This window comes from Brasilonema angustatum, from assembly GCF_059505445.1.
Genome location: NZ_JCACKO010000148.1, coordinates 57,672 through 115,342, shown reverse-complemented (window position 1 = coordinate 115,342; position 57,671 = coordinate 57,672). Strand labels below are relative to the sequence as shown.

Genomic DNA, 57,671 nt, shown 5'->3' with positions numbered 1-57,671 from the left:
TCCACGACAGTTACCACTCCTGATGGCAAAAATTTCAACATCAATGATGGAACTAGAAGGGGAGGAAATCTTTTTCACAGTTTCAAAGAGTTTTCTGTCCCTACAGGTGGTTCGGCTGTGTTTCAGAATCCAACTGATGTGCAAAACATTATCGGTCGAGTGACAGGTGGTTCTGTTTCCAATATTGATGGTGTGATTAGAGCACTAGGCAAAGCGAACTTATTTTTACTTAATCCAGCAGGGATCATTTTTGGACCAAATGCCAGCTTGAATATTGGTGGTTCATTTTTGGGTAGTACGGCGCACAGTTTCCTATTTGACAATGGGTTTGAGTTTAGTGCAACAGATCCACAAGCACCGCCATTGTTAACTATTAATGTTCCAATTGGATTGAGGTATCGCGATAATCCCCAAAATATCACTAGTCAATCTGCTGTTCTTAATGTTCCTCAAGGAAACTCCTTCGCACTCGTAGGTGGTAACGTCAGTTTAAATGGTGGTGCAATCACAGCAGCAGGAGCAAGAGTTGAGATCGCAGGATTATCTGCTCCTGGAATAGTTGGGTTGAGTAGTAATGGAAGCTTGAGTTTTCCTGTGGGAGTGCAATTCGGTGATATATCGCTCATAAATGGTGCAACTGTTGATGTACGTGCAAGAGGAGCAGGCAGTGTCGTCCTGAATGCGCGAAATATAGACCTTTTGGGAGGAAATATTTCTGCTGGCGTTGGCAAAGGATTAACAGCAGATAACTCACCACGAGGAGACATTACACTCAATGCGATTGGGAAAGTGACTATTAACTATCCCAGCCGAGTGACTAATATTGTAGATGAAGGTGCTACTGGCAATGCAGGTAACATCAATATTAAAGCTGGTGATATTTCCATCACGAATAAGGCTAGTACTCCAACAACTTCTGCTCTTCCTGCTGCATTAGATACTGGTCCAGGCGGACAAGGACAGAAACAAGGACAGGGACGTTCCGGAAACATTTCACTAGAAGCCACAGGTTCGATTTCTTTAACTGGGCAGGATCAAAAGGGCGATGATAGAGTTATCTCCACCTACAATGGTGTGGGACAAAGCGGTGATATATCACTCAAAGCAGATAATTCTATCTCTTTGGATAATGCTTTTTTGATTGCCAGCAGCTTTAGAGGAAATGGCGGAAGTATATCATTGCAAGGCAATGAGTCTGTGTCTACAAAAAACAATAGCTCTTTGGTTAGCCAAGCCTTTGGTCAAGGAAATTCCGGCAGCATCGTAATAGAATCCTCCTTAGGTTCTGTCTCTTTACAAGATACTTTGGTCAATACAGCTGTTGGGAGTGCAGGTGGAAGGACGACCAACCCAGCGCTAGGTGATGCAGGAGACATAAAAATTCGCGGGCAATCTGTTTTCATAACTGCTGGGACAGAAGTTTCATCTAGATCCTTCAACGGCGGTAAATCTGGTAGGATTCTGGTTAATGGTACTAATCAAGTAGAAATTTCAGGGAGTGATCCACAGATATCGAAGAGCGATCGCTCTGGCGACTTTAAAAATAGTATCGTGACGACGACTAGTAAGCGACTAGCTGGAGGTAATGCTGGTGATATCACTATCAATAGTCGTAACTTACGTATATCAGATAAGGGTGCTGTCACAGCAACAACAGAAGGCAAGTTTAGAGGCGGCAATATAAATATTAATGCTAGTACTGTTGACTTGACTAACGACGGACAAGTTAGTGTTAGCAGTTTAGGAACAGGAGGTGCAGGCTTGCTAACAGTTACGGCTAACTCTATCAAACTTGACAACCGAGCATCTATTAACGCCAACACCACAGCAGGACAGGGCAACATTATCCTGAATTCTGACGACGTAATCTTGCGCCGCAACAGCAATATCACGACAAATGCCACAGCCACAGCTGATGGAGGTAATATTACCATCAATACTGATAACTTAGTTGCCCTGGAAAATAGCAAAATCACAGCCAATGCCCAACAAGGTTATGGAGGGAAGGTAAACATTACAACTAAAGGTAATAGATTTCTTTCTCCAGATAGCGTGATTAGTGCTACTTCCGAACGCGGTCCACAGTTTAGTGGTACTGTGCAATTTAACACACCCGAGATTGATCCCAGTCAAGGATTATTTGAATTGACAGAAACTGTGATCGACCCCGCACAGCAGATTGCCCAAAATCCCTGTACCAAAGGTTTTGGTAGCAGCTTTACCATCACCGGACGTGGCGGACTTCCAACTGACCCCAATAAAATCCTCAGTAGTGACAATGTGCACGTTGATTTAATTCAGCCTATTGCCAGTACAGTAGGTTCAACAACTGCAACTTACACGCAACCATCTACCAGTCCACCTGTCAAACGCATAATACCTGCTCAAGGTTGGATATATAACGAAAAAGGTCAGGTGGTGCTGGTAGCATATGATCCCACCAAAACTGGCCCACAGCGTCAACCGCAAACACCTGCGAATAGTTGCGCTGCAGACAGATAAAATTCTTCACAAGTAAAACAACCAAATTAAACGTACAATACTCATACCATTCTTGCAGCATAATTCTTGTCCACCAAGAAATAAATTTCTTGGCTCAAAGTTCAAGTCCGTTTTAACCGACTTGGTCAATCTTTGGATCCGTTTTAACGGACTTTGGCTATGAGCCCTGAACGTTAAGTTCAAGAGGTACTAAAGTCAAGATGCAAGATCTAAATAGGGGGGTTTAAGTCCCTCACTAAATCTTTGCTGACTCCTGTAGAGTGCAAAAGGGCAGCCCATTCTGACTTGGTAAATTCTTCAAGATTTTCTAAAACTGCTTACAACTGAGCAACTAATACTTGCTAGTCGTTGTGCTGTACGTTGAGGCATGTGTCTGTTGACGGAACCTAGGAATTAGTAATCATTATATATTCTTGACAGAAGGAGCGAAATATGATTTTTAAAAAATATCTACTCAGAAAGATACGAAATTTATCCAAAAGAATATATAAAAAGCGATCGCTTGTTCTGGCAGCCTTATTATTTATCCTCTCAGGAATCTCGCCTGTTGTTGCGGCTAAAGTTTCTTCCCCAACTTCACCAACCTCAATTGTCCAATCTCCATATGATGCACAACAACTAGCGAACAAAGCAACTAAATTCTATCAGAGTGGAAGATTTGCGGAAGCAGCATCGGCTTGGAAACAAACAGCGAGTGTTTTTGCTGCTAAAAAAGATAGATTAAATCAAGCAATGGCGTTGAGCAATCTCTCATTAAGCTATCAACAACTGGGACAGTGGGAACAAGCTAAAAAGGCAATTGAAGACAGTTTGGCACTTTTGAAAACACCATTACAAGGGAAACAAGAATTAAAAGTCTTGGCTCAAAGCTTGGAGATTCAGGGATCTTTGCAAAGAGAATTCGGTCAAACAGGAGATGCTCTCAACTCTTGGCAAGAAGCAACTAAGATTTATGCAAGAGCGAATGAACCAGAAAAATTAGCACAGAGCAAGATAAATCAAGCTCAAGCGATGCAAGATTTGGGTCTTTATCCTCGTGCTTGTAGTACTTTATTAGAAGTTTTAAATCAAGAACTCAGGGTTAAAAGCTGTGACCAGTTAGGTCAATTGACTCCAGAAGAACTCACGAAAAAACTTCAAGTCATTGAACTCCAACGTCCTTCTCTATACAAAGTTGTGGGATTGCGAAGTCTCGGGGAACTGCTGCGATTCGTAGGTCAATTAGAGCAGTCTAAAATAATTTTGGACGCAAGTTTGAAGCAAGCTCAAAAATTAAATGATTCCCAAGAGGAAGCTGCTGTTCATCTGAGTTTAGGCAATACAGCAGGTAGGTTAGCTGAACGCGAAATAGTTCGCAGCACACGAGAGGAATATCGACGAGAAGCACTTTCTTCTTACACCAAAGTCGTCAAACTGTCTTCATCGCCAACTGCGCAACAACAAGCACAACTGAATCAACTGAGCCTGTTGTTGAGCCAGTTGAAACCAAAAAAATCGTCAGAATCACAAGAGTTGGATAACTTTTCGCAAGCAGAGAATCAGGAAATAATATCACAAGCAGAACAATTATGGAACAAGCTCAATCCTGAACTGAACAACTTGTCTGCTAGCCGCACAGGAGTGTACCTCCAAATCAACTTTGCTCAGAATTTACTCAAATTAGCTCAACAAGAACAATTCCCACTTCATCCAGATTCCAAACTCCCAACTTTTAACGACATTGATAGGATATTGGTGAAAGCTGCAGAACAAGCCAGAAGTTTGGCAGACAAAAGAGCCGAGGCTTATGCTTTGGGAAATCGTGGCAAACTCTATCAACTGAAGCAAAATTTACCCAAAGCAGAAGAATTGACACAAAAGGCTCTGAGTTTAGATTCCAGTTTTTCAACACCAGACATAGCTTACCAGTATTTCTGGCAGTTAGGGCGGATACGTAGAGATCAAGGAAATACTTCAGATGCGATCGCCGCTTACACCAAAGCATATAATGCCCTTCAGTCGTTACGCAATGAATTAGTAGCAATCAACCCAGAAGTACAGTTTTCTTTTCGGGATGATGTCGAACCAGTTTATCGAGAGTTGGTTGAGTTAGATTTAAAACAAGCAGATTCCTTAAAACAAGCTGGAAAAGATTCCTTAAAACAAACAACAAAAAATGACGAAATCAAAGAACGCCTAGTTCAAGCTCGTACGGTGATAGAATCTCTGCAACTGGCTGAACTAAACAACTTTTTCCGAGAAGCCTGTGTTGAGGCAAATCCTAAACAGATTGATCAAATAGATAAAACAACAGCAGTTATCTATACAATTGCTTCAGCAGATCGGTTACAGGTTATTCTTAGCCTACCAGGTCGAGATCCAATCCTTCATACAGCTCCTCTAGGTTCAGGAGAACTTCAGCAAACTGTAAATAATGTGCGGGATTCTCTCATAGCTCCTGTCAGTGAAGTCCAGAGCTTTCAGTCCACATACAAACAATTGTATGACTGGATGGTTAAACCACTGGAAACGGAGTTGGCAAATAGTAAAGTCAAGACTTTGGTTTTTGTACTGGATGGAGACTTGCGGAATATCCCTATGGGTATCCTTTACGATGGCAAGCAGTATCTACTAGAAAAGTATGCCATTGCTGTAACACCTAGTTTGCAGCTAGTGAATCCAAAACCAATTTCAAAGGTTGGTTTAACAGCCTTAACAGCCGGACTCAGCAAAATCCGTCCGAACTTTCCTGCACATGAGGGTTTCAAAGAATTAAAGAACGTAAAAGTCGAACTGGATAATATCGAAAAACTTGGAGTTTCATCTCGGGAACTCCTCAACGAAAAATTTACTAGCGCCGAGATTAAAAAACAGATTGCTGCATCTCGTGTTCCTCCCATAGTCCATCTAGCAACTCATGGTCGGTTTAGCTCCAAGCTTGAGGATACCTTTATCCTTGCTTGGGATAGCCGCATCACTGTTAAACAGTTGGGTGACTTACTGCGAGGGAACAGCCAGTACCAGAGGACACCAATCGAATTATTGGTTCTCAGTGCTTGCGAGACAGCGAGTGGAGATGATCGAGCTGCTTTAGGATTGGCTGGAGTTGCGGTGCGTTCTGGGGCGCGCAGTACACTGGGAACACTGTGGGCTGTAGAGGATAAAAGTACTGCTGAAGTCATGGGTGAATTTTATCGTCAGTTAGAGCTAGCCAAAAAGGCAAATATAAATAAAGCACAAGCCTTGCAGAAAGCACAATTAGCTCTGAAGAAAAATCCAGAATACACTCACCCACATTACTGGGCACCGTTTGTACTTGTAGGGAATTGGCAATAAGCCACACACACCAATGGGCACAGCATGCTGTGCCCATTGGTGTCAATTTTGCTGTGATAAAGGGAGGCTGCAACCCTTCGGGCATATACGGAGGATGCAGAAGCCGCCACCTTGAAGGCGTTAAGCGTAGCTGCGCCTCCGGCGATCATCGCTCACCCGTAGAAGTAGAGTTCTACAACCCAGGGGGCAGAAGTACCTTGTCAATTTCAATAATCACACCATTGCTCGCTTGGATAGAAGGATGCTTACCAATCGCATTATTCAGCTTGACTGTCTCGTCTTGTGGGTCAACAGTTATTTTGATTTGGCCACCTTCAACAGTTGTGACTAATTTACCATTTAGGTCTTTGTCTTCACCAGTAATTTTACTAGCAACAAGATGATACTTCAGCACTCTGGCTCGATTTTGTGGCTGGTTATATCGATTAAAGTCGTTTTTAGGTAAAGTATTGAAGGCTTGATTGGTTGGAGCAAAGATTGTGTAATTACCTTTCTTCAATTCATCCACAAGACCTGCTTGTTTCAACTCATGATAAAGATTAGCAAATTTCTTATTTTCAGCAAGTGTATCAGCAATGCTTTTCTCAGAGTTGCGGTAGGGATAGCTGCGATGAGCTGAAGGCTGAAAAAGAGCCATAGGAGGATAAAATTTGGCTAACACAGGAAAACTGATCAGCGTAGTGACACCAGCAATTCCTACAGCGCAAGCTAATTTCTTGAACTGGCTCTTGGTGATTGGGGCTTTTTGACGATTTTGATTAAGCATAAGTAGATGAGTTTTAACTAAACACTTGAAAACTTTCCCAACTTCTAGTCGCAGACTCTTAGCCGGAAACCACCCTTTAAGATTGTACGGATAGGAGCCTATAGGAGAAAAGCTCGACGTCAGTCGGTACAACAGATGTAACCTCAACGCCAGTCACCTGTAGAATAGCCAGTGCTATAACGCCCTGTCTACCCACGGTTCTATCTTCTCCTACTCATGGTTTTAGAGTTTATGCTCAGCCAAGTCTTAGTCTCAATGCTAACTACAACCCAATCAAGGGTGATTCCCGAAATATTTTCTGAAAATAGCAGCTATTTTTGCATTCTGTGATTCTGAGTCAAGAAAAAGCTGCTTGTTTGCTGCAAAACTTTTTAATAGTTCCAACGATTCGTGAAATCCTACTTCTTTTTATATTTCGCTGTTTCTAGATTTGTTGTTTGTTTCCCTTAATTTTTGTTTTTCTATATAATTATACCTTTAGATTGTTGCTTATAATCTTCAAACTCATAAAAATTTACACATTATTTGCGACAAATCGGTGAAAACACCTCAGATTGCAAGTTTTTTCTTGAGGTACTCAAGAGCCAAGAGTTTTCCGGTTAAGAATAACTCTTGACTCTTGACAAATTTTACGGGTTAATATCTAACGCCGCAGAGATTATCGTCCGTCTTGATAGCAAACAATTAGTTAATTTCTTCCTTTGAAGGAGTCAAGCCATTCTTGGACTTGTCCTCTGGCAATATCGCGAGCACCTAAACCAAACGACAATGCAATAGCAACGGCGATCGCTCCGAGTAAAAGTCCAAAAGCTAAATTCACAATATCACTAGCAACACCAATCTGTTGCAGTGCCATTGCAGATACAAAGGCAATAATCGCAATCCGGGTGATCTGTCCCAAAACCCGTGCTTGGCGATTCCCAGAACTGGTGATAATGCTGAAAGCAAGATTTGCCAGAAACAAACCGATGGCGAATACAACCAATCCAGCCAAAATGCGCCCCAACACTATCACAATACCACTCACCAATACTGTGAGCGCTGGAATGTTCAGGATATTAACTGCTGCCAAAGTTGCAAACAGCATAATACCAACAAGGACGATAATGCCGGCAATTTCCGACGGTGTGCGGTTTGATATCGCAGGTGCTGTTGGTTCTTGTGGAATGACGACTCGTCTGCTGGGTGATGGCAGACCTAGAGCAGAAAAAATGTTGTTAAATCCTATACTTGTAAGGATATTAGTTACCAATTCTGCTACAAACCGTCCAACAAAATAAGCAACAATCAAAATAGCTATTGCTGTAAAGATAGCCGGCAGTGCATTGAGAATCTGTTGCAGCATTGAGACTGCTGGTATGGAAATCGCTTGAATTTGCAGTTGATTGAGTGCTGCAATTGCGACAGGAATCAAAATCAAGACATAAACAATTGTACCGATAATCATCGATAAGGATTGTGTTCCTGAAGTTGCACTCAATCCAAACCGATTTCCCAAATTGTCAATTCCTGTTGTTGCCAGTAAGTTTGTGATAATCCGACGCACTATGTTAGCCACAAACCAGCCAATCGCTGCAATTAATGTTGCACCCAAAATATTGGGCACAATTGAGATAATCTGTGTGACAAGAACTTTTACTGGTTCTAATGCCTGAGTTAAGCCTAGGCTCTCAAGCAATGGCATGAGAAAGACTAAAAAGATAAACCAATACAGAGCATTGCCTATCGTCTCACTCAAAGACAACTCATTGAGACTTGGTACATCATCTCGTGGTGGATTTAATCGTTCATCTACTCGCAACGCTTGCAGACCACGTACTGTTATTAGCTTGACTAAGGTTGCCACTAACCAGGCGACTCCTAAGATAACCGCAGCCACGGCCAATCTGGGTAAGTAGTCACCAATTTGATTGAGAAAACTGTTCAGCGGCTGAGAAGCAACCCTAAGTTGCAGTGTATCTAAAACGGCAACTATTGTTATAAGCAGGATGCCCCAAAAAACTAAGCTGGAGAGAAATGTCTCTATTTGGGGAACATCCCGACCACCCGCTACCCCTGCAGCAATCCGGTTGTCTATATTGGTGCGTTTGAGGACGGAGCGTACTACAGCAGATACAACAGCAGCAATCAGCCAGCCAATTAACAAAATGAGCACTGCTCCCAGCAATTGGGGCAGAAAATTAAGCACCTGTTGTAGACTCGTTTGCAGGTAACTTTTCGCATCGGGTTGTTCCGACGGTAATGTTGGCGATTGTGCTAAAAAACTTTGCACCCTCATTGATAAACCAACTTCCATCACCTGGGTTATGTCTTGCCAAGTTGTGTTCATGGTTGTTCAGAATTAAAGTTGAGTGTTATTACAGAAAACACCTTAGATGCTTCTGATGTGAATTGTCCTGATAATCCTACGATTCCGTAAATTAGCAGTGTTTTGTCTATAAATTTACCAGCAAAGTTCTACAGAAAAATGAATATCAAGAGTAATTTTTTGACTTTGATACTTTTTTTTTCGTTTTCTCAAACAATAGAGTATTTATACCATATATAGGAATCCGGTTTGATTTATGAACTTAACTAAGTTGAGTTAGAGAACGCTTAACCCTTAACGCTTAACAAAAACTGTACTCGTTTCTTTCAATACTATCAACTCAGTATACGCAATACACCAAGGGCACGAAAGCGCAGCGTCTGGGCAGAAGATATTCCAAATTCCGAGTTGTTATAGCAGTTGCCAGGTAGATTCGGACATGAACTAATTAAGAGTTAAGCCTTAAGAGTTAAGCGTTAAGCGTTCCCTGCTATATGTCCTAACGTATATGGCTATTGCTATAATTTACAAATCCGTTGGCAGTGCGGAGTTTCGCGTTACTCTAAATGCAGCCATACCAAAAAAGATGTGGAATGTCTCAAGTCTTTGAACAATCAATTCAAATTAACGCCACAGCCACAACTGTGGAACGCTGCATTACCGAAAATACTCTTATGCATCGCTGGCTGAATCCCGTCTTGCGTTGCGAACCTATTGGTGTGTGGAGTACCAATGTTGGTAGCAGAAGTCGGTTTGTAATTCAAATACCACTCATAAAACCGACATTGGATAGCACAGTCGTGGAAAGACAGCCAGGTTTAGTTGTGTGGGAGTTCCAGGGTTTTTTTAAAGGGCGCGACACTTGGGAATGTCAACCTCTAGACAAAGGGACATGTCTGGTTAACCGTTTTGAATTCCAAATTCCCAATCCTCTTATCAGTTGGGGTTTCAAAACCTTTGCCCAAAATTGGACAAAAGAAGATATGCAATCTCAACTGCGTCGGCTTAAACAGGTTGCAGAGGAAATACAACAAGGGTTTTACTAAGCTTGTCGTATATTAAAGTCAGATCTATTTGGTTAAGATTTGGTTATGTGATGCATCGAATTTCACGTCACATCTGGTGATTCTGGTTCACTTGGTGCTTCGTTGCCAATACCAAGCTCTTTTTTGCTGTGTTTTAACTGTTTCCAGAGCACTTTAATCTGCTTGTAAGCATCTAAGGGAGAGATTTTCCCAGACGTTTCTAAGGACGTGATATAGCCGATTTTTTGAGCGAATTGTTGGAGATTGGCATTAAATACTAAGTTTTGGGGCTTAAATTGACCATAGTAACGACCACGAGGATAAAGAAAGTTGTCTTTGTCTTTTTGATTTTGATCTTCCATCAGTTTACCTATATTTATTTCATGCCAGTTAACCTTATCTTAAAGAAAGTATTGTTTTTAACAAAGCACTCTTTGGAATTATGTATAATCCTTCTAAAGACATAGTTTGATCAAGAGCAAAAAGGGCGCATTGCACCAAATGCAATGCACCCAAGCCATCTCACCAGTAAAGAAACTCATTTAGTGCTTGCACGAACCTGGCTGATGTTTTTGTTGAGGCTTGTGAGAACAAGTTTGCAAATCTTGATCCATCAGTTTTTCAGTAATGTCTTTAAGAGTTGCATCCTTGGGCATTAAGCCAATCCAAGCATCTATTTTTTCTACCTCAAAGCCAACTTCACGGCGATCGCCGACTTCCATCAAAGGACGGCGAATTAATAGTGGCTCTTTTAACATCAGCATTAAGGCTGTTTGAGCATCCAAATTTTCCGGAACTATCTCACCAGATTTTACCCGTGTTGCGGCACGATTAAACCATTCAGATACAGGGCGATCGCCAAAAAATGAGCGTAAACGTTCAGCAGTCCAAGGTTCAGTGAGCATGTTGTATGCTATGACTTGATGACCTGCCGCTGTGAGCAAAGTTTTTTGCTTAATACCACCTTGACAGCCTGGTTTTTCATAAAAAATTACTGTAGCCATAGTATCCTCCTAATTAGTTAATTTCTTGCAAACATCCGGTATGGAACTATTTTGAACCGCAAAGAAACGCAGAGAAATTCAAAGATTAAAAATTCTTAGCAGTATGGCTCACTGTATCAAATTCAAAACGATCTTGCATACGAGTTTCACCATAAATATTGAAGGTCACAGTTGGTTGAGAACCCACTGCTTCCACGCTGTGAATTGCATCAGGAGTCAAGCTAATAATATCCCCTGGAAATAAAGTTAATTCTCCTGTTCGTTCAATTTTATCCTGAAATTCTGAATTAGGGGTTCGCTGCCAAAATGTATTTTTTTCTTCTCCTTTTAACACAGCGACAACACCCCAAGTTCCATGATTGTGAATGGTTGATAACGTTCCTGGTGCAAATGTTACCGTTTGCACAGTAAATGGAAAACCTAACTCATCATAAAGAAGAACAACAGAGACTCCTGTTTTAGAAGAAGGCTCTAAATATCGACTTTGTACCCAGTACGAGTTAACAATTAACCGCCTGACTAGCATCCGAATTTCTGGAAGATGGCTGGTTTGGTCTTCAGTATCACTGAGGACATCTTCTACTTCAGTCAGGAATCGATAAAAGCGATAATTATCTCTGAGTAAGTCCCATGCCCTGACAGATTGACAGGTTTGATACTGCCCGTCTTCAGTGACAAGCCAATCCCTTCCTTTCATATGTTTTCTACCGTATAATAAATGATATCTTGGTCATCAACTTAAGACTTTATCACTTATAATTTATTCATCTTCTTCGACTGGGCGTGTCAAAATATTGTATATAATGCTTGCTCCAAACTCATTTTTTCTATCTACTTCCTTGACTCTCGCGCTGATTTCTTTAGCTTTTTCTATATCTCCTAGCTTTGCCAAGACCAGTCCAGAAGCTGCATAAGCATTTAGATATAATCTAATGTTTGGTTCTTCTTGACGAGTAATTAATATTTGCTTAAGTTGCTGCCAATTATCGGGTAATTGCTCTGAATTTTTAACTTTTTCTACAACTTTAACTGCTGTTAGCCACGCCATGTGATAGTTATTTTTATAGAAAAAGTATCTATATGCTGCCACTAAGACATCAGTGCTGTCTTGCATTTTTACTAAAGCTTGGTTAATATAATTTTCTGATTCTGAGGTATTTTCCCAATGTTCTGCAGCCAACATCAATAACTGTTTGATGTCCTCTGGAACCTCAAACCATGAAAATTGTTCGGTATCAACTTGCATAAGACTTCTCCTTTAGGAATGGGGAATAGGTATTACCAATTTCCTATTCCCGATTCTGAATTTAAAACCTGGTGAGAATATACAGTAGGGTGAAGAGAATAATCCAAATGATGTCTACGAAGTGCCAGTAAATTTCTGCCATTTCAATACCAGTGTGTTTGCTGGCAGAATAGTGACCGGAACGACGGGAACGCCATACTACACCCAAAATTAACAACACTCCGATAAGAACGTGCAAACCGTGGAATCCAGTCATTAAGTAAAAACAGTTGGCAAAGACATTAGTCGTCATGCCGTATCCTAAACTTACATACTCAAAAACTTGACCCAGCAAGAAAATTGCGCCCATGATAGCGGTGATTTTGTACCACTTCCGCATACCTTGGACATCATTCTTTTTAATTGCTGTATCACCCAAGTGAATCACAAAACTACTAGAAACCAGAATGATAGTGTTAATTGCAGGCAACAATAACTCTACTTCGGTTCCTTCTGGAGGCCAAACTTCGGTACTGCCTCGAAAGAATAAATAAGTGGCAAAAAATCCACCAAACATCAGAGATTCAGAGATGAGAAACACTAACAGCCCCAATACTCGTAAATCTGGATGTTCTTCGTGATGATGTTCTGCACTCGTCGATGTTGCTATAGCCATATCGTCTGCGCTGTGAATAAGTGTTCAACAATCAGTTACCAGTTACCAGTTATCAGTTAACGGACTCCTCCACCCCTTGTTGACTGTTCACTGTTCACTGATTTAACAAGAGCTGATCTGCCAGGAAATAAATTTCCTGGCGGTTAGGAGCGGGAATGAAATGACTAACTAAGCACCGACTTCAGTCGCAGCAGATGGCTGTACTTGAGCACTGTGAGTGTTCAAGCCGTAGTCGTAGGGACCGTGAGTAACGACGGGCAATTCTTCCCAGTTTTCAATCAGTGGTGGTGAGCTGGTTGTCCATTCTAAAGTCAGAGCATTCCAAGGATTATCACCTGCTTTTGCTCCAGCAATCCAACTCCAGAGAATGTTGATCGTGAAGGGAATCACCGATGCTGCCAAAATATAAGCACCAATGGTACAAAGCTCATTGATGGAAGTAAATTGCGGATCATACATGGCAACTCGTCGCGGCATTCCTTGCAAACCCAACTCGTGCATGGGTAGGAAGGTGAGATTTGTGCCAATGAAGGTGAGGATAAAGTGAATACGACCTAAGGATTCATTCACCATTCGTCCGGTCATTTTGGGGAACCAGTGATAGATTCCGGAGTAGATACCAAACACGGAACCACCAAACAAGACGTAGTGGAAATGCGCCACCACATAGTAGGTGTCGTGGACGTGCATATCAAAGGGGGCTGTTCCCATTGTCACGCCGCTTAAGCCACCCATGACAAACATGGACAATAAGCCGAGGGCGAAAAGCATGGCTGATGTGAAGCGAATTTTACCGCCCCAAAGGGTAGCAACCCAGCCGAAAATCTTGACGCCAGTGGGAACTGCAACAATCAGGGTGGAGATTGTGAAGAACATCCGCATCCAACCGGGTGTACCGCTGGTAAACATGTGGTGTACCCAGACGAATAAACCCACGACACAGATTGCCAAACTGGAATAGGCGATCGCCTTATACCCAAAGATTGACTTACGGGCGTGAACTGGAATCACTTCGGACATGATGCCGAAGATAGGCAGAATCATCAGATAAACTGCCGGATGGGAATAGAACCAGAACAAGTGTTGGTAAATAACAACGTTACCGCCTGCATCTGGTTTAAAGAACGATGTCCCAAAATTGATGTCAAACAACAGCAACACTAACCCCGCTGCTAACACAGGTGTGGAGAGAAGTGCTAGCACGGAAGTTGCCATAATTGCCCAGCAGAACAAGGGTAATTGGTCCCATTTCATACTGGGAACTTTCATCTTCCAGATGGTGATGACAAAGTTCAGCGAACCCAAAATTGAGGATGTTCCCACCAAGACAATGGCAAGTATCCACAGGCTTTGAGCGGTGTTAGCTGTGACTAAGCTTAGGGGTGGGTAGGCTGTCCAACCAGATTGCGAGCCACCGAAGATGAAGCTAGCTGCTAGTAGTAAGCCAGCGGGTGGGTTTAACCAAAAGGCGATCGCATTCAGCTTGGGAAAAGCCATATCCCTAGCACCAATCATTAATGGCACTAGATAGTTACCAAATCCACCAATTGCACTGGGTACGATCCATAAGAAAATCATGATCGTCCCGTGATTGGTCATGAAGGCGTTATACAGGTTAGGGTCGATTAAATCTGCATCTGGTGTTGCCAGTTCGGCACGCATGACAACAGCCATGAGTCCACCAATCAGATAAAATATGAACGCCGTAACCAGGTATTGGATACCAATAACCTTGTGGTCAGTATTAAACGTAAAATAGTCGTACCATTTCCACGCCTTGGGATGTTTTTGGACAACCGTCTGATTAGCAGATCGATTGTCTTCGGGTGGAGTGTTACGTGGAAGTTCTACTTGGGTCATAAGCTGCTAAACATTTAGTTTGCTCGTTTAAGCTGATGGGGCGATGAGGAGGTGGGCAGAATAATAATTCTTGACTCCTGAGTCCTGACTCCTGAGTCCTGACTCCTGAATTCTGAACGCCAGAGCCCTAGATCGGGAGACCCTCCTCCTGCAATGCTGGCTCCTCCTGACTCCTTACAGCTATTTTTGAATTTGAGCCAGAGTTGCAGATGTGACTCCCATTTCTTGCGCGTGGGGAGCAAGGAACTCTGATGTGGATAAGTCTGCTGGATTGATTGCAACCGCTTTTTGCATATCTTGCTTTTGGGCAATGCGGTTTTCAGAGAGCCAGCTTTCAAACTCTTCAGGCGTGTCAACAACAACTTGTGCTCTCATTGAGCCGTGGTAGCCGCCGCAAAGTTCAGTACAAACTACTGGATATGTACCTGGTTTGGTGGCGACAAAACGCAGTTGTGTTGGAATACCAGGAATGGCATCTTGCTTCAGCCGGAATTGTGGCACCCAAAACGAGTGAATCACATCCGTTGCAGAAATGTTGAGTAGCACGTCAGCACCAACTGGAACGTGTAATTCTCCAGTATTCACTCCACTTTCGGGGTAGTCGAACAGCCAAGCAAACTGCATTCCGGTGACGTTGACAACCAAATCAGCTGGTTTACCTAGCTCTGCGGGAGTTGCGCCAATACCAATTTTAGGAATTGGTGCTGGGGAAGGGATTTCTGACTCATCAAGTGAGGCATCACTTAGAGTAGCAGCAATGGCACTTCCTGGCATTTGGGCAACATGAGCTGGGGAATGGGGCATATGAGGATGACTCCCCACTTCAAACCCTCCCATTCGGTTAAAAACATCAACGCTGTAGATTCCTAAGCAGAGGACGATAATAGATGGGACAGCCGTCCAAAAAACTTCTAAGGGTAAGTTGCCTTCAACATGCACGCCATCTGTATCATCTCCCGGACGGTGACGATACTTAACCAAAAAAATCACAATAGTTCCTTCTACCACCAAAAACAGAGCGGTGGCAATAGAAACCATGATGCCAAAAAACCCGTCTACCAAAGGCGCTTGTTGCGATGCTTGTATAGGTAGTAGACTGTGGTTTTGTCCAACCCAAATGCTGAAAATTGTAATTACTATCCCAGCAACTAGGGTCCATAGTGAAACAGGAATTTGTTCCATAAATACCTGGTCGGTAAAACGTCGTTGAAGGTGTAATTTTCTGGGTTTTACCTCAGTACACCGCATCCTGTGCTTTTGATGTATGCTCTCGTGCGAGTAAACTCAATAGTTGTGTCTTTTGCTTACATGGCTAATAGCTAGTAGCATCCTTAGTCATTTTTTTTATGACTAATGACGCAATTAGCGATTGTTTTAACCAAGTTTATTTTCCACTTTTTTTTAGAAAAGGTGGGGGAATTTTAAAATGTTTTAATTCTTGTTTCCCCCCAAAAAACGGAAAACTATCTCTCAACTCTTCATACAGAAGCTTTGCACTTCAAGACAATTGAGTTGTAGAGGAGGTTGCTGTTAGTCTTGGTAATTCTTTAGGCTATCTGGACAGCAAGTTTTTGTTTGTTAATAGCTTACACTTTAAGATTTACGGATTTGTTTGCTGTGAACTTTTTGCTTTTACGTTCCTGTAACTTTAAATATTCCCCTCTCGTTACCTTGCTATTAAAGTGAGAAGTTGTTCTCTAGATACCTAAATTTAAAACTTTTGTGAGCCACTTGCCGTCTTGGCGCTTTGTGTTGTATGCCCAATGTCTGTGTTCAGGAGTTTGGCAAAATGGCGTTCAAAGGCGCGTCTTGTGGAGGAGATACCCGGAGGGTTAAACAGCAACTTTTGAACCTACCTCTGAACAACCCAAAAACTCTAGTTATTTAATGCGGAGTGAGTATAGCAGTTCTTGGAACAAATTCTGGCACAAGCTTCACAACCCACGCAGTTATCTGGATTAGCAACTGTCATGACTTTCTTTTCAATTTCATCATCATCCTCATCCTCGACAAATTCTCCTTCTTCGTTCATTGCCTTCAACAACAGTACATTGTGACCGCAGATTTTAAAACATCTACCACAGCCGATACATTTTTCTTGGTCAATTTCCTGAACGAATTTGGGTGTCCAAGTTTTACCACCAAATGTTAATCCTGTTAGCGTTGCCATGAAGTTACCTTCTGCTCTCGTTACACATCTGTTTGACTGTTACGCTCATCCTAACATAATCTCTTTTTTTTATCTTATGAATTATTTACTATATTTTTATTTTGATTAAAGTCCCCTGACTTAGCGAAAAGAAGCAAATATTTAATATTTTTCTGCAAATGCAATTATTTACTAATATAGGAATCCGGTTTGATTTTTGAACAACTCGTCAGGGCAGGGAATAGGAAACAGGAAAAAAGCAATAAAGGTATACTGAGTTTTTTTCAAAAATCAAATAGGAGTCCTATATTGTCGCTTTTAACTATAAAAAAAGGCTTTTATATAAAACAGGATCATCCGAAGAAGTCCAAAAATAAAGCCAATGGGAGAATCTTTGTTTTTTCCGCGCTACAAATTTACAAAAATGGGATGCTCTCTCTAAAACCAGATTTACCTGTAGCATCTAGAAAAAATGAGTCTTCTTAAGAAATAGGTTTTTTCATATTGCATCTATTGAGTACTATGACCTAATGAGCAAGCTCAAACTATTGTTGTTTATTTTCAACAGACACAGATAAATGAGTCTTCTATTTGCAACAAGCAGTTTTTTTAAAACTAATGACATTTAATTTCAAAAAAATATTGATTTTGATTTCAAAATTTGTAAAAATACATAATGAATGACATCATTTTGAAGAATCGTCCATTCTTCTTAACGCTTTATATTTTCTGAATACAAGTAGATGAGAAATGAAGTGTTGAAGGGTAGTTATGCTTAGTTTGATATTGGTTTTTAAAATTTATTTTTAAGGGTTTTAACATAAAAATTTGAGATATTCTATTAAATAGTAACAATAATTACATATGAAAAGTTTTGATAAGTTATTAAAAATTTAAAGGCGGTTTTAAATAAACAAAAAATGAAGACTTGTTATTCAATAACAAGTTTTCATTTTTGTCATTACCAAAAAAGTTATTGAATGACTTCTGATATATAAGATCCACAAGCTCATGTTTCGCTCATTAGTAACAAACTGAAATAAATATTCATGAAATATTAGAGAGTAAGAAATATTAAAAATTAGGCTCTGGTTACAAGCCTTAAATAGCTTCCAATGGAATACGCGAACCAAATAAGGATGTGGTTAAGTAGTACGGCAAGTAAAATTTCTTATTGTCGGAAAAACAATGTGGTAGTGAGTCAGTAGTGAGTAGTCAATTAAGAGGACACATCCAGGGGAGACTTGAGCCAGACATCTCAACGATTAAAGTAGGAAAAAGTTTTATGTCTTATACAATTCCTAACAACAGTTGCGTTGGATGTGACAACTGCCGTCCCCAATGTCCTACTGGTGCAATAAAATTAGAGAACAATGAATACTGGATCGACCCAAGTCTATGTAACAACTGCGAAGGCTATTATTCCAAACCTCAATGTGTAGCTAGTTGTCCCATTAACTTGCCCATTCCCATGCAAGCCAAAAGAGGTAGATGTAAAGTTGATATCAGAGATGCTACTAGCCCAGATTTATTTGCCAACGGTAAGAGCAACCCATTTGCATCGGCAATTGCTATCTGGGAGGCTTGCAATGTACTCGCACAGCGATCTTCACTACCTTGGCAAATTGATGAATACGGAAAGGCGTGTTATGGCCGACAAGTGAACCAAGGACGAGGGGCGATCGCATTTCACATCAGCGAACCAAGCAATGCAAGCGAACTCGCAACAGAATTAGGAGTTGTTGAGACGCTGGATATCAGAGCAACTTGTATGCATTTGATTTTTGCAGCTCATGCAACAGCTTTAGATCAGCCTTGGGAGCAAGTCTTCACCATCGACGATCGCCAAATTGAGAAATATTTAGGGCTAGAGAAACGCAAAGACTTGAGCAAAGCTACTAAATTGAGTTTAATGAAAAACTTGGTGCAGCAAACTTGCTCGCTGATCACCTCGCTTAATTGGCCCCAACAAGGTCGAATTAGGGGATTTTCAGTGGAAGGAAGCCGTTTGTGGCACTTAGTAGAAACTCACCATCATTTTCAAGAAGATGACTTGGGGTGCAAATATTTGGTTGGACTCACTTTTAAAGTCAAAGCAGGTATATGGGCGCAGTATTTCCTAAACAAACAAGGATGCAAAGAACAAACCAAATTTTATCAATATGGTAGTTTGCCCAAATCCCTGTTAACGACTGTCATGAGTATTTGGCAGCAACACGAAGGAGCAGCGCGACTGATGCTGTGGTTGTTGTTTAAGACTAAAATGGGAAAAGAACAGCGGATTACAGTTCCCACCTTGCTGCGTGTTGCTTACGGTGAAGAGAAAGTCACCCTTGCTTGCAGAAAACGAGAAGAACGCAAGCGACTGCTACGAACTTTTGAAAACGATTTGGAAGTCCTCAATCACTATGGTATGAAACCAGCTTTCGACCCGGTGACATACCCAGCAGCGATTCAACCGTTATGGGCGAAATTGGTCGATATTCCTGAAGATCCTGATGATGCCTTAGAGTTTTGGATTAAGGACGGCAGCGCAAAGACAAGCCTAACGGATACAGCTCCCCGTGGCAAGTGGAATATGTTAATGAATGCCCGAATTCTGTCGTTTACACTCCCTCCAGACTGGGAGCAACAAACCACTACATCTCAAAAAAAGCAGCGCACAACAAAAAATCGAACAAAATCAAAAACCACAGCAGGGTATCTGCTAGGTGAACAGATTTTGCAAGCAAGGAAAAATCTCAAGCTTTCCCAAAGAGAATTGGCGAAAATGGCAGGTAAAAGCCAAAGTTGGATTCGAGATTTGGAAAATGGTCGCCTCAAAGCCAAGTCCGAAGACCAAGTGGTGCTAAGGAAAGTGCTGGGAATTGCTGGATAGGGATTTTTGATTTGAAATAGGACTTACGCAGAAGAGATCCCCCAACCCAATACCTCTTGGTTAAGGGGAAAAGGTGAAAGGGAAAAGGGATGAAAACTAAGCTATTTCCCCTTTGCCTTTACCCCTTCCCCTTTAACCGAAAAGTATTGAGAACAGATCCCCCAACCCCCTTAAAAAGGGGGCTTTTAGCCTGTTCCTCGTTCCCTGGCAGAGCCAGGGAACGAGAAAAGCTTTATCAAATTTGCGTTATGTTATAACTTGTATTGTCAGTAATTATACAGGTGTTAGCGCATGAGAAAGCGCTTATCGCAAATTTGGAAAAGTTTTAGGGAATTATTTTCAACCGAGACGTTAGAGACAACAGCTGAGTCTAGCAAGGCAGTTTTGGAAGGGGCAAAAACCCTCCAAGAGCAAGGTAAAAACTTGGAACTGTTGAAACCTCTGGTAGAACAGTCTTCTTCTCTTTTGGAAGTCTTATGTTCACCAACAGCGCAGGTGGTGGGTGCAGGCTTACCTTTTGTGCCCATTGCCATAGCTATACTCAGGTTGTATCGCCACATTACTCGCAAAGAACCAACCCTGGAAGAATGCGTAACTTTGCTCAGTCAGGCAGCATATCTTGAAAGTTTCAAGGAAATTATATCTTTACCACAAAACAAAAGTATATTAGCTGATTGGAATAGCAAAGCTGAGACAGAAGCGGTAAGAAAGCAGCTGAAAAAACTTGGTGATTTTGAATTAGATGCTAAAGCTACCAGGCGAGCAATCGTTTCTTTCCCTGACTCACAATTAGCGCAAGAATATAATCAAGTCTTATCAGCACGGTTGCAACAAATAGGAGCAAGGGAAAATGAAGCGCTGATATTTGCTAACTTAGTTGCCAGCAATAGCGATCGTCACTTTTTTGACGCATTGTTACAAGCAGGTGATTCCGTCAAACCACTAGCAGAATTATATCCCAATGGTGAACTAGAAGCACTGCGAAAAAACGACAGCATCGACCAGTATCTAGAAGAACAAATTGCTCCAAAACCAGATGAAGCAGTATTTAATGAAACCTTTTCCTTTAGAGATATTTATGTACCGCTGAAGGCGAGAAATGTTGATAAAAATGGTAAGATAGATGATAATTCAGCGCAATTTGATTTAGAAACTTGGGCTAAAACTATTCTCCTAGACCAAAAGAATAAAGAGCAAGTCATCTTTCTTCAAGGTGGACCAGGAAGAGGGAAAAGTGTATTTTGTCGGATGTTTGCTGATTGGGTGCGGCAGTATTTACATCCGATGTGGACACCAATTTTGATTCGCCTGCGCGATATCGATGAATTTCAGCCGAGTTTAGAAGAAACCTTGCGCTCAAGAATAAAGTATGATTTCGCTCAAAGCGATGATGGCTGGCTGACTGATGCTCACAAGCGGTTTTTGTTTATTTTAGATGGATTTGATGAGTTACGAATTGAACGCAGCAATAACCAAAGTGTCGAAAGATTTCTCAGACAAGTAGGCAAATTTTTATCGGATTATAACGAGAATAAAGACAAACATCGAGTCTTAATTACAGGCAGAGCAATGGCTTTGCATGGCATTGACCGCCTACCACCGAATCTGGAACGGGTGGAAATTGCCGAAATGGATGACAAATTGCAAAACCAGTGGTTTGCTAACTGGCGAAAGCTTTTCAACACAGATAAAAGTACAGCATTTCAGCAGTTTTTACAAAAAAATAACCGTTGTCCCAAGCAAGTTAAGGAGTTGGCAAAAGAGCCACTCTTGCTGTATATGTTGGCGGCTATGCATCGAGATGACAAATTAGATATTAGCAAATTTGAGCAAGCCACCGATACAGCAGCGAAAATTTTAGTTTATGAACAAGCATTAGATTGGGTACTGACAAAACAACGTTCAGACTCCCGCCACCCTGATTTAAATTATGAACTGACCAAACAAAACCCAGAAGCATTACGGCGACTGTTAGCAGAAGCTGCACTGTGTGTCGTGCAGTCCGGGGGAGAAAGTGCTTCCATGCAGATGGTGAAAGCACGCTTACAGCAAGATGACCAAGCGAGACAATTAATTGAAACAGCAGAAAAAGGACTGGGAGAAGAAGCGCTGAAAACCGCATTGAGTGCTTTTTATCTCAAGTCTCACACCAGCGGTGGAGTTGAATTTTTCCACAAGAGTTTTGGAGAATTTCTTTGTGCTGAACGACTGAAACAAAGTTTGGAAGAATGGACAGAACCAGGTAGACGGGGAAAAACTTTCAATACTGACGAGCAGAAACTGCACGAGCAAATTTATGATTTACTCGGCTACGGTGGAATCACACCAGAAATTGTGGAATATCTGATGGGATTGCTGAGAGCAAGTGATGAATTTCGACCAGTGCAGTTATTCCAAAGGTTAGAAAGTTTTTATCATCGTTGGTGCGAGGGGGAATTTATTGACACTCCAGAGGAAACTTTACCCCAGAAAAAGACGCGAGAACTGCAGAAACACGGAATTCAGACCGGTCAGCGCCAGGTAGATGTATATGCTGGTTTGAATGTGATGATTTTGCTTTTGGAGTTGCATCGATATGCTCAAGAGCGAGATGATCTTAAAAAACAAGTTCACTTCTATCCATCTGGTCAACTGGATGAAGAAGTTGAGTTTACAGACCAACTGTTTGCCATCATCAACTACAGTTATTGTATTAAGTTCGGAAATTTTAACAATGTAGTTGGGCAATTCCTCAGCGATGCAAACCTGACGGGCGCATACCTTCGCGGCGCAGACCTCAGCGGCGCAGACCTCAGCGGCGCAGACCTCATCGGCGTAAATCTCATCGGCGCAGACCTCAGCGGTGCAGACCTCAGCGGCGCAGACCTCAGCATCGCAAACCTCAGCGATGCAGACCTGACCAGCGCAGACCTGACGGGCGCAAACCTGACGGGCGCATTCCTTGGCGGCGCAGACCTTAGCCGCGCAGACCTTCGTGGCGCATACCTCAGCGACGTAAACCTCATCGGCGCATTCCTTGGCGGCACAAACCTCAGCGGCGTAGACCTTAGTTGCGCAGACCTGACCGGCGCAGACCTCAGCGGCGCATACCTCAGCGATGAAATTTTCGGAGATATCTGGTGGGATGAATATACAAGGTGGGAGAATGTGCAAGGGTTGGAGAAAGCTTTGGAGGTGCCAAAAGCGTTAAAGCAGCAGTTGGGGCTGGAGTGATATCATGTCTGGCTAATTACTTACGATATGTCATTGCGAGCGCAACGAAGTGCAGCGAAGCAATCGCGAGGGCTTGAGATTGCTACCCTATGGCTGACGCCACGCCTTACGGCTATCGGGAAGCCGCTAGCCCCTAAGGGGGCGCTGCGCAAACGCGTCTACACTCCGCTATCGCTCCGTATGCCCTCCGGGCACGCTGCGCTAACGCAATGACAAGTATTCAAGTGAACATGATACCAGAGCAGATGAGGGGGTAAGCGCGGGAAAGTTCTCTCCTTCTCCTTCTTCCTTGGCGTCCTTCGCGCCTTCGCGGTTCGTTTTCTTTCCCTCACCTAACGCGATGGTACGGATCAGCCACCGGGGTGCGATCGCCTAAAATATCCTAAATACGAAGCCACCATTCTCTAAAGAGCACGAATCACATCCTTAAGAACAGGTTCTCTTAAATGTTCCCTCAAAGCATCTTGTGTTCCCATATCTACCGAACACCCCAAAACATCCTCTAAGTAGAGCCGTACCTTACTGAAATCAAACAATCCCACTGGACGGTCAAACTCTACCAGAAAGTCTACATCACTATCTGGACCAGCTTCATCCCGTGCCACCGAACCAAACAATTCTAAAGATTTTACCCCCATTGCTTGCAACTGCTGCCGATGAGCTGCGACAATTGCTAAAACCTCATCGCGCTTCATTGTTTTTTTCTCCAAGTACCGAAATCAGCATTTTCTGCTTGTACGATAGCACTGGCTGTATTAGGACTTACGCACGCGCTACTTTAAAAGAGCGGGTTGCGATTGCTTCCCTTCGGTCGCAATGACTATAGTTACCTTGTTCGTGTGTAAGTTTTGTGTATTCTAGGGCAGTTCACTTAGTGAAAAACAACTCCTTAATTCCAGTACTGCCAATTTCCACCGCCAGTGCTGCTAGCAAAAAACCTAAAAGCTGGGTGATAATAACTTCTCCTTCCACGCCAATCCACTTGTCGATACCACTCCCCAAACGCAAAATCAACCAAGTGACAAACATTGCCGCGACAATACCCACGATGACGCTAAGATGTGGACTGGGAGATTCCGACATCAAGAGCATGACTGTTGTCAGAGTACCTGGTCCAGCTAGCAGTGGCAAGGCAAGAGGAGTAATTGCAACATCACGTTCTTGATCAATAACGGGTGTATCTAAGTCTCCTTGAAGCATTTGTAAAGCAATCAACAACAGCAGTAGCCCCCCAGCAACTCGCAAAGATCCCAAGCTGACGTCCAAGTAACGTAATATAAATTGACCACCAAAGGCAAAGAGTAAAAGCACTGCTATAGCTACGACTATGGCTTTATCTATAACTCTGCTTCTGCTGTCTGGTTCCATGCCTTTAGTAAGAACCAAAAGTATTGGTATGTTACCAACTGCATCTGCAAGAACAAAGACAGCAATAAACGTTTTTACGAGAATCGAGATATTCACAGCAGATCATAATTTATTAGTTGTTCTAAAAAATTACCTCAAATCCGCTTTAGTTTCCTATAACTAAATAGGTGAAACCAAAAGCCAGATGATATGAGTTATGATCGATGCTCGTGAAGCCAAAGAAGTAGTAATATCTTAAAAGGTAAGAGGAGCGACCGCCGCAATCTCTGGATCTGAGTTACCTACCTGGCTAGTGCTAAGTATCCATAAGGACGCTCCTTGTTTATGAAATATATCAGTCACGCTATCACTGGCTTTTCGTGGCAAAATGCTTCGCCAACTCACCAAAGCTTTCAAGATTTGTTGTAGAGGACTGTCCTCAAGAGAACTGCCTATAGTTGTAGTAGAAGAGTCCTCCCAGTCAGCTCGTGCTATCCCAAAGGGTAACAGATCATGTCTGATCGCTTTGTCTAACTTCACCAACTGCTTAAAACTAGTCGCATATTCAGGATGACGAAGTAACCAGTTTTTAAACTCCGGATTATTTTTGATCGCATACGCAATATCTTTAGCATCGAATTGAATCGCAGCCTGAATAACTTTAATCGCTGCATATAATGCCTGGTTAGAATCTTGAGCACAGTTGTTTGCAGGACCGACATAAGTTGCACCCATCCCATCTCCAATCCGGTAACGCGCTGTCATGATTTCCAACTCACGGATGAAAACTCCCAACAGTGTACGCTTGACTTCATCGGCATCGTAGTCATTTGTCAGAGCATCTAATTTTATCAGCGTATCGCAAACGGGGCGAATTCCTAACCAACCAAACTGGCGATCGCCCATATAACGAGTCCAAGAAAGCGTTCCTGCAATCAGCCCATCAACGTTGTGACAATAAACTTGGTGATACTCAATCTCAAAGCGTAACTCTCCTGTCAGGGGTTCGCGCACCACTTCTGCCACTCCATAGGCACAATGACCAAAGTAAACAGGGCCTTTCGCTGCGATTTCTCGTTTTTTGCCGCCAATACCGCCATAAACGTGTAGAAGCAAAGCACACTCACCTTCACGCCATTTGGACACTGCTTGCGGAATATCTTTACTCTTGCGATTCAAAAGCACAGATTGTATTTGTCCTTTCTTTGTGATGATATTATTCCACGAGCGTTTCTTGAGAAATTCCATCGCTAGTTTTCTGCCAACAACCACCTCTCGGGGTTGGACTCGCAACAAAGCACGGGGGGCGATCGCCTGCACAACAAACATTCCGGCAGCGTTTTTTGCACCGTAAATATACCAGCCTGTCTCGTTCAGGGGAGACTTTTCCAGACCATCCTTGGTTGATGAAGAAATGTTTTGGTCAGAAGGAATCACCTCAGGCAAAAGCACGACTTCCTCAACAGAGTTAAACTTACGCGAAGCACGATTGAAATGTATAACTCGGAACTGTTCACTTCCTGGCTGGATGGGCTGCAAAAACTTAACTAATCCGTAAAAGCGTCCAGAAATTTGCACCGGTTCACTGATAATGGAAAGGGTGATTTTCCCATTCTGTTCCATCACAATCGGCTCGCGCAGCTTCACGACTATATCATCATTCGGTCTTGAACCAGCTAGCGACTCCAATGGTGTCACCTGACGCCAGTGATTTATCCGAATCGGAACAATTTTCCCCCGTGTGTAGTTGTATAGTGCTTCCGCGTTGAAGTGAACATCCTTTTTGGTTGACTGAACTGATACTTTTGATTCGGGATCGTCAATCCATTGCAAATACACAATTTGTCCCACTAGATGTTTGTGTTTCGCATCTGCGTGATGCACTTCAAACAAAACACCTGATTCACGTTGATCTTGAGGCGGTAAAATTAGTCTTCCCATCCAAGGGGCGATTGGTTCATAAAATTCTGTGTTGACCGACTGATTTAAAGGATAGTATTCTGGTCGATTAAACGCAGCTTCTCGATACCGTTCGTAATTGCTAAGCTTTGTGATCACGAGTTCTTCATTGTAGGGATACTCGTCTCGCAAAATTCCTGATATGATGTCAACTGTTTGACGCAGATAGCTGCGACCATCACTTAAGAATTTATTGGCATCTAAAGGACCCCCCGCGCCCATATGACCGACTGGACCGAGTGAAACAAAACTGATTTTACCTAGCCGTTTTGCACGGTTCCAGTAGGATAAGAAGAAGACTTTCCACCGCTTTGCAAACAAAATCGGACCTAAGCGCTCAACTGGGTCTTTGTCACCGACGAGATGGTAAAGATGTTCCGCCAATAGTGCATTAGTATTTCCACTGATTACACCAGCTAAAGAAATGACCTCAATAGGTGCCTTGTCTAGTGCTTGCTTGAGATAAGAAAGTGCTCCCATTGCTATCTGTCCACCACCGCTGAAACCAATCAGTGTAATTGGGACTGCGCTACCGGGTTTGTAACCGTGGTTAATCAGGCTATTGTACATAACCTGCGCTGTACCTTGATTATAAATTGGTCCGAAGCGCTGGTCAGCAGAAACCGCAACAACAAGCAAATTGCGAATATTAATCGCTAAAGTGAGCAAAGCGTTGAATATACTACCATTCTTGGATTGACTGCGTCGTTCAGCGAAGCGCCAAAAGGGCGAAAGTATTCCACCTTCGGTCAGTGGTCGATTGAAGACTGAATAAGGGATGATTCCTTTAATGAGCACGATATTATTTGGTAAAGCGATCGCTAACTCATGCAAAAACTGATCGCCATCTGGGAAGTACTTGAATGAAGCTTGACCAATGCCATCAAGGTAAATAACATAACGAACAACATTCGTTTGCGGTGGAATTTCTTGTTCTAATATTCCTAGGTTGAGTTTAGTATCAACTTTATCACCATACCAACCAGCCCACCAACCCAAGGCTTCGAGGGGTGCTAGGAGTCCAGCAAAAAGGATGGCTATAAAACTAATTTGCAACAAATCGACTGTTAGCTTTAACGCACCTCCCAAAGCGTTGTACCAACCTAACCACAGATGACTCAGTTCCGGAAAGAGTACAGTACAAAGTACGGCAATGAAAACAATTCCTAAAAATATGCTCACTCGCTTCACATTCATACTCTTGTGTTGTCTCCTTTATCACCTGTATTATTTTGGTTGATCCTACGTAATATCTGCGGTCCTGCTTGCAGAAGTTGTTCTACTCCTTGCATATCTGTCACCAAGTGTGTTCCCGCCACTGTATTAGACAGCCACTTGCCAAGTATTGCAACTGGTCGTCCAATAGTGCGCTGCACAATCTGAAAGACAACCCATCCCAACACACCGCACCACAGCGCTTGCCAAATACCAATACCAATGGCGACACGCAAGCCCATGACAAATATTAACAGTGTCCAAATAGAAAGCAAGACTTGAATTGCCACACCCAAATAAGGCAATGCTACTAAAAAACTCAATATCAGCGGTGCGTAAGCGAATCCTAATGTAGACCACACGATGTCATAGGGGATATTAGCATGAAATAGTATAAAGCTCACCAGCCATGTACTTAAACCCCAAAATAACACGGTGAATACAAATAACACAGATGAAATGAATAGACTCAGAAGAAAGCGAAGTGGTCTGACTCGGTTAATGAATAGTACCGTCCCCTGACCTACAGCTTGAGAAAACCCAGCAACGAGTATAATGTATAACGCTGCTATTGAAGCTTGGGGTAGGGTTTGAATCAGATTAAAGGCTTCCGGGTTGAGGGCTATCGCCCCACCTGCAAGCTCCCAAAATCTGTCGAGGGCAGTTTGTGTCATGGCAAATGGTATAAAAAAGCTTATAACTGTTTTAGCTGTTATAGTGTATGTTAATTCACCTTAAAATTCAGTATTAACTCTGTTTTTTTTATTTGCTCTTGACTAAAAGCGGCTTGCTTGAGGTTAACCAAAAAAGTTCTATCGCTATACCGGGAATCTAGGTAAATAGCCTTGGTATAAACTTTTTTGGCGGTATTTTGTGAACCACTATCCCAATAGGCGATCGCACTCGCAACTAAAGGGTGAGGATTATTTGGTTCAAGAATAGCAGCACGGTTGGCAGTTAGAATAGCTAAGTTATAAATTTGTAATCTATCCAAGGCTAAACTTAAGTTAAAATAGGCAATTTCATTATCTGGCTTGAGAATTGCTGCCAAAGTATGAACTAGAACTGCTGCTGTTAAGTTGCTATCAACCAGATAGACAATTCCCAAAGCATTGTACGCAGGAACAAAGGTAGGCTTTTGATATATTGCTTGCCATAAAGATTGTGCGGCTTGTTGATCATGTCCAGCTAAATGCAATGTCCAACCCAAATTAACTCGTCCCATAAGATTTTTGGGTTCGAGTTCCACAGATTTTTCCATTGCGGTAATTGCTTCAGGTAGCCGTCCTTGTTGACGATACAAAAGCCCTAATTGTCGATAGTCGCCAGCGGTATTGGCTGCACTGGCTAAAGGTGTACCGAGAGCAAAACTCAAGAATAAAGATGCACAAATTCCACTGGTTATCTTTACTTTTGCTGGTTTGAACACCTTCATTTTGAGTTTCCTTTATCAGTTATCAGTTATCAGTGTAGTGCTCTGTTGGGGCGGCAGCTTTCGGGTAAGAAATTTCTTACCCGAAACGTGCCTTTCTAAAACCCCAACAACTACTGCGTTGTACACTTCAGTTGGGGAGCCACTAAGAGTGAGCGGGGATGCTGACGCCCCAGATGTGGCGTGTTCAATCTCCCTAACTTTTTAACTGTTCACTGTTCACTGTTTGAAGGAGTTTATCTTAATCCAACATTTTGGGATCAATTCCCAAAGCGTCGAGTTGTTCAGGACTCAGGGAGCGTAACTTCTCTACAATTGTCTCGCGCTTGTGTCGTTCAACTTCAGCCTTTTGTCGTTCAACCTCAGCGCGTTCTTCACCTTAAGGAAGTAAATTTCCCTGTGCATCCGACCATCGTAACCAAGGTAGGTCTGCATTTTGATACCGCCCTTGCCAGATTCCTAATTCTACCGCCAATGGCGCAATCAGGTAATGTCCTCGTTCGTTGCATAATTTGAATTTGCTGCTCCTATAAAACTCTAGCAAGTCTTATTCTCAAGCTCTTTGGCATCTCGCCAAAGAGTTTTTTTATGACACAGAAGGATCTTCGGTTGTTTTCATCTTTTGTAAAAGCTGTTGAACTTGGTAAACTTTATCAGGTCTATTTTGTGCCTTAAAAATATTCAAAGCTTTGTTCACAGATGTCAACGCCTCATCTCGGTTGCCTTTTTGCCACAGCACTTGTCCTAGACTTGCTAGTGCATCAGCATATTCTGGGTTAATTTTTAGTGCTTTTTGAAACTCTGCAATAGCTTCTTCCCAGCGGCTTTGGCTAGCAAGAGCAATGCCCATCGCATTATGAGCAAGAGCATAGCTTGAATTGAGACGAATGGCTTGTTTGTATTCACCAATTGCTTCTTCGGCTTTTTCTTGTTGATAAAGGACATTCCCTAGTTGATAGTGTCCAAAAGCATCTTTGGGAAATTTCTTAGTTAACTTGCGTAAATTTTCCTCTGCAGCTGCGAAGTTCCCCTGACCATAAAAAACATTTGCTTCTTGAATGAGGCGCGATCGCTCTTGATCGTCGCGATCGCCTATTTGTGCTAGTATAAAATTGGTCTGTAATCTCCTATGACTCTGGGGTAACGCTGAGAAGCTATGGTCAGTAATAACAGAATCAATATTTTTTGGCGGTTCTGTAGTATCGGCTAATACTAATGGTAATGTATCAATAATAGATAAAAACCCCAGTATTATATAAATAAGAGGTTTAGCAAATACCGAATAAGTTAGACTTTTCAGGTTCATAACCCACATTACCTGAATAATTTATCGTTAATGGTTTTAGGGAAGCATATTCAGCATCAAGTAGAGTCAGCATATGCCGTTGAGAACATTTTACCTAAAATTTCCACTTTCAAAAATTAGTGCTAGATGAAATATCTTTGTCTATATGTGAAGCGATCGCCCTTGTTTTGCCAAGCTTGTTCCTCCGGCAACAGGCGGACTCAAAGTAGAAACTTTGGGTAATAAGGTGCTTAAAGGCGATCGCATTGCAAATATCATACTCTAGATAAAAATAGCTCGCTTCGCGAGAAAGTAGTTCAACTCAGATGACAAGCTAATTTACAAGTTCTCATAGTTGGTGAAAGACTAATTCCGTAACCCCCTTTTCATCCTGCCACAGGTACTGCAACACGAGATATACCTGCGCTGACTAATCAAAAAAGGGGGAGAAAAGAGCTTCCTTGAGCATCCGGGTTAGGTAAATCTGTCCACAGCAATTACCTACAGTGGCAATTGAAGACATATGAAATGAGAGTGAAAAATCTCCAACTGCATCCGCAACAAAGAAAACCTGTATATCTCTCATTAAAGCATCAAGTGCAGTAGCCATGCAGCCAATATGGCTGTAAACACCTGTGATAATTAACTGGTCTTTTTTCAAAGTTTTCAAGATATCTGCCAAATTGCTTTTGTAAAACGCACTGTATTTGTGCTTGACTATGATATGGTCACGGTTATTGTCAGGCTTAATTTCATCTACAACTTCGACATTGTCTTTTGTATTCGTCATCCCACCTCCCCAAAAGTCGTAAAGCAAACCACGTTCTTCAACATGCTCACAGGGACGACCAACCGTGTATATGACAGGTATATCGGTCGCGATACAAGTTTCCCTTACTACCTTTAGGTTCTCAATTAAAGGTCTACCCGGTGTTTCACCTTTAGCCAACAGAGGTTTAAGGTAGTATTTCTGCATATCATGAATTAACAGTGCTGCTCTTGAAGGCGCAACTTGCCATTGAACTCGGTTATGTTGCAGACATTCTATTCCAGGTAATTCATAGGGACGGCAACCTGAACTGAGTTTACTCATTTTAGTCCTCCAAATACAATTATTTATTTCGTTTGATAGATGCGCTTTGCTTAGATGGCAATGATGAGGCTATAGTGCTTCTTTCGGTGTCGGTGCATCTTTACTAATCAACCCTTGAACCTGTAACTCTGCCCAGAAGTCATCAGGGATTTTCTGCTCTAGTAGGCTAAAATTTTCGTTCACCTGTTCTAGTGTTGCAGCACCGGGTATGATAGCCGTGACTGCTGGGTGAGCCAAAGCGAATTGAGAGGCTGCTGCTTTCAACGAAACTTGGTGGCGATCGCACACAGCTTCTATACGACTTACTCGTTCAAGGATCTCCAATGGAGCATCTGCGTAATCATATTTAGCTCCTGGCTGTGCCCCTGTTGCCAGAATTCCACTGTTATAAGTACCGCCCAAAATAATGCCAATGTTCTTCTTCATGCATAAGGGGAAAAGTTCTCCCATTGCACTTTGGTCTAACAGGGTATAGCGACCAGCTAGCAAAAAACTGTCAAAGTCTCCCTCATGGGCGAATCTCACTAGCATCTCCCACTGCTTCATCCCGACGCTAATACCTCGGATAACGCCTTGAGTGCGTAATTTTTCCAAAGCCGGATATGCTGACTTAATAGCCTCATTGTAATGGTCGTCGGGATCGTGGATGTGCAAAATGTCAATGCGATCGCTCTTCAGACGGATCAGGCTTTCTTCAAATGAGCGCATGACGCCGTCATAGCTGAAGTCGAAGACTGGTCGAAAGGGGAGCGGATTGACGAAAATTTTCTTGCCACGATCATCACCTAAAGTTGGCACCAAGACACGACCTACCTTAGTAGCAAGTATAAAGTCTTCACGAGGGATTTGTGCTAAAGCCTTACCCAATCGCTCTTCGCTTTTGCCTGACCCGTAGAAAGGTGCTGTGTCGAACAAGTTTAATCCAAGCGTTAGGCTGCGATGGACTACTTCAAAGGACTGCTCTTCTGACATATCCTCATATAGCCCTCCCAGGGAAGTACATCCAAGCCCCAGACTAGTCACCAAAAGACCTGTCTTTCCCAGACTTTTCTTTTGCAATGAGTTCATTATCACTTTCCTAACTTGACACCTAGTAATTTTGCACAACTAGTAGCCTTTGAGATGAGTTCCGTTGATTCACTACTCAAAGTTGATCCCTTCTTTAACCCTCCTCCCACAATCATCTCGCCAACTTCGCTCTTTTCAAGATGGAAAATAGAACGGATAGATACCAGGCTTTCAAGACAACCGGGAGTTCTCAGAAAAAAGCAACCACCATAGTAACCACGAGTTCGACCTTCTAATTGTTTAATCACAAACTGTACGTGGTTATCATGTGTTCCTGTAGCCGGACTAGGCGTAAGATGTGCCAGAGTCGAGAGCATAGAGGTATCGCTGTGGTAAGGTTTTTCAAACATTGAGTGAAAGTGTGTGATTTCGTCAAATGCAAGCAAGTCAGAGTCCACCGTCAGTTCAAGTTTTCCAACTACGTTTTCTACAATGGACTGGAGATCATTTCGGGCAGCTTGATGCTCATTCATTAAGCTACTTTTGTCGAAATCTTTACCATTTTGGAAGGTTCCAGCAAGAATTTGAACTTGAAGTTTTGAGTCAGCAATAGAAATAAAGCGCTCCGGTGTACAGCTTATGAGATCCCAGTTGTGACTCTTCATTAAAAATCCCTGAGGAAAGAGAGTTTTAACACAATAGAGCCAGGAATTAACCAGTTCATCAGCATTAACACATACTGTCATGGGTACTGATACAACCAAATGGTCAATATCCAACTTTTGTCGAATTTCCAATCCCTGGGTGACTACTTTATTGATCTCTTTAAGTGTCTGCTCGTCAATTAGGAGATGATTTCTGCTTTCGTACTTAGGCAAACTGTCGTTGATGACGTCATCAGGAAGGAATTTTTCAGCATTTCCTGCTTGTATCACAAAAACAAGAGATTCTCCTCGAATTTGTTCCGAAATGAGAAATGAATCCGTTACCCAATCGAGTTTTTCGTCTAGAAGAGATTTGCACTCGGACCCTACAATACCTGAAGCGGTAAGATTGTGCTCTTCAAGCCACTTGTCTAGACATACTAACAGTTCACCCAGAGTTTTTGCATTGCTGGAATAATTCCTCAACTCCTCAACAGCGCCATGCGCTGTTACCTTTAACTGACAATCAATGTGCACTACCTCAAGAGTTAACAATGGTGATTCACATCGTACGGATGTTGTTTGAGTATGCCAAATCCACATTTTACAGAATCCTTGAAAGTTAATATAGAGTTAATAAGGATAGGATATGCACTGCCCTTAGGACATCGCGTTCTGGGTCTATTCATTCGCGGTTGCTGAACCCTTTGATATATTCCACCCAATTGAAAACCGCTGTAATTTTTAGGACTTACGCACCATCTGCTGTGAAACCCGGTTTATTCGTTCGTCTTTGGTTGCAAAACAGACGATTTTTGGTAGAAACTAGGTTTGTTTGCGTAAGTCCTGTTTTTCTAAAAATTATAAAAATTAGCCTCCAGCGCGAGCGGTAGTTGCGAGACCTTCTTGGATAAAGGTACTCATCAAAACCTTACGCAGAACGCGTTGGATTTGAAGATGCTTTCCAGGATTAACTTTTGTCAGTGTACGCAGCAACAAGTGAGACTCTCCAATATTCTCCACTCCATCCACCTGTGTGGCCTCAAGTATATCTGGGTAATCAGTTTTTAACTGCTCTCCCACCTCCTCAATTACTCTGTACACATCAGCTAAGTTGGAGTCATAAGCGACACTAACTTCGACCACCGCATAAATGTACTGTTTGGAGTAGTTGGTGATTGAACCAACCTCCCCATTGCGAATAATCTGCAATTGACCATTAGGATGCCTGACCCGAGTCGTTCTCAACTCAATCGCTTCTACAATCCCCTCAACATTTCTGTCTTGCACTTTCCCGGCTTCAATGTAATCACCTACCAAGTAATAGTTTTCAAACAGAATAAAGAAGCCAGAGACTATATCATTGATTAAATTTTGTGCCCCTAAACCCACAGCTATACCAACAATACCAGCACCCGCCAGTATGGGAGTGGGATCGATGTTGAGGGCATAGAGTACGCATATACCAGCACCGAAGTAAATGAAGTATTTTAAGAAACTACGGAATAGAGGAATAATCGTTAAATTTTTCTGCTTCTGAATTTCACTCAGATTTTCAGCGTTGGCCAGCCCCTCTTCAAGCAGCAAGTAGCTTACCTCGATAAGTATACGAGAAATGAAGACAATGGCGATGATCTGCACAAATTTGCCACCCCAAGGTGCTAGGCTGGCACTCAGGGGTATCTGCTGGACAACTAAGGTTGCGATGCAGATCCAAATCACAGATTCAACACATCGCTTGAAAAACGGAATCAGGTGTCTGAAGCGATCATAAAACTGAAGGATGTTGTCAGGGTTTGTGTATCTAATGGTTAGGGCGTCTAAGGTATCAATAATCGCATTGACTGCTTTGAGTATGATTTGCCCAACGCCAACAATTAGATAGATCCGCAGTAGGATATACAGATACTCAGAAACAACTGCTGGGAGTTTGAGATATTGAGCAGACAAAATCAAAGCCCACAGCCATATCCCATTACTGACAATTTTCTTGAGGGCGCGAAAGAAACGATCAATGCTTTGATCGTCGGCAGTGTTTTGTTCAAAATTCTTGGCACGAATTGAAGCAATATTGAGGACATAATGAACAACTTTTATAACAATCCCCGCCACTATCAAAGTCCCAATGCTTTGAAGGATGCCAATTCCTAAGTTTATCCAGAACTGCGGTGGCACACGGTAAATCAATCCCAGTGTGTATTGCTGAAGATTTTCACCGCGATAAATCAGAAAACCATTCAAACCGACAATCAGTATACACAGCACCAAACAAAGAAGTAGCAGCACCTTTGTTATGCTTCGCCGCACAGTTTTGATATTCCTTTCCTCGTTCCTAAGCATTGAAACTTTCGTTAGTCGCTTAGAGAACTTGTTAAAAAGCCAGTTCACCAAGAGGAAAACCAACACTACAAAGCTGACTTCAGCCAAGATTATTGCTATGTTCATGTCTGGACATATAATTTAAGTCAATTTAAATATGGCGTTGCTGAATTTGGGAATGAATTATGGTTGTAGCACGATGTTCATTTTCCTGTAACCTTGTAGAGACGTTGCATGCAACGTCTCTACATCAATGGGAATTTTAAAATTCATATCTTGATTCAGCAACGCCTTAAATATTTTGTGACAAAAACCTGTTGAATACATCAATAATATTGTGTGAGAAAAGATGATTACAGAATTTTGAGTTCCTCCAATGTCTCCACAAGCAGGTTTGCGCTTAAGTTCTTAGGTATATGCCCAGTCAAACGATAAGCTAATCCGCCGAACTTGATTGAAAACACAGTGAACAAAAGCTAGGAGAATGACTACTAGCCACCTTTGTCAGAGAAGGGCAAAACTTAATGCTGAGTTTTGTCTTTCTACTATCTTGATACACAAGATAAATTTTGTACTTTTTTTTATTCTGTGCTAATCTTCTCATAACGCTCACTTCTTAGACCACTGTATTTTTATTAAATCACTGTTGTAAAGCTTGTGTCAATTTCTCAAGATATAACAGTTACTATTACAACACCTCAACAGCACTTTTGTTTTCCTACTTTTTGTTTTCCTACTTTTCCTACTTTTGGGGGGCATCGAGCCAACCACTACGAAGAAAATATGAGAAATAAGTATTCAACAATTGGGCATTCACGCTTGGACAGACTATGGAACTATCATTCAGCGCAGTTTGCGTTGCAGAGCAACTCAGTTGTGGGTCTATTAATGGCTGAGATTGTTTTGTTGTCGCTAGTTCTTCTTGAGGCAACTTCTTGTTATAAAAAGGCAAAAGATGATATAAAGGATTTGTTTTAGAGCGGACAGCATGACTCAATTGCACTTGCCAATCTTGATAAGCAAGATATTCCATTGAATACCCCTTCTCGCGGATAAAATCAGCCAGTTGACTCCATGAACCTGGTTGAGGATTATTCAAGTGAAATGCTTTTTCTATAGAATCTTTCTGCCTTGATAAATACACAATACTTTGACTGAGATAATCCACAGGAGCTAAATCTAATCTGGAAGTGATGTCAGTCATGCTCCCCATTTGAATACAACCTTTAATGGTACGGCAAATGACATCATCTTTATACCAAGCACCTGACCTGCTATGCCCAGAAATAAATGGTGGTCTGTAAATAGAGACTGGAATTCCTCGATCGCGTGCGATCATAACTAACTTTTCTGCTACCCATTTACTCTGTGAGTAGGCAAGTTTCATTCCTTCACTATGAGTGAGTGAATGTGATTCAGTGACTATCTTTCCCCAATAAGCAGATGATTCAAAAACTGCAATCGTGGAAATGTAATGTACTGGCTTGATTTTGACCTTGCTGGCTAATCTGAGGATTTCCTGAGTTCCCAAAACATTGGTCGGTTTTAATGCTGAGTAGGGATAAACATAGTTGATCCAAGCCGCATTGTGATAAATCACATCAATTTGGCTACTCATCAAATCAAATTCTTGTGATGACAGACCTAAGTGTGGTTTAGATAAATCTCCTAAAACAGGGATAATTCTATTTGAGAAATCTTGATTCCAAATCTCGTAAAATTCCAAATTCTTTTGAATTCTGCTGATTGCTGAATCGGAATCAGCAGAACGTACCAGACAATAAATGTTCGCTTGAGTTTGCAACAGAAGTTCAGTAAGTAAGAAGGCTCCCAAAAAGCCTGTTGCCCCAGTTAAGAAAATAGAAGCTGGCTCACTGACAACTGAGTCAGGTGGATATTCTGGGACGATTGTCGAATCCAAAACAGCTTCTGAGTTTAAATCTGTTGCTAACTGAACTGATGAAGATTTTGAAGAATTTGTCTTCTTTGATTCTAATTGCTGAACTAATAAGTTTACGAATTGGTTGATATTGGAGTCGCCAAGAAACATTTCTATAGGTATGTCTACCGCGAGTTCAGTATCAATGCGGTTTTTGAGTTCAATATTCATCAGAGAATCAAGCTTCAGTTCGCTTAAAGGCTTCTCTGTATCTAGATGTTGAGATGAATCGATTCCTAAAACTTTTAAAAATTGTTTTTGAACGTAAGCAACTAATAGTTCTTGACGTTGAGTTAAAGAAGCTTCATCTAATTGTTGCAGGAACTCAAGTTGTTGCTCTAATGGTTGTTCTAATGGGGTTTGTTCTTTTATCTTTATCTGTTCTTGTTGAACTAAAAGCCGACGCAAAATTTTGCCGGAGGCTGATTTTGGAATTTCATCCACAATTTCAAGCCTACGGATAATTTTATTCGGTGCAACCTGCCCCGCGACAAACTCCATAATTTGCTGTGATGTCGTTTGATCTTTGAGGACAACAAAAGCTTTGGGAACTTCGCCACTACTCGGATGAGGACTGGGGATGACACAGGCGTCAGCAACAGCCGGATGAGTTAGCAATACTGCTTCTAGTTCTGCTGGTGCTATGGAGTAACCATTGCACTTAATCAATTCTTTGATCCGATCAACTATGTAAAAGTAGCCATCTTCATCTGCATAGACAACATCGCCTGTGTGGAACCAACCGTCTGAATCGATGGCGTTGGCGGTTGCTTCAGGATTATTCAAATATCCTTTCATCAACTGCGGTCCGCGTACCCACAACTCTCCTGGTTGATTGGGACCATTAGGCTGTTGGCTATCAACATCTATAATTTGACATTCCACATTTCTAAGACACTGACCTACTGAACCTGGTTTACTCTTGTAATATTCATCTGGAGCGTGCAGGTTCACACATGTTTCCGTCGTTCCATATATTTGCTTGACGACACAATCCGTGAGATACTTGTTACACTCTTGGATCAATTCACGGCTGAGCGGCGCGGCTGAAGAAGTCAGCACCTGCAAGCTGGAAAGATCGTATTTATCTACGACTGACTGCTTTGCCAAAGCCAACACAATTGGCGGCACAATATGGGTACGAGTAATTTTATGCTTCTGGATGCGGCTTAAAAACGTTTCTAAATCGAAGCTGGGCATTGTCACAATAGTGGCACCGCAGGAAAGGCTGTAACTCAACATCAGCATGCCGTAGGCATGAAAAAACGGCAAAATTCCGATGACTGTATCAGTCGAGTTAATCGGTTCGCAGTTTTGGAATTCGTGAAGATTTGCACCAAACGTGTAATGGGTATGCATCACACCTTTAGGCAAACCAGTGGTGCCACCAGAGTATAGCAGGACAAGCAAATCTTCTTGTGGGTCGATTTCTACGGATGGTACTTTGCCTGAACCTTCTAAAAGTACAGAAAATGGGGTTACCCCAGCCGCCGAACCAAAGACAAATACTTCTTTTACCTTGGATTGAGCGATTGCTTCTAATGCCACAGGGACAAGCGAGGGTATTGTGACCAGATATTTTGCACCAGCATCATTGAGTTGGTATGCAAGCTCTTTAGCTGTATAGGATGGGTTAACTGTGGTGATCACACCGCCTAAACTTGCAACGGCATGGAAGGCGATCGCATATTCGGCAATATTTGGGCTGTAAATCGCGAAAACATCACCCTTGCAGAAGCCACGCGCCGCCAAACTAGAAGCAACTCGACTGATAGAGTCTGCTAGTTCTCCATAAGTCACTATGCGATCGCTGTGCCCTTCTATGAAGGCTGGTTTCAGCGCTAATTCTGTCGCTCGTTGCAATACAAATTCTGTCAGTGGCTGCTCAGGTATAGAAATATCAGGATATGGACTGCGAAAGATCATCGAATTTGATTATTGAGTCTTCGTGTATACTACAAAATTATTAATTTTTTTTATCAATAATGGAAAGAAAATCAAGAGTGAACCATCCGCAAAGGTACGCAGATAAATATCTATCTTCTTTGGATGAGCACCACTCTAAAAGCTGGATTTTAAGTGGTTAAAATGCATATTTGACAATGTGTTATCCCTCTCAATATATCAAAAACAAAATAAACATACAAGGACAGTTAAGACACTTAAGCAGACACTTAAGATACTGAATTTGAAACTACGGTTGCGAGCACTTATTGAGAAAATAAAAATAATTATTGTGCAAAAAATAATATCTGGTAGTACGATAACGAGTATTAAAACATCCTAGAAAAAGGAGAAAATGAATGACTACTGATGCAACCCGCCAGATCATAGGACAGTGGGTCTACAAATACACGCTAAATTTTAAGCAGCCACCCCAAGGGGCAATAGAAGCCTTTGCAAAATCACTGCTCATCGCAGCTAAGGGAGATAGCGTCATCTCACAAGCAGAAAGAGACTGGGTGGTTGGCTTAACCGCAGCAAAAGGAGCATCAGAGGAATTAATCGAAAAGCTAAAAAATTACGCAGCCGATGAGGATATAGAGCAAGTGCTCTCAAAAGATTCTATAGCTGACGGCGCAAGAGAAGCACTGCTTTATACTGCCATTGAAGCTTCTGCTGCTGATGGTGAATACAACGATGGTGAGAAAGCATCTGTACGCAAAATTGCAGCCAAGTTAGGAGTTTCTGAGGATGTGGTGAAACAACTAGAGGCTCATTATGAAGAGGAGAAGGCTCTATTCAAAAAGAAAATTAAGACACTCTATCCCAATGGGCATGCTTCGCTTTATGACGATAACGGTAATTGACAGAATTGAGTTTCTTTTCCTCTGAAGAAGGATGATGGCATCCGCTTATTTGTACGACTGCTGTACGCACCGAATTCAACAGTAATGACACAGATCCCCGACTTCTCGCGAGAAGTCGGGGATCTTGTTTGTCACGTAAGTGCAATTAGAACATTTATAAGACAATACGGTTCAGATAAGACCAAAACCCTTGTGATGACAATGGTTTGGGAATATGTATCTGTCGCATTCTTTTTTCAAAGTGGTATAACTTTTGCCAAACTCTCTGCGCAAAGAAGGGCGATCGCCAACAATTCAATCTTTAGAAACTTGCTTAATCATCCACAATTTGTTACAAAAGTACAGAGAACTTCTATAAACTTAAACTAGATGCTAGGCGGACTTACTGGTTTAACAGATCCTAAAGGCGCTGACTGGGGCGAGCGGATGCTCAACACTGTCGCCAGCCAAACGATTCGCCACTTGTTCTCTCAAAGCGAGTCAGTGGAAGTCTCTGTTCGCTGCAATCCTTCAAGTAAACTTTTGCAGGGCAGCATCGATAGCTTCACAATGAAAGGTCGTGGCTTAGTTATCCGCAGACAATTCGCTGCTGAAGAACTTTCTGTAGAAACTGATGCCGTTGCCATTGACTTTAGCTCCGTTTTGAGCGGTAAGCTGCGCCTGAAGCAACCGACTCAAGCTATTGCTCAAGTTGTTCTACTAGAGGCAGGCATCAACCAATCTTTTAAAGCAGAATTGGTGACAAAGCGCTTAGAAAATCTTACTACACCAGCACTGACAGCGTTATCTGGTGGTCAACCAGTCTCTTTTCCCGAAGTTCAAGTAAAGTTATTGCCTCAAAACCGATTGCGAATTTTAGCAAAGGCAGATTTAAACAATGGTGAAGTTGTACCGCTGAATATGACTGTCACTATAGGTATTGAACGACGGCGACGTGTTAGTTTTAAAAACCCAGAAATTGATCTTGACGAAGTACCAGAAGCACAAAAGGAAATCTCACAAACCTTGAGTCTAGCGCTGGTGGAAATTTTAGATAATATGGTGGATTTAGACCGCTTTGATTTGGATGGGGTGAAAATGCGTCTTAATCGTTTAGAAACAGAGGGTGAACGGCTCATTTTTAGTGGCTATGCAGAAATTGAGCGTATCCCCAAAAATCCCTGATTTTCATTTATCTTCATCTGCTGGACGCAGAGTCTCCAAAATAGCGATCCCAGGCACAGCCTGGGAACGAGAAATTAAGTGTTGAGTTAGCGACCAATACCCACGTACTGGAAACCTGCTCTAATCATTGTCTCGGGATCAAGAAAATTACGACCGTCAATCATCACAGGGTGGCTCATCAACTGTGCCATTTTCGCGTACTCCAAGTTTTTGAACTGCTCCCATTCGGTTACAAGCACCAAGGCGTCACAACCATCAGCAAGTCTTTCAGCATCCGTTTCTACCAACACACCAGAAAGACCATGACGCATACCTGTTTGAGAAACAATTGGGTCGTATGCCTTAACTCTAGCTCCCAATCTATTCAACTGCTCAATAACATTAAGTGCTGGAGCATCCCGCATATCATCGGTATCAGGCTTGAAAGTTAAACCCAGCAATCCGACAGTTTTTCCTTTAAGGATTTTCAGGGTTTGCTGGAGTTTTTCTATGGCAAGTAACCGCTGGCGTTCATTCACACTCACAGCAGCTTTGAGTAATTGTGTCTCGTAACCGTAATCATCGGCGGTGTGAATAAGTGCAGAAACATCTTTGGGGAAACAAGAACCACCCCAACCAATACCAGCGTTTAAGAACTTGTTACCAATACGGGAATCTAAACCGATACCTTTTGCCACTTGAGTGACGTCAGCACCAACGCGATCGCAAATATTTGCAACTTCGTTAATAAAACTAATTTTCGTTGCCAAAAAAGCATTAGCAGCATATTTAATCATCTCCGCTGAACTCAAGTCTGTTACCAGCACTGGTACTGGGGATAGAGATGGATCAGCTGCAAACTTGCGCTCAACAATCGGGGCATACAGTTCTTGCATCATGGCGATCGCCCTTGAACTGTTGCCTCCTAATACGATACGGTCAGGATTGAAAGTATCATAAACAGCCGATCCTTCCCGTAAAAACTCGGGATTACTGACAACATCAAATTTAGCTGTAGTCTCAGGTAACTTATCGTAGCTTGGCGCTCCACCTGCGGTGATCAGTGTATTTTGGCGTTCGGCTATGCCATCTAAAACAATCATCCGCACCCAATCTCCTGAACCAATGGGCACTGTAGATTTATTCACAATCACCTTATACCCACCGTTTAAATGGGCACCAATACCACGGGCAACTGCTTCAACATAGCGGGTATCGCTTTCCCCTGTTGGTAAAGGTGGCGTTCCCACAGCAATAAATAAAATTTCTCCGTGGGCTACTCCTGCAGCTAAGTCTGATGAGAACTCAATCTTACCGGTATGAATAGCAGACTGCATAATGTCTGACAGTCCAGGTTCAAAGATAGGCGACTGCCCGGACTTCATTATTTTGACTTTCTCTTCGTTGTTATCTATACAAACAACATCATGCCCGATGTGAGCTAAACATGCACCTGTGACCAGACCTACATAACCAGTACCGATGACGCAAACACGCATTTTGTGCTATTCCTCGCTTTTAGGGGTTAATTTTTTACAAGATATTTTCCGTTTTGAAGTCCTGAGTATCAAGCTCACCGAATAAGTACTCAGGAGATATCGCCCTTGTTGCATCAAGGGGTTTCCTTTCGTTGGAAGGTTAGGAGTTACGGGGTGCCACACGCTCGCGGAAATCTTCTATAGTCAGCTTTAACCCCTGTTGCAAAGGAATGCTAGGTTCCCAATTTAACCAAGTTTTTGCCCTTGTAATGTCGGGACGGCGGCGACGTGGATCGTCAGAAGGTAATGGTTCAAACTTGATCTGTGCGTCGGGGTTCACCAAATCTTGTACTGCTTTGGCCAATTCTAAAATCGTATACTCATCAGGATTTCCCAAATTGACGGGACCAACGTATTCGTTATTCATCAGTCGTATCAGTCCGTCTACCAAATCTGATACGTAACAAAAACTACGGGTTTGCAAACCCTCTCCATAAACGGTTAAAGGAATACCCCGCAACGCTTGAACGATAAAGTTGCTGACAACTCGACCATCGTTTTCTAGCATTCGAGGTCCATAAGTGTTAAATATGCGGGCTACCCGAACATCGACTTTATTTTGTCTGTAATAATCAAATGTCAAAGTCTCAGCAATTCTTTTGCCTTCGTCATAACATGAGCGAATTCCAATAGGATTAACGTTACCCCAGTATTCTTCGCTTTGAGGATGAACTTCTGGATCTCCGTAGACTTCACTCGTAGAAGCCAACAAAAACCGTGCCTTCACACGTTTAGCCAACCCCAGCATATTTAACGTCCCCATAACGTTAGTTTTGACTGTTTTCACGGGGTTGTACTGGTAATGTACTGGGGAGGCTGGACAAGCCAGATGGAAAATTTGATCAACTTCCAAGCGAATTGGTTCAGTAATGTCATGGCGGATCATTTCAAAGGAAGGATGATCTAACCATTTGAGTATGTTCCGTTTGTGTCCTGTGTAAAAGTTATCCAAGCAAAGGATATCGTGCCCACCAGCTATTAATCGGTCGATTAGATGGGAGCCAATAAACCCAGCACCGCCCGTTACCAAAATTCTCATAGTTCCCCAATTACCTACAGATATTTGCAGTAGTGATTGCGCTTGTCTTCAGATGACCCAGCCTTGAAACCAAAGTACACTACTAGTGTCTCATTGATAAGGTTTTGTTAAACTTAGCAGTTTACCCATAAATGCTTTTTTGTTATCTTTGCATCTTTTTGCTTCAATTTTTTTGATTGTGAGTCACAAATACCTTTGTTTACACTAGAAAAATAGCAAAATCATCGCAAAAATGTAAGCTGTTTCGCAATATTTCACCGAATCTTTAAAATTATAAAGTTTTTCGTAGATATTCAAAGTTTTTACTTACGTAAAGCAGGTCAAATTTTAACCATAAAAGAACTAAATCAGCTAACTAAAACAAGCTTTACCTTATATTTGGAGTTTAGACTAATTTTGGCTTTCAAACCGCCAAACCCTTATCCAGAGTGCCTTTTCCAATTTATAACCGCTTTTGGATTTCAAAATCTAAAATGCATGCTATACAAGGGTTGTAGCCTAAAAAATAGAATTTAGTCTAAACTCCAGTTATATAGCGTGTGAATTCTGTACAACTGAGTGGAGAAGTTAGAATCTATGCTCATGTCCACAGTCTTTGATGCCTCAATTTTTCAATTAAGGGGGTCACCAATCTTTCTTCAATGACATTCTGGATTCTGAGTTTTGTGTTCTGCGTTGTTGTTCATAGAAGAGAAAAACTTTTCCGTTTCATTTTTGTAGTCTTATGAATAGGCGGGAAAAGTGGGAAGAGTAAGTTTTATAGATTATGGCGCTTGTTGAAGTTTTGTTCTTTGAATTAATACCAAGTTTAATTATTTTATGAGTTAAAAAATCAAATGCCTACCAGTTTCATATATAGCAGTCCTAAATGAGATTGTAAATTGTCCCATGAGGGCAGGGAACGCTTAACGCTTAACGCTTAACAGGGAACAGAAATTGTTTATAAATGATTTAGAATTGCTATAGATCTTGGTGAAATCGACAATTTTTGAAGGGTTCTTTGAGGATAACAGTCAAAAATGAAAAAGAACTCTTCTTCTTAACTGAACTGTATCGACATATAGCACTCATATTTGATTTTTGAAAAAACTCAGTACATTTTATATTAAGCAAGAGTTAAGCGTTAAGCGTTCCCTATCTCAACTAGTAAGTTCATAAATCAAACCGGATTCCTATATAACCATGTTGAATTACACAATCCCTTCTGACATAGCAGCTGTGGTAGTACTGGTAACTTCAGTGGGTACAAGCAGAGCTTCAGTACGTTGAGGTTCTCCTAGCATAACAATTGAACAGGTGAGTTGCTTAGCTAATTGAGTTGTGACATCGCTAATAGCTAATCCTCCGGGAACAGTGCGATTACGTACAAAAGGTAATACGACTAAGTCATATAGTCGCGCTGCTTGCAAAATCGCTTGAGCAGTATTTTCATGAGGTATGATTTGGATTTCTGGTGGATTTTGCAGTGCTAATCTAGAAATCAGTAAAGATAGTTGCGATCGCCTCCAAGCAATCTTGCTTGAACTAGTACGTCGCTCGCAGACATTTAGTACGGTAACTTGAGCTTGATTTGCATCTGCTAAAATCTGGGCAAATTTTATAGGCTGCAATGAAGGTGTCATCAAATTTTCCAGTGGTACCAAGATGCGCTGAAATTTTTTTGGTGATTCTACCAGACGTGTGACTGCTACTGGACAATGGGATGCCCACAAAACGTTATCAATAACATTACCAAATAAACGTGCTTTGAATCCAGTACGTTTACCCCAACCCATAATAATCAAACTAGCTTTTTGTTCTCGGGAAGCCCTACTAATTCCTTGGGCAAAAGCATCGTCAATTCTTAGCAATGGTTGTGCTTCGACTCCCAAGACTTCACTTAGTGCGGTGGCTTTTGCCAGTAACCGGTGACTTCTTTGCACAGAAGCGTCTAATTGGGGTGCATCCATATGAGCAAAAGCGGTTGCGATCGCTAGTGGTATAATTTTGCCATGAGACTGTCGTGCCAATAGCGCGGCCATTTCAATCAGGTACTGTTGTGTTTGAGGATTATGGACAGGAACGACTATAGTGTATGAGCTATCGTTTTCTTCTTGCTTCTGGTAAGCTGGGTTGACACTCCGTGGCTCCTTAATTCCTGAGGAGATTAAACCTGCGGCGACTCGACTGGTTATAAATGGTCCCAAGGTTGAAGTAATCAGCATAAGGACAATAATGCTACTTAATATCCTAGAATCAAGCATTGCAGCTCGATATGCCACAAAGGTTGCTCCTAACGTTGCACCCACTTGAGGTACAGACAGCGACCACATTGTTAGCGTTTCTTGCCAGTTGTAGCGATAAATGAGTTTTGCCAAAAAAGCAGCTATAAATTTACTTGCTACTAAAGCGATGATAAGAAAAAATGTTAGCTGTAAGGTATCAATGCTTTGTAAAAAGGCAGGCACATTAATCAATAACCCAAGGTTCACAAAGAAGATGGGAATAAACAATACACTCCCAACAAACGTGACCTTTTCTTTAACTGGACCTTCTCCCACTGTTTCATTAACAGCCAACCCTGCGAAAAAAACTCCAACAATTTTTTCTACTCCAATCAATTGTGCTCCCACAGTAGCAAGAAAAACACACAGCAGCACAAACAGAAACTGATTGCCCTCTTCATCACCAGAATTCCGAAAAAATTGTTTACCTGCCCAATCAAAACCTACTAAAACGACAATTGAGTAGAGTGTTAATAAAGTTACCAATGTCATCAGCCGCTCAAAGCTGAATGATCCACCTTTCATTGCTATACAGATAGCTAATACTAACAAAGCAGCAATATCAGTAAAAATAGTGGATCCAATAGTAACAGTTATCGCTTTGTTATTGACCACACCCAAACGACTAAGAATGGGATATGCCAAAAGGGTATGAGATGCGAACAAAGAACCAATTAATATTGACGAATTCCAGTCAAGGTCAAAAAACCGCCCAAGAAAAGTTCCCACGACTAAAGGAACCAAAAAGCTCAAGCTGCCAAATCCCAACGATTGATTTTTTGTGCGACGAAACTGCTGTATATCTATTTCTAAGCCTGCGACAAACATTAAGTAAACTAACCCAATATTTGATAGCACAGGCATTATCGCCGATTCTGTGTTTAATAAATTCCAGCCGTGAGGACCAAGCACGACTCCCGAAAGTAGCAAACCCACTAATCCTGGTAGTTGCAACCGCTCAAACAGGATAGGCAGGACTAAAATAACTACCAGTAATATCACAAACGGAACGATTGGTTCCTTCGCGAAAATTTGGGAAGTTGGTTCCAACGCAAGAACTTGTGAGATGAGTTCCATAGGTAGGACGCAGAAGTGGGGATAGTGAGGCTTTGATTACTTAAGCCTAATCGGTGAATCTATTCAACTGCAAAAGTCACCCCAACGAAAAAATCAAAAAACCAAAGCTTGGCTACCAAAACGATGATTGATTACTTAACAAACTACTTATGGATGGATCTGGCTCAATATGAACCGTAAGCGATCGTAATCATCTTTAAGCAATACGCTCAAGGTACGTCCGGCTTTGATTATCCATTGTCGATCAGCTTTGCGTAACTGATAAACCTCTCGAATGGCAGCTGCAGTTAAAGATTCTACAGGAGCACCATTGACAGAAAGTAGTGTTTGCAAAAAATTTAGTTCTTCGGAAAACTTAATAATTGCTTCGCTTTCACATCGGAAAACCGCTTGATGAACTTGTGGGGGACGAGGAGGCAGATACTGAAACACCCGAGCATTTGAAAAATGAGCATTTGGTGGTTGCTCAAATCCTACAATTGCAGCACGAAACTCTGTTTTTAGCATAGCAAATATCTGGGGTTGTTCCTCTCGCAAGTCTTGTAGTGACAATCCTAATGCGACTGCCCGATGTACGGAATCCACGGGCATAGTTGTTGCAGAATAGACCACAGCATAAATTTGATTGCCTGACTCCTCATCAACTGAACGTACCCAGCTGCCAAACGGAGGCATTGAGGGAAAGCTCAAATCATCAGGTTCCAAACACTGAGCTAAAAATTCGCAACTAGAAGTCTCGATAACCTCCGCAATATGATTTGGATGGCGATCGCTTCTATCAAACTGTGGTAGAGGAAGGCGCATAAGCAATTCAAAAACAGAATTTAGCAATTCCTGAGTCAGAAGTCACAAGTCAGAACGCAATGAATCAGAGGAAGAAAACGCCACTGTCTTGTTGACTACTCAATCAAAAATTCAGCTAGCTTAATAAAGCTGTACTGTACTAGAGAGCATCTACAAGTAGCGAAACCCGATACCAGTCGCCTCAACGAAGGGAACCTGCGCACAGCACTGGCTCCCCATAGGGCTACCTCCTCCTGACTAACAGGTGCAAGCTTGTTTAACTAATGACTAATGACTAATGACTATTTAGCTTTCTTGCGTCCTGCTGTGGTTTCTACAACTTCTAATTCCGAGAGGCGAAAGGTAACGAGTTTATCCCAGTTTCCACCTTCAAACAGGACAGCAACTTTGCCATCACTCAGGCGTTGCACAAGTCCTTCAAAACGATAGTAGGTGTCTTGTGGATTTTTGACGCGAACAGTTGCTCCTGGTAAGATCATCATCTTTTCCCTTGGTTGTTTCCTGTTAATAGCTTAATCTTTCTCAAGCTAGGTTTGTATTGTATTAGTACTATTTACTCATGCTATTGATGAATCATGATAATTTGGGCGAGTATAGCCCACTCCTACAAGGAGTGGGACAGACAGTCGCTGCTTTCGGCTGAGTTTCAACAACTAATACTTCTGCCGTTGTCGAAAATTTGCGACCGATTCTACCAGCCCCAAGGCAATGAAGTTTGTTAGCATTGCCGAACGACCATAACTCATCCAAGGAAGGGGAATTCCTGCCACTGGTGCTAAACCAACGGTCATACCAATGTTAACAATCATCTGAAACACAATCATAGACAAAACACCTGCAGCAAGCAAAGAGCCAAAGTTATCTTTGGCAGTTTGAGCAATATGTAATAGCCGGTGACAAATGAAGCAGAAGATAACCAATACGACTAGACAGCCAATAAAACCAAATTCTTCGCCTACAGCGGAGAAGATAAAGTCTGTGTGCTGTTCAGGGACAAAATTTAATTGAGTCATAGGACCTTTGAAAAGACCCCATCCCGACAATTCACCAGCACCAATAGCAATGCGCGATTGAATCAGGTGATATCCTGCGCCTAGAGGATCGTGTTCAGGATTCATAAATACAGTCAGTCGGTCTTTTTGATACTCCTTCAAAATATGGTTCCACGCAAATATACCTAATTCTCCACCCAAAATGTTAAGAGCGATCGCGCCTATACCGCCAATGACGTTTTGTTTCCTAGGCAGAGTTAAAAAGCCAACCAGTCCCATAGTAGCTGACCAGATTAACCCTAAGGCTGTTAGGGATATTTGATTAAACAAAACTATCGGTTGTTCAGATAACGGCCAAGATATGCTGAACAAAATAGCTGCAATAATCGGAGAAACGAGTAGTATTAACCAGCCGGGATGGGCATTTGCCCAATACAACATTCCTAAGACAATCGCACCAAAGACCAATGATGTTGCTAAATCTGGCTGTAAGAAGACCAATCCCCAAGGTACAGCGGTGATTGCCAATGCCCGAAAAACATTATCAAGATTAGAAGCAGTGCGCTTGTGTAACAGTACCGCTAGGGTGATAATTAATCCTAATTTGGCAAATTCTGAAGGTTGTACGGCAATACCAGCGATGTTAATCCACCGTTGTGCTCCTTTAGCACTATGACCAACTACCATCACGGCGATCAGGCTCAAGTTGGTGATGGCGTAAGTTACCCAGTGCAATTGAATCAGGTGTTCGTAACGGCTTCTAGCAATAAATACAGCAATAATTAAGCCAATGGCTCCCATGAGCCAGTGCCACCACCAATCAGTGAGTCCCTGATTCAACTCCGTACTGCGGATCATGATACCGCCAAAGATGGTGAGAGCAATTGGTAAACAAAATAACAGTAAATCTACTTGCTGCCAAGGTTTGACCCAGAACTTCCAACGAAGTCTAGGAAGCGAACGTTTTACCAACATTGTATGCGTTTACACTTTAAGTATGAGATTTTAAATTAAAATAACCTAAAATCTGTATTCCAGCCTGAGCAACTCCAACCAGGCAAAAATTTGAATTTTTTTGTCAGGTTATGTCAAAGCAGCAACTGATACTTTGCCAGCAATTGTCAGGGCGATCGCCTTTAATGCCTGGGCACTAGGGGATTCTGGTTCGGCAATAACCACTGGTACACCTTTGTCACCACCAATTCTAGTAGAAATCTCCAGTGGTACGCACCCCAGCAACGGCACTCCTAACTCAGCGGCTGTCTTGGAGCCACCGCCGGAACCAAAAATGTCATACTGCTTATCTGGCATATCTGGTGGAATAAAATAGCTCATATTTTCTACTATTCCTATGATGGGCACATTCATCTGCTGGAACATTCGCAAGCCCTTTCGAGAATCCAGCAGTGCTACATTTTGGGGTGTGGTGACAATGACTGCTCCCACCATTGGCACTGCTTGGGCTAGTGTCAGTTGAGCATCGCCTGTTCCAGGTGGCATATCTACAATCAGATAGTCTATTTCTCCCCATTCCACTTGGTAGAGAAACTGGCGAATGACTCCATTGAGCATTGGTCCACGCCAAATGACTGGCTGATCCCGGTCGATTAAAAAGCCCATTGAGACTAATTTGACGCCGTAATTGAAAGCAGGTTCCAGAATTTCGCCTTTGTCTGTTGAACGCACTATCATCTCGGCTTCACCCAGTCCTAGCATAGTGGGATCGTTAGGACCATAGATATCAGCATCTAGCAAACCAACCTTCGCCCCAGTTTGAGCCAACGCAACTGCGACATTCACAGCAACCGTACTTTTGCCAACGCCTCCTTTGCCACTGGAAATTGCAATTATATTCTTAACTCCAGCAATACCAGTGCGATCGCTTAAAGGTTTCTGTTGCGGTGTTTCGGCTGTCACCTCTACAAAGACTTCTTTGACTCCTGGAAGTTGTTTCACAGCTTTTTGGCAATCTTCTACGATAAATTCACGCAAAGGACAGGCTGGAGTTGTTAACACCAAGGTAAAGCTAACCTTGCTTCCCTCAATTTTGACGTTGCGAATCATGTTCAGATCTACCAGACTTTTACGCAGTTCTGGATCTTGCACTGGTTGCAACACTTTTAGGACTGAACGAGTATCAAGGACATCGTACATAATGTTTTTAGTCTTTTGATTGCAATAATTTTTAACAAAACGTCTTGTTATCTACTAAAATCTTAACTTTTAGCGACTCTTCATCGTTCGTAATCTCAAGTTAATAGGCAGTTATCTGTAGTCGGTGAGTCAAAAGTCAGTCACTTTTTGTTCATGACTTATGACTCATGACTAACAATCAAAACAACCATCTTTGAGAGATTTTCGCTTTCTGGATACCGCTTGTAATGTTGCTTCCTCAACTGCTTGGACTAGGGCTCGTGCTACGCGATCCGCGTAGGGACGAGAAAAAGACCAAATTAAAGGCGACAACCAACCACGTAGCGTTACAGAATATGACAAACAAGTGCCACAGACAGTAGATTCTACTTTATAAGTCACCCGTTCTTCTACACCAGGAATTGCTAGTACTCTGACACTGAGTAACTCCCTAGGATTGACGCGTTCTACAAAAATGCGAATGGGAATTGGCGACAAGCGTGTAACCGCTTGATAGATGAGTCCAGGTTTGGGTACTAATCCATATGGAACGTTAGTGCTTTTGAATAATGGATGCCAAGAAACATCTGCTATATCAACCACTTTTTGCCAAAGTTCATCCACAGAAGCAGAACTGATTTCTCGGTAAGTCCGCACCAGAGAAAGGCAAAACCGACGACGTTTGCGCTGGACGAATTTGGATAACCAAGCTCGCATTTTCCTATTCCTCCTCCCTACACCTTTTGTGGTAACTCTGGCACGGTCAACATTTGCGTTCAGTCCTTGCATTAAACTTTTTCAAAATTATCCTCGGCATAGTAAGTCGCCATTTCATATATACGCTAATTTGATCAGTGAAGTGTAACTGAGACTTTTTCATTAACTTTCATTAATAAATATGCTCTTTGAGTCCGGGAATATCAATGTACATTCGCCTTTGGGGGTTGTCTGAGGCTAGGAAACATCGCGCATTATTTTCAAATCCTGGCTCATAACTCGATTATCACTCTAGCGTGTTGATTTCGGCAGCGAAAAGAAGATTCGACATAGGGCGGTCTTGTTGAACTGCTTGGTTAGTGACGCTGTGAGCAAAAATGCTCTCAGCAAAAAACAACTTTATTCATATATATCAATCAGCGCCCCCTGCGGATATGGTCAGAAATTTTTCTTTGGATAGAAGTTGAAATTTTTCAGGTGGAAAGTGCTTATAGACTTATTTGCCAGAGTGTTGTATTCATCCTAGAACTTTACATAAACATAAACAACTTGAAAAAAATCAATAAAAGCACAAGCACACACCCATTTGAGGGAAAATAGCTATCTGTAGTCATGTGCGTCAGTCGTCATTAATGCTTGACTATATTTTCATTGAGCAATTTTAGCCTGCTTTCTGGTGTCAGTTGCTCAGAAATTTTCAGTTGAAAAATTCTTGCTTTTACCAAAATTGTAATAAACGGTTCTTGAGTCTATGATGACCAACTCCCAAACCCCAACAATGCGGGCAGAATCTACTCAAACTCTACCAACTGACGCCAAAGCCAGAGTCAGTCGGTTCATGAAACAGTTACAAGACAAAATTACTCAAACGTTGGCAGAACTGGATGGTGTGGGGAAATTTCAAGAAGATGCGTGGGAACGCCCAGAAGGAGGCGGAGGGCGATCGCGCATTCTGCGTGAGGGTGCAATATTTGAGCAAGCTGGGGTCGGTTTTTCGGAAGTTTGGGGTTCCCATCTACCACCTTCAATCTTAGCGCAGCGCCCAGAGGCAGCAGGGCACGGTTTTTATGCCACAGGCACCTCAATGGTATTACATCCACGTAGTCCTTATGTACCAACCGTTCACCTCAATTATCGCTATTTTGAGGCAGGTCCAGTGTGGTGGTTCGGTGGCGGTGTAGATTTAACCCCTTATTACCCCTTTGCCGAAGATGCAATCCATTTCCATAAAACACTCAAGCAAGCGTGTGATGCTCATCACCCAGAATATTACCCGGTGTTTAAACGCTGGTGTGATGAATATTTCTACCTAAAACACCGTGGAGAAACGCGGGGTATTGGCGGACTGTTTTTTGATTACCAAGAAGGTCGGGGTTCTTTGTATCGGGGTCCTGAGAATGATAGTCCAGCAGCTAGTTACAGTAACCAAATCGGTACACTAGAACCACGGAGTTGGGAAGAACTGTTTGCTTTTGCACAAGAATGTGGTGATGCCTTTTTACCGGCTTACGTACCAATTGTCGAAAGGCGACACAAAATGGAATATGGCGATCGCGAACGAAATTTTCAACTGTATCGCCGGGGAAGGTATGTAGAATTCAACTTAGTGTATGATCGAGGCACGATTTTTGGATTGCAAACCAACGGACGCACTGAGTCAATTCTGATGTCTCTACCACCCTTAGTCCGCTGGGAATATGGTTATCAACCTGAACCAAACTCTCCTGAAGCCGAGTTGTACGAAATCTTCCTCAAACCTCAAGACTGGGTAAACTGGATACCAAGTAGTCCGAAATCATGAGTTCCAAGAAGTGAAGTATTAATCATCTGCAACTCTAAATTCCCTTGAGAGGCTAAATACGAAAATTCTACACTCAGTATTCACCACTCACCACTCACCACTTCTTTAGTGAGTTAGACTACTAAAGAGAAGCACTTAGCAATAAATATGACAGTTAATGCTGTAGCTTTTTAATCATAAGCTACAGCATCAGATAAACCTGTTGCAGGTTTGCGTTCCTCACTCAGTCTGGAACTTATTCCAGTAGTGAAAAGGAGGAAAAGAGTCGCAAAAACAAGGGTTTGGCTTTGACCATGTGTTTTGGCGAAACTATACCGTAGTCTCTTTATAGAGGAGTGTCAAGGGAAGGTTCAGTGATATATTACATAGATCAAAAAACTTATACTACCCAAGAGGGCAACAGTGTTACCGTTTTAACACCGACTGGTCGCTTGGATATAACTACTGCTTGGCAATTTCGTCTGAAGTTGCAAGAGTGTATTTCCAAACTCAGTCGTCATCTTGTAGTGAATCTCAGTCAAATCAATTTCATAGATAGTTCTGGTCTGACCTCTTTAGTGGCTGGAATGCGCGATGCTGATAAAGTTAAAGGCAGTTTTCGCATTTGTAATGTGCATCCAGAAGCAAAACTAGTGTTTGAAGTCACCATGATGGATACAGTTTTTGAAATCTTTGAAACCGAGGAGGAGGCTTTAGAAAGTGAATCTGGTAGTATTGCTAGCTAATATTGGTAGTTAGTACTCAGTTGCATTCAAAGATAGTAGGTGGGATGAGGATCAAAGGAGGGACACAAGAAACAACGGAGGGAAGAATATTTTCCCACACTCCCACACTTCCCCATTTCTAAATACTATTTGGTGAATGCAACTTGGTATCAGCAACAGAAGAATCTCCACGTCACAACTCAGTACTGTTCTCTCTTTGTATAGCAGTAAGGACCTAAAAGTGCTCCCCAGGTGGCTTTTCCAGTCGTGGGGTCAATTCCTTTGTCGTAGCTGAGAAATTTATCATCACTGACCTCAAAGCCCAAGGAAACTTGGATGATATTACCACCGACACTAAAGCAGCAACAAGTGTCTGGAGGTGGGGTAGCGTTGAACTTATAACTATTGGGGGCTAATAACTCCTGGGTAAGGTTAAGCACACAGCCCGGTAGTAACTCTAAATGATTGGGTGTCAATGTGTTGAGTAAAGCAGGATTTTGACCAGCACCAATCAGAGTACTTGGGTCTTTGATCATATAGTACTGGATTTTTAAAGCTACATCAGGGTCACTTCCTTGCAAAATCCGCATAATCCGCTGGCGGTAGGGTCGCTCTAGGTTGACAATATTGGCTTGTTCAGCAAATATGGTAACGCTGTCTTCTGAAAAAAGAGGGACAAGTCTGTGCCACAAACGAAGGTGAACGTACCAAACAGGCTCTGCAACAGCTTGTTCTCGATTATCAAATTCACCAGATAGATAATTAGCAAGGGAAAGTAGTTGTGCTGGAAAAGTCATAGGTGTCATGTTCACGATTCCATGCCAGCAATTTAGTTGTGAAATGTTGTGAATTGTTGCTATGATTACAGCTTACACCTTGTGTGATCAAAGAATTGCACACCATAAAAGTAATTTTGGCACTGTAGTTTTCGCTGAGACAGGCTTCTTTGGAGGACCTGCCGACCTAAGTGAGTCCTGAGCACTTTTGCGCTAGCCCCCTAAGGGGGCTAGCGTGACCGTTAGGCACGGGATCTGAGTCCTATGGCGCAGCCGCCGTGGCGTTAGCCATAGGGCTCAGGTCATCCCCGAAGAGTAGAAAACTCAAACTTGGCAAAGTGGCATTAAAGCGAGACAATAAGAGTACGTCGCCCTTGAAATTTGCTTTGTGAATAACCTCCGTACCGTATCTGATACTAAGCGAACTTTCTACAACCTTCATACCCGTCCGATAAACACTATTTATCGTCGGGTAGTGGAAGAATTAATGGTGGAAATGCACCTACTGTCAGTAAATGTTGATTATAGCTACGATCCTATTTATGCCTTGGGCGTCGTCACTGCTTTTGACCGCTTCATGGAAGGCTATCTGCCAGAACGGGATAAGGAGTCTATTTTTAATGCGCTCCTTCAAGCTGTAGAAGAAGATCCACAACGCTACAAACATGATGCTCAACGTTTGCAAGCATTAGCGACAAACATAAGCGCTTCAGAACTGACTGCGTGGTTAAGCCAACAAACTCCTCTCAATCGAGATGCTGACTTTCAAGGCTCTTTACAAGCAATAGCGAACAATCCGAAATTTAAATACAGCCGCTTGTTTGGGATCGGTTTATTCTCGTTATTAGAATACTCAGATCCAGAGTTAGTGAAGGATGAAAAAAAACGCAATGAGGCACTAAAAACAATAGCCAATGGCTTGAATATCTCTGATGACAAACTCAATAAAGATTTAGAGATTTATTATTCTAATATAGATAAGATGTCACAAGCTTTGACAGTAATGTCAGATATGCTTTTAGCTGATCGAAAAAAGCGGGAACAGCGCGCTCAGCAATCAAATACCAAAGTTGCTCCGCCAAAGGCTAACGAATAGTTATAAGTTGTAACTATTTAATACAGAATGATGAATTATGAAGCTAGACATCTGATTTACAATTCATCATTAATGGTCGTTTATCCCTTACCAGGCTGCAAGCGGGAGGATGAAAGCCCTTATCTTTTTGTGCAGGGGAAGCAGAAAGAGAAAATACTTCCCCTCGCTCCTCATTACCTCTTAGGAGTAGGATTGGTTTGTCCGGAAGGCGCTGTTGGTACTTTAGGTAATACAGGAGAAGTTCCTGGATTAACTGGGCTTACACCTTGGTTAATTTGAGATGGATTGGGTATTGTGGGAAGATTGAAGTTGGGATTAGTTTGTGGATTGATGGGTGAAGTGTTGGGTAGAGATGGTATTCCTGGTGCAGAACCAGACGAGGGTAGAGGCGAAGTTGTGGGTTGATTAGAGAAAGATGATGTTGTAACAAAAGATATGCGATCGCCTCCCACTTGTCGCCACAAGTCTATCATTGATATAACATCATTGTATGTTGCTGTTTGACTGACTCTCAAAGCCAAAATAGCGTTGGGAGTTTGTTGAAGGTATCTGTTAAAAGTTTCTTTGATCTGTTCCCGTTTGACTAACTCATTCTCTACGTAAGTCTGACCAATAGCGTCGATCGTCAAAGTTAATATTTGCCGTTGAGCATTTGCTAATGGTCTATTTACGTTAGGTTTATTAGTAATAGATGGCGTGCTGGTAGCTGATTTAGGTAAATTTATACTAATTTCTTGTTGGCGAGTGAATTGCAAAGCTGCCAAAAGAAAAAATGTCAGTATACAAAAAACGACATCTATTAAGGGAATAATTTGAATTTGGACTTCTTCTACTGGAGTCTGTAGGTTAATTTTCATTTTCTTGCTCTTCTACCTGAGTTTGGGGCTTTTTTTGTTAATTATCTTTCGGTTCCGACAAATCAGACTCTGAGGAGGGTTCAGGTGTTTCAGAAAACTTGGATTTGCCTCTTTTTCGAGGAGAATTGAGCTTATCTGGTATGGAATCCCCTATGATTGTTACAGGTGGTATTATATTTTCAGATCTCATCTTTGTGTAGTCAGGTGGAGACTGGAGATACAGCAACTCCATATCATTGCCTGCCCTGCGGAAAATTTTCACTTGGTTAACGACTATGCCTTGAAATAAGCGGTAGAATGCTAAAGTAACGATCGCAACAATAAGTCCTGTTGCCGTACTAATCAAAGATTCCCCAATACCATTGGTAACTCCGGCTGTAGATTCGGTTCCTAAATCACCAATGCGAATAGAGCGTAAAGATTGAATTAACCCTAAAACCGTACCTAACAATCCTAACAAGGGCGCAAGAGCAATCACAACCTCCAGGAGTTTTTCGCCCCGTCGCATTCCAGCCAATTCGTCTTCTGCTGTTGCTTCTAACGCCAGTCGGAAACTTTCTAGATCACTTTTGGGAAGACTTAGAGGTGCATAGAGAAACCGTCCGATGGGCTGCTTTGTTGCAACTCTTGCAATATCAGCAGCCGACATCCAATCTACACGGGCAGCATCCAAAACGCGATTAACTATCTCCTTTTCCTGGTTTAAAATTCGTAACCAGAACCACAAACGCTCAAAAATCACACTTAAAGATAAAATC

General features: G+C 42.1%; 42 protein-coding genes and 1 pseudogene (2 of these 43 cut by a window edge). 10 read left to right on the top strand and 33 right to left on the bottom strand.

The features are described 5' to 3' along the window. Positions 1 to 2,502, top strand: the 3' portion of a protein-coding gene (locus AC5JM2_RS31040) for a two-partner secretion domain-containing protein (protein WP_495839234.1). 60 nt of this gene lie to the left of the window's left edge; the window shows 2,502 of its 2,562 coding nt (coding positions 61-2,562); its start codon lies off the left edge, out of view; it ends in the stop codon at positions 2,500 to 2,502. Between the two features lie 432 nt (positions 2,503 to 2,934). After that, on the top strand, positions 2,935 to 5,817 hold the full coding sequence (locus AC5JM2_RS31035; RefSeq protein ID WP_495839232.1) for a CHAT domain-containing protein: 2,883 nt from the start codon (positions 2,935 to 2,937) through the stop codon (positions 5,815 to 5,817). Positions 5,818 to 5,989: 172 nt separating this feature from the next. Here the strand turns inward: AC5JM2_RS31035 and AC5JM2_RS31030 are convergent, their stop codons facing one another. Both AC5JM2_RS31030 and AC5JM2_RS31025 read right to left on the bottom strand, forming a co-directional pair. Further along, positions 5,990 to 6,583, bottom strand: a complete 594-nt coding sequence (locus AC5JM2_RS31030) for a fasciclin domain-containing protein (RefSeq protein ID WP_495839230.1) — start codon at positions 6,581 to 6,583, stop codon at positions 5,990 to 5,992. Positions 6,584 to 7,271: 688 nt separating this feature from the next. Beyond that, positions 7,272 to 8,912 carry a mechanosensitive ion channel gene (locus AC5JM2_RS31025; protein ID WP_495839229.1) on the bottom strand — a complete coding sequence of 547 codons (1,641 nt, stop codon included), beginning with the start codon at positions 8,910 to 8,912 and terminating at the stop codon, positions 7,272 to 7,274. A gap of 572 nt (positions 8,913 to 9,484) precedes the next feature. Between AC5JM2_RS31025 and AC5JM2_RS31020 the strand changes: the two genes are divergently transcribed. Beyond that, positions 9,485 to 9,937 (top strand): SRPBCC family protein, encoded by a 453-nt coding sequence (locus AC5JM2_RS31020; protein ID WP_495839227.1) that lies wholly within the window; start codon positions 9,485 to 9,487, stop codon positions 9,935 to 9,937. 62 nt (positions 9,938 to 9,999) lie between these two features. On the opposite strand, the gene AC5JM2_RS31015 is transcribed toward AC5JM2_RS31020, so the two are convergent. The 8 genes from AC5JM2_RS31015 to fdxB all read right to left on the bottom strand — a co-directional run bounded on the left by AC5JM2_RS31015 (position 10,000) and on the right by fdxB (position 16,851). Beyond that, positions 10,000 to 10,278, bottom strand: a complete 279-nt coding sequence (locus AC5JM2_RS31015; RefSeq protein WP_495839225.1) for a DUF7219 family protein — start codon at positions 10,276 to 10,278, stop codon at positions 10,000 to 10,002. Positions 10,279 to 10,458: 180 nt separating this feature from the next. Beyond that, entirely contained in the window at positions 10,459 to 10,920 is a 462-nt protein-coding gene (locus AC5JM2_RS31010; RefSeq protein WP_495839223.1) for an ArsC/Spx/MgsR family protein, read from the bottom strand. A gap of 85 nt (positions 10,921 to 11,005) precedes the next feature. Next, the gene (locus tag AC5JM2_RS31005) at positions 11,006 to 11,617 is read right to left on the bottom strand and encodes a cysteine dioxygenase family protein (protein ID WP_495839221.1); all 612 of its coding nucleotides are present in this window, start codon (positions 11,615 to 11,617) and stop codon (positions 11,006 to 11,008) included. Between the two features lie 63 nt (positions 11,618 to 11,680). After that, a complete protein-coding gene (locus AC5JM2_RS31000) occupies positions 11,681 to 12,166 on the bottom strand; it encodes a hypothetical protein (RefSeq protein WP_495839219.1) in 486 nt (161 codons plus the stop codon). Between the two features lie 61 nt (positions 12,167 to 12,227). Next, positions 12,228 to 12,821 (bottom strand): cytochrome c oxidase subunit 3, encoded by a 594-nt coding sequence (locus tag AC5JM2_RS30995; RefSeq protein ID WP_495839217.1) that lies wholly within the window; start codon positions 12,819 to 12,821, stop codon positions 12,228 to 12,230. A gap of 168 nt (positions 12,822 to 12,989) precedes the next feature. Continuing rightward, positions 12,990 to 14,681: a cytochrome c oxidase subunit I gene (gene ctaD, locus AC5JM2_RS30990; protein WP_495839215.1), complete on the bottom strand. Its 1,692-nt coding sequence runs from the start codon at positions 14,679 to 14,681 to the stop codon at positions 12,990 to 12,992. Between the two features lie 180 nt (positions 14,682 to 14,861). Beyond that, the gene (locus AC5JM2_RS30985) at positions 14,862 to 15,863 is read right to left on the bottom strand and encodes a cytochrome c oxidase subunit II (protein ID WP_495839214.1); all 1,002 of its coding nucleotides are present in this window, start codon (positions 15,861 to 15,863) and stop codon (positions 14,862 to 14,864) included. 694 nt (positions 15,864 to 16,557) lie between these two features. Continuing rightward, positions 16,558 to 16,851, bottom strand: a complete 294-nt coding sequence (gene fdxB / locus AC5JM2_RS30980; RefSeq protein ID WP_495839213.1) for a ferredoxin III, nif-specific — start codon at positions 16,849 to 16,851, stop codon at positions 16,558 to 16,560. Positions 16,852 to 18,115: 1,264 nt separating this feature from the next. Between fdxB and AC5JM2_RS30975 the strand changes: the two genes are divergently transcribed. Further along, complete coding sequence (locus tag AC5JM2_RS30975; RefSeq protein ID WP_495839212.1) at positions 18,116 to 19,708, top strand: helix-turn-helix domain-containing protein; 1,593 nt, start codon at positions 18,116 to 18,118, stop codon at positions 19,706 to 19,708. Between the two features lie 291 nt (positions 19,709 to 19,999). After that, the gene (locus AC5JM2_RS30970; RefSeq protein ID WP_495839210.1) at positions 20,000 to 22,921 is read left to right on the top strand and encodes an NACHT domain-containing protein; all 2,922 of its coding nucleotides are present in this window, start codon (positions 20,000 to 20,002) and stop codon (positions 22,919 to 22,921) included. A gap of 404 nt (positions 22,922 to 23,325) precedes the next feature. Here AC5JM2_RS30970 and AC5JM2_RS30965 read toward each other — a convergent pair whose 3' ends face one another. The 12 genes and pseudogenes from AC5JM2_RS30965 to AC5JM2_RS30910 form a co-directional block, all read right to left on the bottom strand. Further along, the gene (locus AC5JM2_RS30965; protein ID WP_318560684.1) at positions 23,326 to 23,616 is read right to left on the bottom strand and encodes a nucleotidyltransferase family protein; all 291 of its coding nucleotides are present in this window, start codon (positions 23,614 to 23,616) and stop codon (positions 23,326 to 23,328) included. 172 nt (positions 23,617 to 23,788) lie between these two features. Next, positions 23,789 to 24,385 (bottom strand): MarC family protein, encoded by a 597-nt coding sequence (locus AC5JM2_RS30960; RefSeq protein WP_495839208.1) that lies wholly within the window; start codon positions 24,383 to 24,385, stop codon positions 23,789 to 23,791. A 138-nt stretch (positions 24,386 to 24,523) separates the two neighbouring features. Beyond that, entirely contained in the window at positions 24,524 to 27,424 is a 2,901-nt protein-coding gene (locus AC5JM2_RS30955) for a CAAX protease (RefSeq protein WP_495839206.1), read from the bottom strand. Next, positions 27,421 to 28,116, bottom strand: coding sequence for a hypothetical protein (locus AC5JM2_RS30950; protein WP_495839205.1), 696 nt, complete (start codon positions 28,114 to 28,116; stop codon positions 27,421 to 27,423). The genes AC5JM2_RS30955 and AC5JM2_RS30950 overlap by 4 nt, the downstream gene beginning before the upstream one ends. A 50-nt stretch (positions 28,117 to 28,166) precedes the next feature. Beyond that, positions 28,167 to 28,877: a tetratricopeptide repeat protein gene (locus AC5JM2_RS30945; RefSeq protein WP_495839204.1), complete on the bottom strand. Its 711-nt coding sequence runs from the start codon at positions 28,875 to 28,877 to the stop codon at positions 28,167 to 28,169. A 238-nt stretch (positions 28,878 to 29,115) separates the two neighbouring features. Then, positions 29,116 to 29,379 (bottom strand): annotated as a pseudogene (locus AC5JM2_RS30940) (Uma2 family endonuclease); the annotation flags it as partial. Positions 29,380 to 29,460: 81 nt separating this feature from the next. Continuing rightward, positions 29,461 to 30,180, bottom strand: coding sequence for a tetratricopeptide repeat protein (locus AC5JM2_RS30935; RefSeq protein ID WP_495839202.1), 720 nt, complete (start codon positions 30,178 to 30,180; stop codon positions 29,461 to 29,463). Positions 30,181 to 30,589: 409 nt separating this feature from the next. Continuing rightward, positions 30,590 to 31,252, bottom strand: coding sequence for an isochorismatase family protein (locus AC5JM2_RS30930; protein ID WP_495839200.1), 663 nt, complete (start codon positions 31,250 to 31,252; stop codon positions 30,590 to 30,592). Positions 31,253 to 31,321: 69 nt separating this feature from the next. Next, on the bottom strand, positions 31,322 to 32,320 hold the full coding sequence (locus AC5JM2_RS30925; RefSeq protein WP_495839198.1) for an aldo/keto reductase: 999 nt from the start codon (positions 32,318 to 32,320) through the stop codon (positions 31,322 to 31,324). Between the two features lie 2 nt (positions 32,321 to 32,322). After that, positions 32,323 to 33,507 (bottom strand): chorismate-binding protein, encoded by a 1,185-nt coding sequence (locus AC5JM2_RS30920; RefSeq protein WP_495839196.1) that lies wholly within the window; start codon positions 33,505 to 33,507, stop codon positions 32,323 to 32,325. Between the two features lie 267 nt (positions 33,508 to 33,774). Further along, positions 33,775 to 35,349, bottom strand: coding sequence for a mechanosensitive ion channel family protein (locus AC5JM2_RS30915; protein WP_495839194.1), 1,575 nt, complete (start codon positions 35,347 to 35,349; stop codon positions 33,775 to 33,777). A 616-nt stretch (positions 35,350 to 35,965) separates the two neighbouring features. Continuing rightward, positions 35,966 to 39,088 (bottom strand): thioester reductase domain-containing protein, encoded by a 3,123-nt coding sequence (locus tag AC5JM2_RS30910; RefSeq protein WP_495839192.1) that lies wholly within the window; start codon positions 39,086 to 39,088, stop codon positions 35,966 to 35,968. Positions 39,089 to 39,465: 377 nt separating this feature from the next. On the opposite strand from AC5JM2_RS30910, the gene AC5JM2_RS30905 reads away from it, so the two are divergent. Both AC5JM2_RS30905 and AC5JM2_RS30900 read left to right on the top strand, forming a co-directional pair. Further along, the gene (locus AC5JM2_RS30905; protein ID WP_495839190.1) at positions 39,466 to 39,972 is read left to right on the top strand and encodes a TerB family tellurite resistance protein; all 507 of its coding nucleotides are present in this window, start codon (positions 39,466 to 39,468) and stop codon (positions 39,970 to 39,972) included. 369 nt (positions 39,973 to 40,341) lie between these two features. After that, positions 40,342 to 41,136 (top strand): LmeA family phospholipid-binding protein, encoded by a 795-nt coding sequence (locus AC5JM2_RS30900; protein WP_495839188.1) that lies wholly within the window; start codon positions 40,342 to 40,344, stop codon positions 41,134 to 41,136. An 86-nt stretch (positions 41,137 to 41,222) separates the two neighbouring features. Here the strand turns inward: AC5JM2_RS30900 and AC5JM2_RS30895 are convergent, their stop codons facing one another. The 8 genes from AC5JM2_RS30895 to AC5JM2_RS30860 all read right to left on the bottom strand — a co-directional run bounded on the left by AC5JM2_RS30895 (position 41,223) and on the right by AC5JM2_RS30860 (position 51,679). Then, positions 41,223 to 42,614 carry a UDP-glucose dehydrogenase family protein gene (locus tag AC5JM2_RS30895; RefSeq protein ID WP_495839186.1) on the bottom strand — a complete coding sequence of 464 codons (1,392 nt, stop codon included), beginning with the start codon at positions 42,612 to 42,614 and terminating at the stop codon, positions 41,223 to 41,225. 139 nt (positions 42,615 to 42,753) lie between these two features. Next, complete coding sequence (locus AC5JM2_RS30890; protein ID WP_495839184.1) at positions 42,754 to 43,692, bottom strand: UDP-glucuronic acid decarboxylase family protein; 939 nt, start codon at positions 43,690 to 43,692, stop codon at positions 42,754 to 42,756. Between the two features lie 1,190 nt (positions 43,693 to 44,882). Then, a complete protein-coding gene (locus tag AC5JM2_RS30885) occupies positions 44,883 to 47,033 on the bottom strand; it encodes a cation:proton antiporter domain-containing protein (protein ID WP_495839183.1) in 2,151 nt (716 codons plus the stop codon). A 147-nt stretch (positions 47,034 to 47,180) separates the two neighbouring features. After that, positions 47,181 to 47,837, bottom strand: a complete 657-nt coding sequence (locus tag AC5JM2_RS30880; protein ID WP_495839181.1) for an HAS-barrel domain-containing protein — start codon at positions 47,835 to 47,837, stop codon at positions 47,181 to 47,183. A gap of 281 nt (positions 47,838 to 48,118) precedes the next feature. Beyond that, the gene (locus tag AC5JM2_RS30875; protein ID WP_169264406.1) at positions 48,119 to 48,316 is read right to left on the bottom strand and encodes an NAD(P)H dehydrogenase subunit NdhS; all 198 of its coding nucleotides are present in this window, start codon (positions 48,314 to 48,316) and stop codon (positions 48,119 to 48,121) included. A gap of 174 nt (positions 48,317 to 48,490) precedes the next feature. Next, positions 48,491 to 49,804: a rod shape-determining protein RodA gene (gene rodA / locus AC5JM2_RS30870; protein WP_495839179.1), complete on the bottom strand. Its 1,314-nt coding sequence runs from the start codon at positions 49,802 to 49,804 to the stop codon at positions 48,491 to 48,493. Positions 49,805 to 49,912: 108 nt separating this feature from the next. Then, positions 49,913 to 50,983, bottom strand: a complete 1,071-nt coding sequence (locus AC5JM2_RS30865) for an Mrp/NBP35 family ATP-binding protein (RefSeq protein WP_495839177.1) — start codon at positions 50,981 to 50,983, stop codon at positions 49,913 to 49,915. Between the two features lie 171 nt (positions 50,984 to 51,154). Next, entirely contained in the window at positions 51,155 to 51,679 is a 525-nt protein-coding gene (locus AC5JM2_RS30860; RefSeq protein WP_495839175.1) for an SRPBCC family protein, read from the bottom strand. A gap of 751 nt (positions 51,680 to 52,430) precedes the next feature. Here AC5JM2_RS30860 and hemF point away from each other — a divergent pair. Both hemF and AC5JM2_RS30850 read left to right on the top strand, forming a co-directional pair. Continuing rightward, positions 52,431 to 53,480 carry an oxygen-dependent coproporphyrinogen oxidase gene (gene hemF, locus AC5JM2_RS30855; protein WP_495839173.1) on the top strand — a complete coding sequence of 350 codons (1,050 nt, stop codon included), beginning with the start codon at positions 52,431 to 52,433 and terminating at the stop codon, positions 53,478 to 53,480. A gap of 356 nt (positions 53,481 to 53,836) precedes the next feature. Next, positions 53,837 to 54,205, top strand: a complete 369-nt coding sequence (locus AC5JM2_RS30850) for an STAS domain-containing protein (protein WP_495839259.1) — start codon at positions 53,837 to 53,839, stop codon at positions 54,203 to 54,205. Between the two features lie 179 nt (positions 54,206 to 54,384). On the opposite strand, the gene AC5JM2_RS30845 is transcribed toward AC5JM2_RS30850, so the two are convergent. Next, positions 54,385 to 54,981, bottom strand: a complete 597-nt coding sequence (locus AC5JM2_RS30845; protein WP_495839257.1) for a chromophore lyase CpcT/CpeT — start codon at positions 54,979 to 54,981, stop codon at positions 54,385 to 54,387. Positions 54,982 to 55,348: 367 nt separating this feature from the next. Here AC5JM2_RS30845 and psb29 point away from each other — a divergent pair, with 367 nt between their 5' ends. Beyond that, entirely contained in the window at positions 55,349 to 56,056 is a 708-nt protein-coding gene (gene psb29, locus AC5JM2_RS30840) for a photosystem II biogenesis protein Psp29 (protein WP_495839171.1), read from the top strand. A 173-nt stretch (positions 56,057 to 56,229) separates the two neighbouring features. Here the strand turns inward: psb29 and AC5JM2_RS30835 are convergent, their stop codons facing one another. Continuing rightward, positions 56,230 to 56,913: an ExbD/TolR family protein gene (locus tag AC5JM2_RS30835; RefSeq protein WP_495839169.1), complete on the bottom strand. Its 684-nt coding sequence runs from the start codon at positions 56,911 to 56,913 to the stop codon at positions 56,230 to 56,232. Positions 56,914 to 56,950: 37 nt separating this feature from the next. Then, on the bottom strand, positions 56,951 to 57,671 hold the 3' portion of the coding sequence (locus AC5JM2_RS30830) for a MotA/TolQ/ExbB proton channel family protein (protein WP_495839167.1). It continues 62 nt past the right edge of the window; the window shows 721 of its 783 coding nt (coding positions 63-783); its start codon lies off the right edge, out of view — the gene reads right to left on this strand; it ends in the stop codon at positions 56,951 to 56,953.

Excerpts from the sequence above, each read along its gene's own strand:
- AC5JM2_RS31035 (WP_495839232.1), top strand. The coding sequence starts at position 2,935 with ATGATTTTTAAAAAATATCTACTCAGAAAGATACGAAATTTATCCAAA.
- AC5JM2_RS31030 (WP_495839230.1), bottom strand. The coding sequence starts at position 6,583 with ATGCTTAATCAAAATCGTCAAAAAGCCCCAATCACCAAGAGCCAGTTC.
- AC5JM2_RS31025 (WP_495839229.1), bottom strand. The coding sequence starts at position 8,912 with ATGAACACAACTTGGCAAGACATAACCCAGGTGATGGAAGTTGGTTTA.
- AC5JM2_RS31020 (WP_495839227.1), top strand. The coding sequence starts at position 9,485 with ATGTCTCAAGTCTTTGAACAATCAATTCAAATTAACGCCACAGCCACA.
- AC5JM2_RS31015 (WP_495839225.1), bottom strand. The coding sequence starts at position 10,278 with ATGGAAGATCAAAATCAAAAAGACAAAGACAACTTTCTTTATCCTCGT.
- AC5JM2_RS31010 (WP_495839223.1), bottom strand. The coding sequence starts at position 10,920 with ATGGCTACAGTAATTTTTTATGAAAAACCAGGCTGTCAAGGTGGTATT.
- AC5JM2_RS31005 (WP_495839221.1), bottom strand. The coding sequence starts at position 11,617 with ATGAAAGGAAGGGATTGGCTTGTCACTGAAGACGGGCAGTATCAAACC.
- AC5JM2_RS31000 (WP_495839219.1), bottom strand. The coding sequence starts at position 12,166 with ATGCAAGTTGATACCGAACAATTTTCATGGTTTGAGGTTCCAGAGGAC.
- AC5JM2_RS30995 (WP_495839217.1), bottom strand. The coding sequence starts at position 12,821 with ATGGCTATAGCAACATCGACGAGTGCAGAACATCATCACGAAGAACAT.
- ctaD (WP_495839215.1), bottom strand. The coding sequence starts at position 14,681 with ATGACCCAAGTAGAACTTCCACGTAACACTCCACCCGAAGACAATCGA.
- AC5JM2_RS30985 (WP_495839214.1), bottom strand. The coding sequence starts at position 15,863 with ATGGAACAAATTCCTGTTTCACTATGGACCCTAGTTGCTGGGATAGTA.
- fdxB (WP_495839213.1), bottom strand. The coding sequence starts at position 16,851 with ATGGCAACGCTAACAGGATTAACATTTGGTGGTAAAACTTGGACACCC.
- AC5JM2_RS30975 (WP_495839212.1), top strand. The coding sequence starts at position 18,116 with ATGTCTTATACAATTCCTAACAACAGTTGCGTTGGATGTGACAACTGC.
- AC5JM2_RS30970 (WP_495839210.1), top strand. The coding sequence starts at position 20,000 with ATGAGAAAGCGCTTATCGCAAATTTGGAAAAGTTTTAGGGAATTATTT.
- AC5JM2_RS30965 (WP_318560684.1), bottom strand. The coding sequence starts at position 23,616 with ATGAAGCGCGATGAGGTTTTAGCAATTGTCGCAGCTCATCGGCAGCAG.
- AC5JM2_RS30955 (WP_495839206.1), bottom strand. The coding sequence starts at position 27,424 with ATGAATGTGAAGCGAGTGAGCATATTTTTAGGAATTGTTTTCATTGCC.
- AC5JM2_RS30950 (WP_495839205.1), bottom strand. The coding sequence starts at position 28,116 with ATGACACAAACTGCCCTCGACAGATTTTGGGAGCTTGCAGGTGGGGCG.
- AC5JM2_RS30945 (WP_495839204.1), bottom strand. The coding sequence starts at position 28,877 with ATGAAGGTGTTCAAACCAGCAAAAGTAAAGATAACCAGTGGAATTTGT.
- AC5JM2_RS30935 (WP_495839202.1), bottom strand. The coding sequence starts at position 30,180 with ATGAACCTGAAAAGTCTAACTTATTCGGTATTTGCTAAACCTCTTATT.
- AC5JM2_RS30930 (WP_495839200.1), bottom strand. The coding sequence starts at position 31,252 with ATGAGTAAACTCAGTTCAGGTTGCCGTCCCTATGAATTACCTGGAATA.
- AC5JM2_RS30925 (WP_495839198.1), bottom strand. The coding sequence starts at position 32,320 with ATGAACTCATTGCAAAAGAAAAGTCTGGGAAAGACAGGTCTTTTGGTG.
- AC5JM2_RS30920 (WP_495839196.1), bottom strand. The coding sequence starts at position 33,507 with ATGTGGATTTGGCATACTCAAACAACATCCGTACGATGTGAATCACCA.
- AC5JM2_RS30915 (WP_495839194.1), bottom strand. The coding sequence starts at position 35,349 with ATGAACATAGCAATAATCTTGGCTGAAGTCAGCTTTGTAGTGTTGGTT.
- AC5JM2_RS30910 (WP_495839192.1), bottom strand. The coding sequence starts at position 39,088 with ATGATCTTTCGCAGTCCATATCCTGATATTTCTATACCTGAGCAGCCA.
- AC5JM2_RS30905 (WP_495839190.1), top strand. The coding sequence starts at position 39,466 with ATGACTACTGATGCAACCCGCCAGATCATAGGACAGTGGGTCTACAAA.
- AC5JM2_RS30900 (WP_495839188.1), top strand. The coding sequence starts at position 40,342 with ATGCTAGGCGGACTTACTGGTTTAACAGATCCTAAAGGCGCTGACTGG.
- AC5JM2_RS30895 (WP_495839186.1), bottom strand. The coding sequence starts at position 42,614 with ATGCGTGTTTGCGTCATCGGTACTGGTTATGTAGGTCTGGTCACAGGT.
- AC5JM2_RS30890 (WP_495839184.1), bottom strand. The coding sequence starts at position 43,692 with ATGAGAATTTTGGTAACGGGCGGTGCTGGGTTTATTGGCTCCCATCTA.
- AC5JM2_RS30885 (WP_495839183.1), bottom strand. The coding sequence starts at position 47,033 with ATGGAACTCATCTCACAAGTTCTTGCGTTGGAACCAACTTCCCAAATT.
- AC5JM2_RS30880 (WP_495839181.1), bottom strand. The coding sequence starts at position 47,837 with ATGCGCCTTCCTCTACCACAGTTTGATAGAAGCGATCGCCATCCAAAT.
- AC5JM2_RS30875 (WP_169264406.1), bottom strand. The coding sequence starts at position 48,316 with ATGATCTTACCAGGAGCAACTGTTCGCGTCAAAAATCCACAAGACACC.
- rodA (WP_495839179.1), bottom strand. The coding sequence starts at position 49,804 with ATGTTGGTAAAACGTTCGCTTCCTAGACTTCGTTGGAAGTTCTGGGTC.
- AC5JM2_RS30865 (WP_495839177.1), bottom strand. The coding sequence starts at position 50,983 with ATGTACGATGTCCTTGATACTCGTTCAGTCCTAAAAGTGTTGCAACCA.
- AC5JM2_RS30860 (WP_495839175.1), bottom strand. The coding sequence starts at position 51,679 with ATGCGAGCTTGGTTATCCAAATTCGTCCAGCGCAAACGTCGTCGGTTT.
- hemF (WP_495839173.1), top strand. The coding sequence starts at position 52,431 with ATGATGACCAACTCCCAAACCCCAACAATGCGGGCAGAATCTACTCAA.
- AC5JM2_RS30845 (WP_495839257.1), bottom strand. The coding sequence starts at position 54,981 with ATGACTTTTCCAGCACAACTACTTTCCCTTGCTAATTATCTATCTGGT.
- AC5JM2_RS30835 (WP_495839169.1), bottom strand. The coding sequence starts at position 56,913 with ATGAAAATTAACCTACAGACTCCAGTAGAAGAAGTCCAAATTCAAATT.